Source organism: Aliiroseovarius salicola, from assembly GCF_027891095.1.
Classification (GTDB): Bacteria; Pseudomonadota; Alphaproteobacteria; order Rhodobacterales; family Rhodobacteraceae; genus Aliiroseovarius; species Aliiroseovarius salicola.
Genome location: NZ_JAQIIO010000001.1, coordinates 412,501 through 468,162 on the forward strand (window position 1 = coordinate 412,501; position 55,662 = coordinate 468,162).

General features: G+C 57.9%; 57 protein-coding genes and 2 tRNA genes (2 of these 59 cut by a window edge). 24 read left to right on the forward strand and 35 right to left on the reverse strand.

The window, feature by feature from the left end:
* On the forward strand, positions 1 to 701 hold the 3' portion of the coding sequence (locus O2N63_RS02090) for a glycosyltransferase family 2 protein (RefSeq protein ID WP_271052446.1). 133 nt of this gene lie to the left of the window's left edge; 701 of the gene's 834 nt are visible here — the last part of the coding sequence; its start codon lies beyond the left edge, outside the window; the stop codon is at positions 699 to 701.
* Between the two features lie 67 nt (positions 702 to 768).
* Here O2N63_RS02090 and O2N63_RS02095 read toward each other — a convergent pair whose 3' ends face one another.
* The 8 genes from O2N63_RS02095 to O2N63_RS02130 all read right to left on the reverse strand — a co-directional run bounded on the left by O2N63_RS02095 (position 769) and on the right by O2N63_RS02130 (position 10,449).
* Positions 769 to 3,222, reverse strand: coding sequence for a GcvT family protein (locus O2N63_RS02095; RefSeq protein ID WP_271052447.1), 2,454 nt, complete (start codon positions 3,220 to 3,222; stop codon positions 769 to 771).
* A gap of 110 nt (positions 3,223 to 3,332) precedes the next feature.
* Positions 3,333 to 4,304: a GlxA family transcriptional regulator gene (locus O2N63_RS02100; RefSeq protein WP_271052448.1), complete on the reverse strand. Its 972-nt coding sequence runs from the start codon at positions 4,302 to 4,304 to the stop codon at positions 3,333 to 3,335.
* A 99-nt stretch (positions 4,305 to 4,403) separates the two neighbouring features.
* Positions 4,404 to 6,854 carry a GcvT family protein gene (locus tag O2N63_RS02105; protein WP_271052449.1) on the reverse strand — a complete coding sequence of 817 codons (2,451 nt, stop codon included), beginning with the start codon at positions 6,852 to 6,854 and terminating at the stop codon, positions 4,404 to 4,406.
* Between the two features lie 32 nt (positions 6,855 to 6,886).
* A complete protein-coding gene (locus O2N63_RS02110; protein WP_271052451.1) occupies positions 6,887 to 7,510 on the reverse strand; it encodes a LysE family translocator in 624 nt (207 codons plus the stop codon).
* A gap of 1 nt (position 7,511) precedes the next feature.
* Complete coding sequence (locus O2N63_RS02115; RefSeq protein WP_271052452.1) at positions 7,512 to 7,886, reverse strand: GFA family protein; 375 nt, start codon at positions 7,884 to 7,886, stop codon at positions 7,512 to 7,514.
* A gap of 24 nt (positions 7,887 to 7,910) precedes the next feature.
* Positions 7,911 to 8,480 carry a helix-turn-helix domain-containing protein gene (locus O2N63_RS02120; RefSeq protein WP_408629779.1) on the reverse strand — a complete coding sequence of 190 codons (570 nt, stop codon included), beginning with the start codon at positions 8,478 to 8,480 and terminating at the stop codon, positions 7,911 to 7,913.
* A 266-nt stretch (positions 8,481 to 8,746) separates the two neighbouring features.
* The gene (locus O2N63_RS02125; protein ID WP_271052454.1) at positions 8,747 to 9,202 is read right to left on the reverse strand and encodes a GAF domain-containing protein; all 456 of its coding nucleotides are present in this window, start codon (positions 9,200 to 9,202) and stop codon (positions 8,747 to 8,749) included.
* Positions 9,203 to 9,270: 68 nt separating this feature from the next.
* Complete coding sequence (locus O2N63_RS02130; protein WP_271052455.1) at positions 9,271 to 10,449, reverse strand: acetyl-CoA C-acyltransferase; 1,179 nt, start codon at positions 10,447 to 10,449, stop codon at positions 9,271 to 9,273.
* Positions 10,450 to 10,606: 157 nt separating this feature from the next.
* Here O2N63_RS02130 and O2N63_RS02135 point away from each other — a divergent pair, with 157 nt between their 5' ends.
* From O2N63_RS02135 to O2N63_RS02145, 3 genes are all read left to right on the forward strand, one after another.
* Positions 10,607 to 10,954, forward strand: a complete 348-nt coding sequence (locus O2N63_RS02135; RefSeq protein ID WP_271052456.1) for an STAS domain-containing protein — start codon at positions 10,607 to 10,609, stop codon at positions 10,952 to 10,954.
* Complete coding sequence (locus O2N63_RS02140) at positions 10,944 to 11,441, forward strand: ATP-binding protein (RefSeq protein WP_271052458.1); 498 nt, start codon at positions 10,944 to 10,946, stop codon at positions 11,439 to 11,441. Before O2N63_RS02135 ends, O2N63_RS02140 begins: the two co-directional genes overlap by 11 nt.
* Before the next feature lie 235 nt (positions 11,442 to 11,676).
* Entirely contained in the window at positions 11,677 to 13,263 is a 1,587-nt protein-coding gene (locus O2N63_RS02145; protein WP_271052459.1) for a gamma-glutamyltransferase family protein, read from the forward strand.
* 20 nt (positions 13,264 to 13,283) lie between these two features.
* On the opposite strand, the gene hspQ is transcribed toward O2N63_RS02145, so the two are convergent.
* Positions 13,284 to 13,610: a heat shock protein HspQ gene (hspQ, locus tag O2N63_RS02150; RefSeq protein WP_271052460.1), complete on the reverse strand. Its 327-nt coding sequence runs from the start codon at positions 13,608 to 13,610 to the stop codon at positions 13,284 to 13,286.
* Between the two features lie 195 nt (positions 13,611 to 13,805).
* Between hspQ and O2N63_RS02155 the strand changes: the two genes are divergently transcribed.
* A complete protein-coding gene (locus O2N63_RS02155; RefSeq protein WP_271052462.1) occupies positions 13,806 to 14,396 on the forward strand; it encodes a transglycosylase SLT domain-containing protein in 591 nt (196 codons plus the stop codon).
* A gap of 43 nt (positions 14,397 to 14,439) precedes the next feature.
* Here the strand turns inward: O2N63_RS02155 and O2N63_RS02160 are convergent, their stop codons facing one another.
* From O2N63_RS02160 to O2N63_RS02180, 5 genes are all read right to left on the reverse strand, one after another.
* Entirely contained in the window at positions 14,440 to 15,039 is a 600-nt protein-coding gene (locus O2N63_RS02160) for a LolA family protein (RefSeq protein ID WP_271052463.1), read from the reverse strand.
* 259 nt (positions 15,040 to 15,298) lie between these two features.
* Entirely contained in the window at positions 15,299 to 15,646 is a 348-nt protein-coding gene (locus O2N63_RS02165) for a RidA family protein (RefSeq protein ID WP_271052464.1), read from the reverse strand.
* A 79-nt stretch (positions 15,647 to 15,725) separates the two neighbouring features.
* Positions 15,726 to 18,728, reverse strand: coding sequence for a DNA translocase FtsK (locus O2N63_RS02170; RefSeq protein ID WP_271052465.1), 3,003 nt, complete (start codon positions 18,726 to 18,728; stop codon positions 15,726 to 15,728).
* A gap of 13 nt (positions 18,729 to 18,741) precedes the next feature.
* The gene (locus O2N63_RS02175) at positions 18,742 to 19,923 is read right to left on the reverse strand and encodes an aminotransferase class I/II-fold pyridoxal phosphate-dependent enzyme (protein WP_271052802.1); all 1,182 of its coding nucleotides are present in this window, start codon (positions 19,921 to 19,923) and stop codon (positions 18,742 to 18,744) included.
* Between the two features lie 494 nt (positions 19,924 to 20,417).
* The gene (locus O2N63_RS02180) at positions 20,418 to 21,746 is read right to left on the reverse strand and encodes an amidase (RefSeq protein WP_271052466.1); all 1,329 of its coding nucleotides are present in this window, start codon (positions 21,744 to 21,746) and stop codon (positions 20,418 to 20,420) included.
* 83 nt (positions 21,747 to 21,829) lie between these two features.
* Between O2N63_RS02180 and O2N63_RS02185 the strand changes: the two genes are divergently transcribed.
* Positions 21,830 to 23,056 (forward strand): FAD-dependent monooxygenase, encoded by a 1,227-nt coding sequence (locus tag O2N63_RS02185; RefSeq protein ID WP_271052467.1) that lies wholly within the window; start codon positions 21,830 to 21,832, stop codon positions 23,054 to 23,056.
* 19 nt (positions 23,057 to 23,075) lie between these two features.
* On the opposite strand, the gene O2N63_RS02190 is transcribed toward O2N63_RS02185, so the two are convergent.
* Positions 23,076 to 23,963: a LysR family transcriptional regulator gene (locus O2N63_RS02190; protein ID WP_271052468.1), complete on the reverse strand. Its 888-nt coding sequence runs from the start codon at positions 23,961 to 23,963 to the stop codon at positions 23,076 to 23,078.
* Between the two features lie 115 nt (positions 23,964 to 24,078).
* On the opposite strand from O2N63_RS02190, the gene O2N63_RS02195 reads away from it, so the two are divergent.
* Entirely contained in the window at positions 24,079 to 24,348 is a 270-nt protein-coding gene (locus tag O2N63_RS02195) for a hypothetical protein (RefSeq protein ID WP_271052469.1), read from the forward strand.
* A 106-nt stretch (positions 24,349 to 24,454) separates the two neighbouring features.
* On the opposite strand, the gene O2N63_RS02200 is transcribed toward O2N63_RS02195, so the two are convergent.
* The 5 genes from O2N63_RS02200 to O2N63_RS02220 form a co-directional block, all read right to left on the reverse strand.
* Positions 24,455 to 24,664: a Trm112 family protein gene (locus tag O2N63_RS02200; RefSeq protein WP_271052470.1), complete on the reverse strand. Its 210-nt coding sequence runs from the start codon at positions 24,662 to 24,664 to the stop codon at positions 24,455 to 24,457.
* On the reverse strand, positions 24,661 to 25,293 hold the full coding sequence (locus O2N63_RS02205; RefSeq protein WP_271052471.1) for an LON peptidase substrate-binding domain-containing protein: 633 nt from the start codon (positions 25,291 to 25,293) through the stop codon (positions 24,661 to 24,663). The genes O2N63_RS02200 and O2N63_RS02205 overlap by 4 nt, the downstream gene beginning before the upstream one ends.
* Before the next feature lie 39 nt (positions 25,294 to 25,332).
* Positions 25,333 to 26,238, reverse strand: coding sequence for a tetratricopeptide repeat protein (locus O2N63_RS02210; protein WP_271052472.1), 906 nt, complete (start codon positions 26,236 to 26,238; stop codon positions 25,333 to 25,335).
* 144 nt (positions 26,239 to 26,382) lie between these two features.
* On the reverse strand, positions 26,383 to 27,171 hold the full coding sequence (locus O2N63_RS02215) for an exodeoxyribonuclease III (protein ID WP_271052474.1): 789 nt from the start codon (positions 27,169 to 27,171) through the stop codon (positions 26,383 to 26,385).
* Positions 27,172 to 27,260: 89 nt separating this feature from the next.
* Positions 27,261 to 27,638, reverse strand: a complete 378-nt coding sequence (locus O2N63_RS02220) for a VOC family protein (RefSeq protein ID WP_271052475.1) — start codon at positions 27,636 to 27,638, stop codon at positions 27,261 to 27,263.
* A gap of 82 nt (positions 27,639 to 27,720) precedes the next feature.
* Here O2N63_RS02220 and soxR point away from each other — a divergent pair, with 82 nt between their 5' ends.
* Together soxR and O2N63_RS02230 are read left to right on the forward strand one after the other, a co-directional pair.
* Positions 27,721 to 28,185 (forward strand): redox-sensitive transcriptional activator SoxR, encoded by a 465-nt coding sequence (gene soxR / locus O2N63_RS02225; RefSeq protein WP_271052476.1) that lies wholly within the window; start codon positions 27,721 to 27,723, stop codon positions 28,183 to 28,185.
* A gap of 82 nt (positions 28,186 to 28,267) precedes the next feature.
* Positions 28,268 to 28,978, forward strand: coding sequence for a VIT1/CCC1 transporter family protein (locus O2N63_RS02230; protein WP_271052477.1), 711 nt, complete (start codon positions 28,268 to 28,270; stop codon positions 28,976 to 28,978).
* A 128-nt stretch (positions 28,979 to 29,106) separates the two neighbouring features.
* On the opposite strand, the gene O2N63_RS02235 is transcribed toward O2N63_RS02230, so the two are convergent.
* The 4 genes from O2N63_RS02235 to O2N63_RS02250 form a co-directional block, all read right to left on the reverse strand.
* Complete coding sequence (locus tag O2N63_RS02235; protein ID WP_271052478.1) at positions 29,107 to 29,241, reverse strand: hypothetical protein; 135 nt, start codon at positions 29,239 to 29,241, stop codon at positions 29,107 to 29,109.
* Positions 29,242 to 29,343: 102 nt separating this feature from the next.
* Positions 29,344 to 29,856 carry a GNAT family N-acetyltransferase gene (locus tag O2N63_RS02240; protein WP_271052479.1) on the reverse strand — a complete coding sequence of 171 codons (513 nt, stop codon included), beginning with the start codon at positions 29,854 to 29,856 and terminating at the stop codon, positions 29,344 to 29,346.
* Positions 29,853 to 30,188, reverse strand: coding sequence for a cupin domain-containing protein (locus O2N63_RS02245; protein ID WP_271052481.1), 336 nt, complete (start codon positions 30,186 to 30,188; stop codon positions 29,853 to 29,855). The genes O2N63_RS02240 and O2N63_RS02245 overlap by 4 nt, the downstream gene beginning before the upstream one ends.
* A gap of 244 nt (positions 30,189 to 30,432) precedes the next feature.
* Positions 30,433 to 31,119: a response regulator transcription factor gene (locus tag O2N63_RS02250; protein WP_271052483.1), complete on the reverse strand. Its 687-nt coding sequence runs from the start codon at positions 31,117 to 31,119 to the stop codon at positions 30,433 to 30,435.
* A gap of 247 nt (positions 31,120 to 31,366) precedes the next feature.
* Here O2N63_RS02250 and ribA point away from each other — a divergent pair, with 247 nt between their 5' ends.
* Together ribA and O2N63_RS02260 are read left to right on the forward strand one after the other, a co-directional pair.
* Positions 31,367 to 32,458 carry a GTP cyclohydrolase II gene (ribA, locus tag O2N63_RS02255; RefSeq protein WP_271052484.1) on the forward strand — a complete coding sequence of 364 codons (1,092 nt, stop codon included), beginning with the start codon at positions 31,367 to 31,369 and terminating at the stop codon, positions 32,456 to 32,458.
* Between the two features lie 50 nt (positions 32,459 to 32,508).
* Positions 32,509 to 32,997: a L,D-transpeptidase family protein gene (locus O2N63_RS02260; protein ID WP_271052804.1), complete on the forward strand. Its 489-nt coding sequence runs from the start codon at positions 32,509 to 32,511 to the stop codon at positions 32,995 to 32,997.
* Between the two features lie 240 nt (positions 32,998 to 33,237).
* On the opposite strand, the gene O2N63_RS02265 is transcribed toward O2N63_RS02260, so the two are convergent.
* Together O2N63_RS02265 and O2N63_RS02270 are read right to left on the reverse strand one after the other, a co-directional pair.
* Complete coding sequence (locus O2N63_RS02265; RefSeq protein WP_271052485.1) at positions 33,238 to 33,891, reverse strand: YggS family pyridoxal phosphate-dependent enzyme; 654 nt, start codon at positions 33,889 to 33,891, stop codon at positions 33,238 to 33,240.
* A gap of 104 nt (positions 33,892 to 33,995) precedes the next feature.
* A complete protein-coding gene (locus O2N63_RS02270; protein ID WP_271052486.1) occupies positions 33,996 to 34,856 on the reverse strand; it encodes a porin in 861 nt (286 codons plus the stop codon).
* A 316-nt stretch (positions 34,857 to 35,172) separates the two neighbouring features.
* Here O2N63_RS02270 and O2N63_RS02275 point away from each other — a divergent pair, with 316 nt between their 5' ends.
* Positions 35,173 to 35,682, forward strand: a complete 510-nt coding sequence (locus tag O2N63_RS02275; protein ID WP_271052487.1) for a DUF3576 domain-containing protein — start codon at positions 35,173 to 35,175, stop codon at positions 35,680 to 35,682.
* 150 nt (positions 35,683 to 35,832) lie between these two features.
* Here the strand turns inward: O2N63_RS02275 and O2N63_RS02280 are convergent, their stop codons facing one another.
* A complete protein-coding gene (locus O2N63_RS02280) occupies positions 35,833 to 37,086 on the reverse strand; it encodes a glycosyltransferase (RefSeq protein WP_271052488.1) in 1,254 nt (417 codons plus the stop codon).
* 201 nt (positions 37,087 to 37,287) lie between these two features.
* Here O2N63_RS02280 and leuS point away from each other — a divergent pair, with 201 nt between their 5' ends.
* The 4 genes from leuS to O2N63_RS02300 are packed head-to-tail and all read left to right on the forward strand — an operon-like array spanning position 37,288 to position 41,945.
* On the forward strand, positions 37,288 to 39,858 hold the full coding sequence (leuS, locus tag O2N63_RS02285; RefSeq protein ID WP_271052489.1) for a leucine--tRNA ligase: 2,571 nt from the start codon (positions 37,288 to 37,290) through the stop codon (positions 39,856 to 39,858).
* A complete protein-coding gene (gene lptE / locus O2N63_RS02290; RefSeq protein WP_271052490.1) occupies positions 39,845 to 40,339 on the forward strand; it encodes an LPS assembly lipoprotein LptE in 495 nt (164 codons plus the stop codon). The genes leuS and lptE overlap by 14 nt, the downstream gene beginning before the upstream one ends.
* Positions 40,336 to 41,361: a DNA polymerase III subunit delta gene (holA, locus tag O2N63_RS02295; protein WP_271052491.1), complete on the forward strand. Its 1,026-nt coding sequence runs from the start codon at positions 40,336 to 40,338 to the stop codon at positions 41,359 to 41,361. Before lptE ends, holA begins: the two co-directional genes overlap by 4 nt.
* Positions 41,358 to 41,945 (forward strand): glutathione S-transferase family protein, encoded by a 588-nt coding sequence (locus O2N63_RS02300; protein WP_271052492.1) that lies wholly within the window; start codon positions 41,358 to 41,360, stop codon positions 41,943 to 41,945. Before holA ends, O2N63_RS02300 begins: the two co-directional genes overlap by 4 nt.
* A 117-nt stretch (positions 41,946 to 42,062) precedes the next feature.
* On the opposite strand, the gene O2N63_RS02305 is transcribed toward O2N63_RS02300, so the two are convergent.
* Complete coding sequence (locus tag O2N63_RS02305) at positions 42,063 to 43,238, reverse strand: TIGR03862 family flavoprotein (RefSeq protein ID WP_271052493.1); 1,176 nt, start codon at positions 43,236 to 43,238, stop codon at positions 42,063 to 42,065.
* Positions 43,235 to 44,557 carry a mechanosensitive ion channel family protein gene (locus tag O2N63_RS02310; protein WP_271052494.1) on the reverse strand — a complete coding sequence of 441 codons (1,323 nt, stop codon included), beginning with the start codon at positions 44,555 to 44,557 and terminating at the stop codon, positions 43,235 to 43,237. The genes O2N63_RS02305 and O2N63_RS02310 overlap by 4 nt, the downstream gene beginning before the upstream one ends.
* A 63-nt stretch (positions 44,558 to 44,620) precedes the next feature.
* Here O2N63_RS02310 and O2N63_RS02315 point away from each other — a divergent pair, with 63 nt between their 5' ends.
* Positions 44,621 to 44,929, forward strand: a complete 309-nt coding sequence (locus tag O2N63_RS02315; RefSeq protein ID WP_271052495.1) for an HNH endonuclease family protein — start codon at positions 44,621 to 44,623, stop codon at positions 44,927 to 44,929.
* Positions 44,930 to 45,083: 154 nt separating this feature from the next.
* Here O2N63_RS02315 and O2N63_RS02320 read toward each other — a convergent pair whose 3' ends face one another.
* Positions 45,084 to 45,698 (reverse strand): enoyl-CoA hydratase/isomerase family protein, encoded by a 615-nt coding sequence (locus O2N63_RS02320; protein WP_271052496.1) that lies wholly within the window; start codon positions 45,696 to 45,698, stop codon positions 45,084 to 45,086.
* The gene (locus O2N63_RS02325; RefSeq protein WP_271052806.1) at positions 45,695 to 46,450 is read right to left on the reverse strand and encodes an SDR family oxidoreductase; all 756 of its coding nucleotides are present in this window, start codon (positions 46,448 to 46,450) and stop codon (positions 45,695 to 45,697) included. The genes O2N63_RS02320 and O2N63_RS02325 overlap by 4 nt, the downstream gene beginning before the upstream one ends.
* Positions 46,451 to 46,592: 142 nt before the next feature.
* Between O2N63_RS02325 and O2N63_RS02330 the strand changes: the two genes are divergently transcribed.
* From O2N63_RS02330 to O2N63_RS02345, 4 genes are all read left to right on the forward strand, one after another.
* The gene (locus O2N63_RS02330) at positions 46,593 to 47,936 is read left to right on the forward strand and encodes a TldD/PmbA family protein (protein ID WP_271052497.1); all 1,344 of its coding nucleotides are present in this window, start codon (positions 46,593 to 46,595) and stop codon (positions 47,934 to 47,936) included.
* Positions 47,937 to 48,704: an inositol monophosphatase family protein gene (locus O2N63_RS02335; protein ID WP_271052499.1), complete on the forward strand. Its 768-nt coding sequence runs from the start codon at positions 47,937 to 47,939 to the stop codon at positions 48,702 to 48,704.
* A 122-nt stretch (positions 48,705 to 48,826) separates the two neighbouring features.
* Complete coding sequence (locus O2N63_RS02340; RefSeq protein ID WP_271052500.1) at positions 48,827 to 49,864, forward strand: LacI family DNA-binding transcriptional regulator; 1,038 nt, start codon at positions 48,827 to 48,829, stop codon at positions 49,862 to 49,864.
* A gap of 41 nt (positions 49,865 to 49,905) precedes the next feature.
* Positions 49,906 to 49,982 (forward strand) — tRNA-Arg (locus tag O2N63_RS02345).
* Between the two features lie 77 nt (positions 49,983 to 50,059).
* Here the strand turns inward: O2N63_RS02345 and O2N63_RS02350 are convergent.
* The 3 genes from O2N63_RS02350 to O2N63_RS02360 form a co-directional block, all read right to left on the reverse strand.
* Positions 50,060 to 50,135: transfer RNA gene (locus O2N63_RS02350), tRNA-Thr, on the reverse strand.
* Between the two features lie 76 nt (positions 50,136 to 50,211).
* Positions 50,212 to 51,708: a heme biosynthesis protein HemY gene (locus O2N63_RS02355; protein ID WP_271052501.1), complete on the reverse strand. Its 1,497-nt coding sequence runs from the start codon at positions 51,706 to 51,708 to the stop codon at positions 50,212 to 50,214.
* Positions 51,709 to 51,718: 10 nt separating this feature from the next.
* Complete coding sequence (locus O2N63_RS02360) at positions 51,719 to 52,591, reverse strand: COG4223 family protein (protein ID WP_271052502.1); 873 nt, start codon at positions 52,589 to 52,591, stop codon at positions 51,719 to 51,721.
* A 61-nt stretch (positions 52,592 to 52,652) separates the two neighbouring features.
* Here O2N63_RS02360 and O2N63_RS02365 point away from each other — a divergent pair, with 61 nt between their 5' ends.
* Entirely contained in the window at positions 52,653 to 53,216 is a 564-nt protein-coding gene (locus O2N63_RS02365; protein WP_271052503.1) for a hypothetical protein, read from the forward strand.
* A 16-nt stretch (positions 53,217 to 53,232) separates the two neighbouring features.
* Here O2N63_RS02365 and O2N63_RS02370 read toward each other — a convergent pair whose 3' ends face one another.
* Positions 53,233 to 53,958: a uroporphyrinogen-III synthase gene (locus tag O2N63_RS02370; RefSeq protein WP_271052505.1), complete on the reverse strand. Its 726-nt coding sequence runs from the start codon at positions 53,956 to 53,958 to the stop codon at positions 53,233 to 53,235.
* 97 nt (positions 53,959 to 54,055) lie between these two features.
* On the opposite strand from O2N63_RS02370, the gene tsaD reads away from it, so the two are divergent.
* On the forward strand, positions 54,056 to 55,156 hold the full coding sequence (gene tsaD / locus O2N63_RS02375; protein ID WP_271052506.1) for a tRNA (adenosine(37)-N6)-threonylcarbamoyltransferase complex transferase subunit TsaD: 1,101 nt from the start codon (positions 54,056 to 54,058) through the stop codon (positions 55,154 to 55,156).
* Positions 55,153 to 55,662, forward strand: partial view of an NAD(P)H-dependent glycerol-3-phosphate dehydrogenase gene (locus O2N63_RS02380; RefSeq protein ID WP_271052507.1) — the 5' portion only. 438 nt of this gene lie beyond the right edge of the window; the window shows 510 of its 948 coding nt (coding positions 1-510); its start codon is at positions 55,153 to 55,155; its stop codon lies beyond the right edge, outside the window. Before tsaD ends, O2N63_RS02380 begins: the two co-directional genes overlap by 4 nt.

Below are 55,662 nucleotides of genomic sequence, written 5' to 3' on the forward strand. Positions count from 1 at the left end.
CCGCCCGTTATCTCGAGCGTACCATTGCCTCGGTTCAGGCCCAGAGCTTTGCGGATTGGGAAATCCTTCTTGCTGATGATGCATCGACGGACGGGACATTGGAACTCGCGCATAGCCTCGCCAAAAGCGATCCTCGGATACGGGTATTGGAAGCCATAGAAAACGGTGGGGCGGCGCGCGCGCGTAATAGGGCAATGCAGGCGGCAAGTGGACGCTATCTGGCGTTTCTGGATGCCGATGATTGCTGGCGGCCGGAAAAGCTCGAACACCAGATCGCACATATGCAAGCCACGGGTGCCGCGCTTTCTTATACTGAGTTTGTTCGCCACTTTGATGACGGCGGTTCCCGGCACGTAAAACTTCCGGAAACGGTGAATCGCAACACGCTGCTGCGGGGCAACCTGATTGCCTGCAGCACAGCCATCTATGATCGCGAACAACTGGGCTTGATTGAGATGCCGGATGTACGGATGCGGCAGGACTTTGGATTGTGGCTGCGCATTCTAGATCAGGTGCCTATGGCCCACGGCCTTTGTGAACCGCTGACCGATTATACCGTACGCACGGACAGCCTGTCGGCCAACAAGGCCAAAGCACTTGGCGCAACCTGGCGACTTTTTCATGATGTAGAAGGCTTTGGCGCGTTGAAATCTACGTGGCTTTTGGCGCAGGTCATCGCCGGTCGACTGAAGCGCGGTTAGTCCACCCTCAATTCAAATGAAAAGGGCGCCCGGCAGGAGCGCCCTTCCTTATGTTCAACCGACCTGTTCAGACCTTTACACGTTCCGACTTGGGGTCATACATCGGCTTGAGCGAGGCTTCGGCTTTCACCTTCACACCGCAGACATCGATCTCATAGGTCGAGGCCAGCACATCGGCTGGTTTCTCTCCTTCGCACGGCACGTAGCCCAGTCCAATTGCAGCACCCAGCGTGTGGCCGTAGTTGCCCGACGACAGGTAGCCCACATACTCGCCATCCCGAATGATCGGTTCATTGTGGAACAAGAGCGGTTCGGGATCGGTCAGCTTGAACTGCACCAGACGCATCTTCGGCCCGCTCTCCTTGCGTTCGATCACTGCTTCGCGGCCAATAAAGTCACTGCCCTTATCGGTCTTCACCGCAAAGCCCAGTCCTGCATCCACTACGTGATCCTCGCAGGTGATGTCATGGCCGAAGTGGCGATAGCCCTTCTCGATCCGGCAACTGTCCATCATGTGCATGCCGCAAAGCTTCAAGCCCAAGTCCTGCCCAGCGTCCCATAGGGTTTCGAACATATGGCCTGCCATGTCGGATGAAGCGTAGAGTTCCCAGCCCAATTCACCCACATAGGTCACACGATGTGCACGGGCGAGGCCCATGCCGATCTCGATCTCCTGCGCGGTGCCAAACGGGTTGGTGGCGTTGGAGAAGTCAGCTGGCGAGACCTTTTCAAGCAGCTTGCGCGCATTCGGCCCCATGATGGCCAGCACGCCCTCACCGGCGGTCACATCAGTGATCACCACGTTGAAATCGCCCTTGTGACGCTCCATCCAAGTTTGGTCGGCCAGACGTGTGGCGGCAGGTGTGACCACCAGATAGGCGTTTTCCGTCAAGCGCGTCACGGTCACGTCAGCCTCGATTCCGCCGGTGCGGTTCAGGAACTGAGTATAGACGATCTTGCCATTGGGCACGGAATAGTCACCGCCCCCGATATAGTTCAGAAAGCGTTCAGCATCCGGGCCTTCGACGCGGATCTTGCCGAAGGATGACATGTCGTACATGCCGACATTCTCGCGCACGGCACGGTGTTCAGCCGCCGCGTTTTCAAACCAGTTCTGGCGCTTCCACGAATAGTGATATTCGCGCTCTTGCCCCTCATTCGCAAACCAGTTGGCACGTTCCCACCCGGCCAGCTCACCAAAGACCGCCCCCTGCTCTTTCAAATGGTGATGGAATGGTGTTCGGCGCACGCCGCGCGCGGTGACCTTCTGGCGATAAGGGTAGTGATCGGCGTAGAGCAGGCCCAGTGTTTCCTTGGAACGTTCGAACAGGTATTTTTTGTTGCCCTGAAACGGCTGCATCCGGCTGATGTCCACGTCGCCCAGATCAAACGGTTTCTCGCCGCTGTCCATCCACTCGGCCAGAGCCATACCCGCACCGCCTGCGGATTGAATGCCAATCGAATTGAAACCCGCGGCCACCCAAACGTTATCCATCTCGGGTGCGAGACCGAGGTGATAGGCATCGTCCGGCGTAAACGATTCAGGGCCATTGAAGAAGGTATGGATCCCGGCCTCGGCCAGCATCGGCATCCGATTGCAGGCGTCTTCGAGGATCGGTTCGAAGTGGTCGAAATCCTCTTGCAGCTGGTCGAACTCAAACGTGTCCGGGATGCCGTTCATCGCCCAAGGCTTGGCGTTGGGTTCAAACGCACCCAAAAGCATCTTGCCCGCATCTTCCTTGTAATAGGCGCATTCGTCCGGCACACGCAGAACCGGCAGCTGGGTCAGCCCCTTGATCGCTTCGGTCACGATATAGAAGTGCTCACAGGCATGAAGCGGCACATTGGCACCGGTCATCTTGCCGACCTCATGACCCCACATGCCGGCACAGTTCACCACCATGTCACATTCGATATGACCGCTGCCCGAGCCGTCATCCGACACCCAGTCCACCCCGGTCACACGGCGGCCGTCCTTGGTTACATCGGTGACCTTGATACGCTCCTTGACGATACCGCCGCGTTGGCGCGCACCCTTGGCCAGTGCCAGCGCAATGTTTGCCGGATCACCCTGCCCGTCTTTGGGCAGGTATACGGCACCTTTCACATCCTCGACATTCAGATGCGGATACATCTCTTTCACGCGCTCGGCGGATATCTCCTCGACCTCTACCCCAAAAGCCCGCGCCATAGCCGCCTGGCGATAGATCTCTTCCTTGCGTTCCTCGGTCAGCGCCACGGTGATCGAGCCACAGCGTTTGAACCCCGTCGCCACACCAGTCTCTTTTTCGAGCGAGCCGTAAAGTTCCTGCGAATATTTCGCGAGCTTGGTCATGTTGGCCGTGGCGCGCAGCTGGGCAATCAGACCGGCGGCATGCCAGGTGGTGCCGGACGTCAGTTGCTTGCGTTCGAGCAGAACAACGTCATCCCAACCTTTCTTGGTCAAATGATAGGCCACCGAACAGCCGATCACACCGCCGCCAATGATTACGACACGGGCCTTTTGGGGCAGATTGCTCATGTCTTTCCTCCAGATCGAAATTAATTACAGGATCTCGCTTTGCGTTGCCCGGCGAGATTGGCACGGGAATCGCACCACGATTATCTCATATCCGCCAGATTTGTCGGGTATCAGCTAAAACTCCGCATTCCATCGCCCTGTTTGCGCCATGCGGTTGGGGTCACACCGAAATGACGATGGAAGAGCGAGGAAAAGCCGTTCGGGAAGCCGCAAGCCAGTCCCACGTCACGCACACACATGCGGGTGTTGATCAAAAGCGTGTTGGCGTGATTGAGCCGCAGCTCGCGGTAGTAGGCATTGGGTGTGATGTTGAAATGGGCCTTGAAATGACGCTCAAGGGAGCGTTCTGAAATGCCCAGCAACCCAACCAACTCGGAAATACGCAGTGGTTCATCCAGATTGGCCTGCATCAACTCGATACATTGATCGAGTGCCCTATTCCCGGTGACAGACAGCTCCTTGCCACCGAACGGTTGCAGGCTGGACATGGCGCGGATGTTTTCATGCAGCAGGATGTCCGACACGGTGGTTACGGCGGCGGCGGACACGTGGCGCCCGATCAGCGATAGGATCAGGTCATAAGTGGCCGCCATGCCCGCGCTGGTGATCAGCCTTCCGTCATCGGCAGCCAGCGCATAAGAGCCTTGTCCCGGCGTGCCGCGTTCGTTCAATACCGCACGGTTTTCCCAATGGGTCGTGTGTCCTTTTCCCTGTTCACCGGTTTCGGCGATATATCGGCTGGCCGCTTCGGCCAAGAGCACCACCCGCGCGCCTTGCCACATGTAGGATTTGATCACCGGCTGTACCGACAGGCCCGGGTGATCTGCATTTGAATTGCCCAATACGAACAGGTAATCCGCAGCGGGGCGATCAGGTATCAGGTCTGCGGTGATGCTCGCCTGAGCCCGGCAGCTCACTTGCCCCGGAATACGAGAACGGTAGGTCCAGTCGAATATGTTGCTGGCGGTGACCCTGTTGGCAAGCCGTAGCACCTCGACCACAGCGGTCATTTCCGTCAGCACAAAATCTTCCGAAACGAGGATATCGACATGCACGGTCTTGCTATTCGCGGGATCGGTCATGTGGGTCCTCCTGCTTTTTGGGGCTCTGCCCCCGGGCTGCGCCCTCCCCCGGGATATTTCTGGTCAGAAGAAATAGGGAGGGCGCATTAAGGTGGCTGATCAGGCGCGAATACGCGCGTTTTCCGGATCCCAGAGCGGCTGATCTTCCTGCACGGTGGCGCGGAATTTCTCGCCGTAGATCTCCACCTCAAGTTCGGTGCCGGGGGCGGCAAGCTCCGGGCGGACCATGCCGTAGGCGATCGACTTGTTCACACGATAGCCCCAGCCACCCGAAGTGGTTTCACCAACAATCTCATTCCCGGACCAGACGCAAGACATGTAAGGAGCGTCGCAGTCGCCGGCCTCAACTGTCATGGTAACAAAGCGCTTTTTGCTGCCTTGTTGCTTCTCGGTCAGAAGAGCCGCTTTGCCTGGGAAGTCCTGCGGTTTGTCGAGTTTGACAAAACGATCCAGCCCACCTTCGAACATCGAGTAATCGGTCGACAGATCACCTTTCCAGGTGCGGTAGCCCTTTTCAAGACGCATGCTGTCGAGCGCATACATGCCGAAGGGTTTGGCCCCTGCAGCAATGATCGCGCCATAGATGGCAGGCTGGTTGTCATTGGTACAATGCACCTCCCAACCCAACTCGCCCGCGAAGGACACGCGGACCAGACGGCAGGGGGTGCCTGCCACGGTGGCGTCCTGATGGGTGAGCCAACCGGTGGTCAGATCCGCCTCGGTGCCCAGCGCCTCAAACAGCTCGCGCGATTTTGGACCGGATACGATCATGGTGCCAAATTCTGTGGAATGGTCGGTCAGAGAGATGCCAGCGGGCAAGCCCTTGGCCAGCACTTCGCGGTCGTGCCACTGCGCCGAGGCCGCTGTGATCATGGTGAAGTGATCTTCGCCGTGACGCATGCAGGACATCTCGGTCAGGATCCGGCCACGGTCATCGGCGAAGTACACAAGGTTCATGCGGCCTGCTTTTGGTAGCGCCCCTGTGATACGGCCGCGCAAGAACTCGGCCGCGCCTTCACCTTCGAGATTGAAGCGCGAGAAACCGGGGAGGTCGAGCACACCGGCGCGATCGCGTACTGCTTCGCATTCCTCCTTCACGCGAACCTCCCATGGGCCGGTGCGGCCCCAGGTGTGGGTGGCTTCGAGCGAAGTGTCGTCACCCTCTTGCGCAAACCAGTTGGCGCGTTCCCAACCGTTATAGGCGCCCATCACACCGCCGAGCTCTTTGACCTTCGTGTGCACCGGAGACAGTTTCTTGTCGCGGGCGGCAGGCCATTCGTGATGCGGGAAATGCATGGCGTATTCGTTGCCGTAAACTTCCATGCCCTTTTGGTTGCAGTAATCCTGATCGGTGTAATCAGTATAGCGGCGCGGATCGACGGCCCACATGTCCCATTCGGTTGCGCCATCGACGATCCATTCCGCCATGACCTTACCGGCACCACCACCCTGCGCGATCCCGAAGGTGAAGACGCAGGCTTCAAACGCGTTTTCCACACCCGGCATCGGCCCCATCAGCGGCAGGCCATCGGGGGCGTATGGGATCGGGCCGTTGATCACGCTGGACACGCCGGAGGTTTCCATCAACGGCACGCGGGCCATGGCGTCGACCACGATGTCCTCGATCCGGTCCAGATCTTCCTGCCACAGCTGGAAACTGAAATCTTCCGGCATGGCATCATTGGCATCAACCCAATGCGCCTTACAGTTTGGCTCATAGGGGCCGAGGTTATAGCCGTGCTTTTCCTGACGCAGGTAGTAAGACACATCCACGTCGCGGATCAGCGGCAGCTTGCCTCCGTGTTCTTTCGACCAGGCTTCGATCTCGGGGATTTGTTCGGTCAGCAGGTACTGGTGCTCCATCACCATCATCGGCACGGTGCGCCCGCCATAAGGCTTGAACCATTCGCCGACGCGCTGCGCGTAATACCCGGCTGCATTCACCACATAGTCACACTCAATGTCGCCCTTTTCAGTTTGCACGATCCAGGTCTTGTCTTCCTGCTGGGTGACGCCCGTAGCAGGCGTAAATCGCAGGATTTTCTGGCCCATGTCGCGCGCGCCCTTGGCCATCGCTTGCGTGACCTGCGCCGGATCGATATCCCCATCGCTCGGATCCCAGAGAACCCCCATCAAGTCGTGGGTTTCAAGGAAGGGGTAGCGTTCTTTCGCCTGCTCAGGTGTCCAGATCTCCATCTCGATGCCCTGATAGCGACCCATCGAACAGGCGCGTTCGAACTCCTGCATCCGTTCCTTGGTATGCGCCAGCCGGATCGACCCGGTCTGGTGGTAGTTCATCGGATAGTCGACCTCTTCGCCCAGACGGGAGTAAAGCTCGGTCGAATAGCGCTGCATGTTCATGATTGCCCAGCTGGTCGAGAAGGTCGGCACGTTACCAGCAGCATGCCAGGTTGACCCGGCGGTCAGCTCGTTCTTTTCGAGCAGGACGCAGTCGGTCCAGCCCTTCAGCCCTAGGTGATAAAGCGTCGAGGCGCCGACAACACCGCCACCGATAATGACGACGCGGGCTTTTGTAGGAAATTCAGACATGGAAGTCTCCCTGTGATCCGAGTGTTCTTTGTTCAGTTGAGAGCCAGACGGGCGGCGAGCGCACCGAAAATGACGGCCGAAATGCGGTTCATGAGGCGGGTTGAGCGGCGGATCCGGTCAGCGGCGAGACCGGCAAAAACACCGATCAGCGCGTCGGCGATAAATCCGCCAATGGCCAGGATCACACCAAGAATCACGATCTGCTGCCATTCCGGCCCCACTTCCGGACGGATGAATTGCGGCAGGAAGGCGAGAATGAACAGGATCACCTTCACATTGAGGATATTGGTCACGAAGCCACGCCGAAACGCACGCCATAAGTCTGCACGACCTTCACGATCAGACGCAGCTTCAACCGAACACCAGCTGGTCCATGCCAGCCAAGCCAGATAGGCGGCACCCACATAGCGGATCAGATCCAGCGCCAGCGGGGATGCTGCGAGCAACACCGCAAGCCCTCCGGCCGCCAGAGCCACATGACAGAGCAGTCCAAGAATGATCCCGGAGGTCGCCATGACACCGGCCCGCGCGCCCCCTTTGATCGAAGACGCGATGATGAACATCATGTCCGGCCCCGGAGTCAGGTAGAGGATGATCGACGCACCGACAAAGGTCGCAATCACCCAGGGATCCATAGCGAGTAAAGTGGTCAGCATGTCATTGAGCCTCCTGCGGCAGGCCATCAGCGATCTGGTAGTAGTCGCCTTTGTCCGCAACAAAGATGTGCTTTTCGAGCGTCACGCCGGTCGGGCCATCCACGGCGCCAAGGGCAAAACTGATGTGATCCTCTCCGGTGCCCTGCCAGAACAGGAAGGAACCGCAGACGGGGCAGGACCCGCGCTTGGCATTGGGGCTGGCCGCATACCAACTAACCGGACCCGAGATGGTCAGGGCATCAACGGGAACGTGGGCAGAGGACCAGATCCCCCCGGATTGTTTGCGGCATTGAGAGCAATGGCACATGGACGCCCCTTTTGGCTGGGCATCAGTTTTAAACGTGATTGCGCCGCAGAGGCAGGAACCTTCGATCATTGTCTTCTCCTCAGTTGACCGCCCTTAATAGACAGGTGGGGCGATGACCCAGATCGCTACCGCAGGCTCGTCATAGGGATTGGCCCACTCATAGGGTTCATGTTTGATGCGAAAGCTGTCGCCCGGGCCGACCGTGAACTGCCGCCCGCCGATCACCAGGTCGAGCTGGCCAGAGATCATATATCCGACCTCTTGTGTGGGGCGATTGGCCGGGGTCTGCATCCGCGAATTCGGAGCAAAGGTGGAATGCACCATTTCAAAATCGTCGGTAAGGTCAGGAGACAGCAATTCCTCTTGCAGCCCCTCTTCACCCGACCCCATCGGTCGGCGCGCGCCGCTGCGCACCACATATCCTTTTTCCTCAGCCGGTGCGGAGGAGTGGGCAAACAAGAGCGACATTGGAACGCCCAGCGCTTCTGCAATCGAGCGCAAGTCCGAGATCGAGGGGTCGGACAAATCGCGTTCCACCTGACTGAGCCAGCCCACCGAGCGCCCTAGCCGATCCGCCAGATCAGTCAGCGTCAGCCCGCGTTGTTTACGAAGCGCGCGCAGGTCAGCCCCAAGGCTTTGTGGTTTTGTCAGATCCGATTGCAGCACGCGGCGATCTCCTGCGTCAGTCTATTTTCACATCATGAAATGAATCGTGATATTTTCATGCTTTTTTTCATAATGTGGCGAAATCACGCCCTTCGCAAACAAAATCGCGACATTCGAATGGTCGGATTCAGATCATCTGAGGCGCTCCCGCGCCTTTTCACCCTTCGGTCGACAGGCTTGGGCATGGCCTCGCTTCGCTCGGCTAGGGGCGCCGCCCCTCGGCTAAAAGCCTCACCCCGAGGTATTTTCCGCAAGAAAAAAGATTAGCGCCGAAACGTGTCGTCGAGGATTTTTGCAAACTGAGTTGCATCCTCTTCCGTAAAGGCATTCGCCTGATTGCTATCGAGATCAAAGACCGCGATGATCTCGTCGTTTGCATTGCGCACGGGCAATACCAGCTCGGAACGGGTGGAGCTGGCGCAGGCGATATGACCCGGAAACGCATCCACATCCGGAACCAGCTGTACGTCTCCGGTGCGGGCAGCTGCCCCACAGACGCCACGCTCGAACGGGATCTTCAGGCAGCCATGACCGCCCTGATAGGGTCCGATTTTCAGAAGGCCCGGTTCGGTCACGCGGTAAAAACCGGTCCAGTCAAACCGATCATCAGAATGATGAACTTCGCAGACAACCGTTGCCATCAATGCCACTTCATCTGTTTCACCCTCGGTGAGTGAGGTGATGATCTGGGACAGCTCGTTATAGTCAACGCGCGACATGGGACCTCCAATCAAAAAGGGCGCGGACATCCCGCGCCCTCTGTCTATAGATGTCCAATCCGCAGCGATCAATCGCGCTCGATGGCAATTGCAGTGCCTTCACCACCGCCAATGCAAATCGCCGCCACGCCCTTTTTCAGACCGCGCTTTTCCATTGCATTCAAGAGCGTGACGATAATGCGGGCGCCGGAAGCCCCAATCGGGTGGCCCAGCGCACAAGCCCCACCGTTCACGTTCACCTTGTCGCGCGAGATGCCCATCTCATGCATGAAAGCCATCGGAACAACGGCAAAAGCTTCATTCACCTCCCACAGGTCCACATCATCAACTGCCCAACCAAGGCGGTCGAGCAGTTTCCGTGCGGCGGGGACAGGAGCCGTGGTGAACCAGCCGGGCTCTTGCGCATGGCTGGTGTGGCCCATGATGCGGGCGCGGATGTTCAACCCCGCTGCCTTTGCGGCCTCTTCCGATGCCACCACCAATGCTGCCGCACCATCTGAGATCGAAGAGGCGTTGGCCGGGGTCACTGTGCCGTCTTTCTTGAAAGCCGGCTTCAGGGTCGGAATCTTGTCGGGGCGGGCATTGCCTGGCTGTTCGTCTTCGCCGACCACCACATCACCCTTGCGCGTCCTGATTGTGACCGGGGCGATTTCGCCTTCGAACGCGCCGGTTTTCTGTGCGTCCAGCGCATTCGACAGGGATTTCAGCGCATATTCATCCTGCGCTTCGCGAGTGAACTGGAATTTCTCGGCGCAATCCTCGGCAAAAGTGCCCATCAGGCGACCTTTGTCATAAGCATCTTCAAGGCCATCGAGGAACATGTGGTCCACCACAGCACCATGGCCGATCCGTGCACCGCCCCGCATTTTCGGCAGGATATAGGGTGCTTCTGTCATGCTCTCCATACCGCCAGCGACCATTATATCGGTGCTGCCCAGTGCAACCTGGTCATACGCGGACATGGTCGTTTTCATACCGGACCCACACATCTTGTTCAACGTGGTGGCGGGAACCCCTTTCCCCAAACCAGCCGCGAAACCTGCCTGTCGTGCGGGGGCCTGCCCTTGCCCGGCAGGCAGAACACAGCCCATCAATAGTTCTTCAATCTGCTCTGGCTTTGCACCTGCATCCTCAAGGGCAGCCTTGATTGCAGCCCCCCCGAGCTCTGAAGCTGTCACCCCGGAGAAAGCCCCTTGAAAACCCCCCATCGGCGTGCGCGCGGCACCGGCAATCACCACATTTTTCATGACTTTCTCCAATTCCCTGACATTCCTGCCATTCGCTTACCGAATGGTAACGTTCCACGTCTAGCCTCATTCGAAAGTGACCCGCCGTAACAACACGATCTGCGTTGTTTTCAACGGAGGGTTTACCCGAATGCTCAGCTGTCCGAGGAGAACAATCGTGCAACTCACCTATCAAGATACCAACAACACCCGTATCATCACAGTTGGTGAAAACCGGATTGATGCTGCCATCGCGATCAGTTTCAAAGACAAGATGCGCGAAATTACAGACACAGGACCAAAACGGATCATTTTGGATATGGAGCAAGTTGACTTCATTGATTCCAGCGGTCTTGGCGCAGTTGTCGCGTCTATGAAACAGGTCGACGCAGACACCAAACTTGAACTTGCCGGGTTATCAAAGACTGTGGCCAAGGTATTTCGCCTGACACGAATGGACACGGTGTTTACAATTCATCCCGATATTCAATCCGCCCTCGGTGGTGGTCTGGCAAATGCATCTTGAAAGCCTGCCATTCATGGGTCATGCGCGTGATATATCCAACCAAACACCACCCGCGGCATGTTGCGGTATCAACTTGGTTTTTCCAGGGGACAGCCTGGCCGTGCGAAAGGCTCTACTGACGGTCCAAGATGGGCTCAAAGGAATGGGTGTTGGGGATGACACCCGATCAATCGCCGAAATTGTTCTCGCTGAAGTCCTGAACAACATCGTCGAACATGCTTATGCCGGGCAAGATAATGGTGTCGTTGAGCTACATATTCATAAGCACGACAAAAAACTGAAGATGGCCATCGTCGACGATGGCCTGCCAATGCCCGACAACCGCTTACCAAATTGGACCGCACATGAGCTGGACGTCAGGCGCGATGATCTTCCTGAAGGGGGATTCGGTTGGTCTTTGATCCGAGATTTATCCAGTGATCTCACCTACGCCCGCCGAAACTCACAAAACAGACTTTCGTTTTCCATCCAGATGAACGCCCAGTGAATTGCCTCCAAAATGCCGTGTTTCCTCCCTGAACTGGACAGAATGGAACTTCAATTTAATCCCATAGCGTAAAGCTTGCCCCGGTGCCGCATTCCACAGCCCCCACCCAGTTCGCGGCGCCGGGGAACCTCACTTCCAGAGAATTAGAAATCAAATATTCGTCTCGCGACGATTGCCGGTTAATTCTGGATGCCATACTCTTTTCTTTATCTAAAAGAAGAGCGGAGCTTGTCTATTGCGCGACTTTCATTTGCCCGGCCGATCTGCAGTATTTGCCACGAATGGCATGTGTGCATCCTCCCACCCAATTGCATCACAGGTTGCAATCGAGATCTTAAAGTCCGGAGGCAACGCCGTAGACGCCGCTGTGGGTGCCGGATTTCTGCTGGGCATTTGCGAACCCCAGATGACCGGTATAGGAGGCGACTGCTTTGTCCTTCTCTCCCCGGCTGACGGTAAAGACGTTGTCGCTCTGAATGGCTCCGGAAAAGCACCGGCCAAATTAGATCCTGACAGGCTGCGGGCGTCTGGCTTGAACGCGATGCCGGTGCGCGATGTTCAGTCGATCACCATACCCGGCGCAGTCGATGCGTTCTGCCGCCTCTCCAATGATTGGGGAAAGATCGGGCTTGCGCGCTCATTGGCTCCCGCAATCCACTATGCCGAACAAGGCATGCCCGTTGCACCCCGCGTTGCATTTGATTGGAATATCGCGGCACGCGACAATCTTTTGTCAGGGTGCGCCAGAAATCATTACCTAATGGACGAGCGCGCTCCGGTGATAGGAGATCTTTTCCGCGCCCCCAAACAAGCCGAGGTGTTACGCCGGATCGCACGAAATGGAAGAGATGGTTTCTATCTCGGAGAGGTCGCCGAGGATATGGTGAACAGCCTAAGAGCACTCGGTGGCGTTCATACTCTGGATGATTTTGCAAAAACGGCATGCACCTACACCCAACCAATTTCAGGCCATTACAAAAGTGCCGAACTGCTTGAACATCCCCCAAATGGTCAGGGTGCCACAGCAATTCTCATGGCGAATATGCTGAAATCTTTCGACCTTCCAGACCTGCCACCGGAAGGCGCCGAGCGCATTCATATTGAAGCTGAAGTTGCCAAACTGGCCTATGACGCGCGAAATCGCTATCTGGCAGATCCCGACACGACCACACATCTTGATCGCATGTTATCAAGGGAAACCGCGGATAAGTTGGCATCACGTATCAATCCAGCACAGGCAATGGACATGCCGGCCATCGTTTCTGAAAGCATCCATAAGGACACGGTTTACCTGACGGTGGTCGACCGGGACCGGATGTCGGTGTCACTGATCTATTCGATCTATCATTCCTTTGGTTCTGGCATTGCCTCTGACAACTTCGGCATCTTGTTTCACAATCGCGGGGCAGGTTTCAATCTGACTTCCGGGCACCCAAATGAAGCAGGCGGTGGCAAACGCCCGATGCATACGATCATTCCAGGCATGATTCGTGAAAATGGTCGGGTCATCTTGCCATTTGGTGTGATGGGCGGCGCCTATCAACCCACTGGACACGCTCGTTTTCTGACCAACATGGTGGACTATGAGATGGATATTCAGTCGGCAATCGACGCCCCACGAGCATTTGCCGATGGCGGAGTGTTGAAGCTTGAGCGCGGTTATCCAGCAGATATCGCAGCCCGCCTGTCAGAGATGGGGCACAGGATCGACATTCCCGAGGCTCCGATCGGCGGGGCGCAAGGCATTTACATTGATGACAAACGCGGTGTCTTAACGGGTGCATCTGACCATCGAAAAGATGGATGCGCCTTGGGTTACTGACTGTATTTAAAGGATTTTTCTTAGTTCAGTTGAAAATGGAGCGGGTATTGACCGTCTTCAAATTCACCAAAGAGATCCGGCAAATCAGGGTGGCTGACAGGTTCACCCGAATAATCCGCGATCAGGTTCTGCTCGGACACATAGGCCACATAGTAACTTTGGTCGTTTTCAGCCAACAGGTGGTAAAACGGCTGATCTTTTGAGGGGCGGCTATCCTCGGGAATCGCATCATACCATTCCTCGGTGTTGGAAAACATTGCATCCACGTCAAAAACCACACCGCGAAACGGATGTTTGCGATGGCGTACGATTTGTCCCAAATGATATTTGGCGTGAGTCTTTAACATTTAATAGCCCCTCGTCCTTTTTCTACCGCGTTCCGTTGCGGGCGTCCATGGAACGGGGCCAGAATTGTAGGAAACAAATTGTCAACTTTCCGCGCATCGAAGCCACGAACCTACAAATTGTGATCACCCAAATCGTTTTCAATAGGTTGAAAATCCTGTATACTGCTGGGAAACGAACATATGCGAGTGAGGCAAATGAGCAGGTTTCTTCGCAACGCGTTGATTGGTGGTCTTATTGTGGGCTTTGTTGCGTCTTGCGGGGGCGGAAGCTCCAAGGCGCCGCGCAATCTCGACAACGCGTGCAGCATTATCAAGCAACGGCCCAAGATCCATCGGGCCATGAAAAAAACCCAACGAAAATGGGGGGTTCCGGTGCATGTGCAGATGGCTGTCATTCATCAGGAATCGAAGTTCATTCCAGATGCACGGACCCCGGTAAAATATGTCCTAGGCGTGCTTCCCATGGGGCGCGCGAGCTCGGCTTATGGCTATGCTCAGGCGTTAGATGCGACGTGGAAAGAATATCAAAGGGCCGAAGGTGGGCGCGGTGCCGAGCGCACCGACATACGTGACGCGACTGATTTCATGGGGTGGTACATGACCGAAACCCGTGAGGTGACGGGCCTCCCGTTGTCCGATGCGCGTGGGCAATATCTGGCGTATCACGAGGGGCGCACTGGATATTTGCGTGGCAGCTACCGCAATAAATCCTGGCTTATGCGTGTGGCGGGGGACGTAGAACAACGCTCATACCGCTATCGTGTCCAACTACAAAATTGTCGATAAACGATCTGCTGCTCGCAAGTTGCGAGCGGCTAATCCTTTGTAATTAACGGCGCTTTTGTGTTTCCAGATGGATCGAGAACAAGGAAGATCCCAGCGTGCCGCCGGTCTTCAACTCGCCTAGAATCATCGTAACTTCCGATCCGGCATTATCGGTGATCACCCATTGACGCAGCTGGGTCGGATTTGCGGTGAACATCAGTTTGATACTGCCGTATTCGGGGTTGTCGGGGTCCTGTGCCGTGACAACCGTAGACGTTCCATCAAAACCGTGCCCCGTCACCATTTTAGCGCGACCCAGGTTGACATTCTTGGCCAAGACAACGGAGAGGGGCGTTTGCTTCAACGGGTACTGAGACGGGCCAGAGTTGGATTTTCCATCAAAAACAGCAACTTGCGAGCTTCCGACCACAACCAGAGCATCCATTGGCGGATTATACTCAAACCGCGCCCGGCCGGGGCGTTTGATATAGATGGTCCCGGTCGAGATCGTGCCATCATCATTTAGCTGCGTGAATTCAGCTTCTGCTGTCTTCAGGCCATTGAGATAGGCCGAGATGTCACCCAGTGATAGCTTCTCGGCCAAAGCCGGAACGGAACTGATCATCAGGGCGCCTGCGGCGATCATCATGCGAAGTGCGGTCATACATCCTACCTCTTTATTCGGGTCCAGTTTGCCCGGTTTGTGAGAAGGATTTAACCCCGAACCCAACGTGATAGGCGATAACATGCGCGTGTCATGGAAAATCGCCCGACATTTCGGGATCCGCACAAAACTTTAAACTCTTCAAACACCGGACCCGGCAAAGTTTAAAATCTTTAACAGGCTGAAATCCAAAACTTTAAATTCTTTAATGGGGCTGCGAATTTGACGGCGGCACACATCGGGCCACCGCCAATTCGCGTCATTCGTCGTAAGCGGCTGTGATGATCACTTCGACCTTCAGCTCGGGGCTGGCGAGATGGGCCGACCCACAGGCACGCGCCGGGGCATGGCCTCTGGGCACCCAATTGTCCCAGACCGCATTCATTTCGTCGAAGTCTTTCATGTCATCAAGCCAGATTATGGCCTGCAGCATTTGCGATGACGAAGAGCCAGCCTCTTCGAGAAGCGCCTCAATCCGGGCCAGACATTCGCGGGTCTGGTCCGCCACGCTGTCACCCCGGATACCAACCTGGCCACAGAGATAAACCACACCCTTGTGTTTGACGATCTTGCTCATGCGATCGCTGGTATAACGTCGTTGGATCATTTTCTGCCTCGGTTTTTGCGCATTTTACGGCGTGGGGTCGTTACCTCCACGCTCTGCGCTTTTGGTTAATTATTCGTTATTATTGCTGTTCAGGGACCAGAATCTCACGCTTGCCAACGTGGTTGGATGCCGACACCAGGCCCTGATCCTCCATCTGCTCCACCAGACGCGCGGCTTTGTTGTATCCGATGGCCAGTTTGCGCTGGATGTACGAGGTGGAGCATTTGCGATCCTTGATCACAATCGCCACCGCCTGATCATAAAGCGCATCTTCGCCATTGGTGTTGCCACCTGTGTTCAGCCCAAGAACCGCGTCGATATTGTCGGCCTTGTCATCAGACGGTCCTTCAACCACACCACCGATATATTCGGGAGGGCCATAGGATTTCAGATAGGTCACGATTTCCTCGACCTCTTCATCTGACACAAACGGGCCGTGAACGCGGGTGATGCGTGCGCCACCTGCCATGTAAAGCATGTCGCCCATGCCCAGAAGCTGTTCGGCGCCCTGTTCACCCAAAATGGTTCGGCTGTCGATTTTCGAGGTGACCTGGAACGAAATCCGGGTCGGGAAGTTGGCCTTGATGGTGCCGGTGATCACATCGACAGAGGGGCGCTGCGTGGCCATGATCAGGTGAATACCTGAGGCACGCGCCATCTGCGCAAGACGTTGAATACAGGCTTCAATCTCTTTGCCGGCCACCATCATCAAGTCGGCCATCTCGTCAACCACCACCACAATGAACGGCAGTTTTTCGGGCGCGAACTCTTCGGTCTCAAAGATCGGCTCGCCGGTGTCCTCGTCAAATCCGGTCTGAACAGTGCGCTCAAACATCTCGCCTTTGGCCAGCGTGTCAGCGACGCGCGAGTTGTAGCCTTCGATGTTCCGCACGCCCATCTTGGACATTTTGCGATAACGGTCTTCCATCTCGCCCACGACCCATTTCAGCGCCACAACCGCCTTTTTCGGGTCGGTCACAACGGGTGAAAGCAGGTGCGGGATACCGTCATAGACGCTGAGTTCCAGCATCTTCGGGTCGATCATGATCATCCGGCAATCTTCCGGTGTCAGACGATAGAGAAGCGACATGATCATCGTGTTGATGGCCACGGATTTACCAGAACCGGTGGTCCCGGCGATCAACAGGTGGGGCATTTTGGCAAGGTTGGCGACGATCGGATCACCGCCGATATCCTTGCCAAGCGCCAGCGGCAGACCGTGGTTGCCGTCACCAAAATCACGGGTCGAGAGGATTTCGCGGAACGAGACCATCTCGCGTTTTTCATTTGGCAGTTCGATACCAATCACGCTACGGCCGGGCACGGTCGACACCCGTGCCGACAGGGCCGACATGGACCGTGCAATATCATCCGCCAAACCAATCACGCGGCTGGCCTTGAGACCCGGGGCGGGTTCAAGTTCATACATGGTGACAACGGGGCCGGGGCGGACCGAGACGATCTCGCCTTTCACGCCGTAGTCATCCAGCACGGTTTCCAGCATCCGCGCGTTTTCTTCCAGCGCTTCGTCCGACAGGTGGTGACGTTCGATGGTCACAGGGTCCATCAACAGGCCAAGCGGCGGCAGTTCAAATGCGGGTCTTTTGTCTTCGAACTTCAGGCTGGGCTGGGCTTCCGCTTTTGCCTGAGTGGACGGTTGAACTGGCTTACGCACCTGATGCTGCACCACTTTCTTCGGACTTTGGGTAAAGCTTGCGGTCGGAGGAGTGTAGACTCGCGGGCTGGGATCCGGGGCGTTCATCAGGTCTTCAACCACCAGATCGTCATCCGCTTCGGCCCGGTCGGGCATGTCGTAAGGCAGGGGCGCCACATGCATCGGGTCATCCAGCAGCGGGGCTTCTATCATCGGCGCCTCGGGCGTTGTATCCAGGATCATCGGATCAGGCTTGCGGCGATGCCGAGCCACGGCGCGCTCCAGCGGGGGTTCATCCCGCAGGGCACCCGGGGCATGCGGGATCGGTGCGATCCGGGCACGGTTCTTCAGCGCATTGGCAACTTTGGCTTTGATCCGGTCTTCGCCACCAAGGCCTTCGGGGATCTCGCCCTCAAAAACAGGTTGCTCCACAAGCTCCGGTTCTGGTGTTTGCTGAACGCGACGAATGAGCGATGTGAGCAACCCCGGCTTGGGAGCGGGTTCTGGGGCGGGGGCCGCCATCAGAAGATCCGGATCATATGATGCGGCATGTGCCTGATGTGCGGTCAGCGGTGGCTCGGCCACCAATTCAGGGCGCATGACTCTGGCCGTGCGCAGCGGAGGCGGGGCCGCAAAATCTTCATCATCGATCAGGTCTTCATCTGCCTCGGCGGCCAAACGGCGCTCTTCAGCACGCGCATCTTTTCGCGCAAGATGGCGGGCATAAAGCCCTTTGGCCGTTACACTGGCACCTGTTGCTGCACCCTTGGCTGCCCCTTTGGCACCGCGCCCGATCAGGGTCATCAGGCCAACATAGGTCATCACCAGACCAAACAGAAGGAAATGCCCGATGCGCTTAAGCTCTGCCAGGTTCAGGCCCAGCGCATAGCCGAGAACAATCAATGTCAGCACGGCGGACACAACGGACATGAGTTTCAGACCAAAGCCGGTCCCGAACGGCAGGGCTGCAAGGAACGCCCCCAACACGGTGTCACCAAACAGGCCACCCAGACCAAAGCTATGCGTCCAAGCCGGGCCTGGCACCAAGGTTGAGGCGTATACTGCGGCCATCGCCACAGCGATCGGTGCAAAGATCACGCGGGAAATGGCGCGTTCCCCACCCATGTGAAAAGTGAACCGCACGCCCCAGATGACAAAAACAAGCGACAAGACCCATGAACCGAGACCAGAAATCACCGAAAGAGGCGAGGCGATAAACGCACCAAACCGTCCAAGTGTATTCTGTGCGGGCGCATCCGTGGCAGACATCCAGCCGGGATCTTCAGGCGAGTAACTCCCAAGGATCAGGGCCACGATGATGCCCAGAACCATCAGCCCGATGCCAATAAGTTCCTTGCCACGTTTTTCAATCACCGCTTGGGTGGTGCTGTCAAAGATCGGATCCCGTTGTTTCGTCTGAAACGCCATTGCTACCTCGTCCTCACTTATAGAGACAGTCACGGAGCTTGATCAGCCCGCGCTGCATTTCTTGTTTTGGGGCCACCATGGCAGCCCGAATATAACCTTTGCCCGGATTAAATCCGTCCACGTCGCGCGACAGGTAAGCGCCGGGCAATACCCGCACGCCGGTTTCCTGCCAAAGCTTCAATGTCGCGGCCTCACCATCCTCGACCGGCAGCCAGAGAAAGAACCCAGCTTCGGGTGACACATAGCCCGGCACGTCGGCGAAAATCTTATCGGCGATGGCAAATTTTTCCTGATAAAGCGCGCGGTTTTCGGCGACATGCACGTCATCCGACCACGCTTTCTCCGACACGCGCTGCAGCGGCATCGGAACCGGAGAGCCCGCGTAATTGCGCAGCCGACGAATGCGCGCGATGCTTTCAGGGCCGGTCGCCACAAAGCCAGACCGCAATCCCGGAAGGCTAGAACGCTTTGAAAGAGAATGGAAAATTGTCACTCGTTCGGGGTCCGCGCCACCTTCTTGCGCCACTTCCAGCGCGCCTACAGGAGGGGTGTCACGGTAGATCTCGGAATAGCACTCATCGGCGAAAATCTTGAAATCAAACTTCTCTGCCAATTGAATCAGGTTCGCCCAGTAATCGCGATCCGCCACCGCGCCCTGCGGGTTGGCGGGCGAGCAGATATAGGCCACTTCCACCCGGTTCAGCACATCCGCCGGTAGGCTGGTGTAATCGGGCAAATGTCCGGTTTCAGCGGTGGCATGCACAAACATCGGTTCCGCCCCAATGGTGCGGGCGGCCACGGCATAGACCTGATAAAACGGGTTTGGCGTTAACACGATCGGCTGCTGCCCGCGCGAGGTTTCCTCGGGACAGAGCGCCAAAAGCGCATTGTGCAACCCTTCGCGCGTGCCGTTAAGGGCCATGATCTGCGCCTCGGGCATATCCACGCCATAACGGCGCTTGAGAAAGCCGGAAATGGCGGAAAGCAGTTCGGGCGTGCCCTCGTTCACCGGGTAGCGGCCAAATTCATGCGCATATTCGCTGATGATGCCCATCACCCAGTCGGGGAAGGCATGTTTGGGCTCGCCAATGGACATATGCACAACATCACCGCCCGGATCATGGTGATCCAGAAGCGCGCGCAAACGCGGAAATGCATAGGCTGGCAAGCCGGAATACCGCTCGGGGAACGTCATCATAAACGTCTTTTTTCTGCCTCAGATATCGGGATCATTTCGCCCCGTTTTGTCCCACATTACGCCGCATTTTCGACCCGGTCCAGAAAAACCCCGCAATTTTCATGCGTTGCAAGGGAGGGGTGTGGTTTTTTGGTCAGTGGGGGGGCGCAGGGTCTTCTTTGATCTAGCCAAAAAACATTCGGCCCCCTATACGCGCGATCGATTGGTCCGGCGGCAAACGTGTATTTGGCTCGAACCACTCATCAATCTCCAATAATTTAGCGCCCTCACTCTCTAATCCCTTTGAGATCATAATAGTCGCATCTTGCCGATCTGCTGCGCTCACAGCAAACGAGCAATAGAATTTCCCGTCCTGTTGATCTTCTGCCAGCGCGACTGCGCAATGTGACGCCATGCCCCAACCGCGTAATCGCCTTAGAACATTCTGATACCAGCCATGTGCCAGAACTAATACTTCGCTCACCCCATCTTCACGCATTAGTAATCTAGCTCTACCCCAACGCCTCCTCAGCCGCTGCCCCCAACCGCAACAACCGCTCTTCCGCCATCGGTTCCCCAAGGAACATGATGCCCGTCGAGGGCAAGCCGGTGGGGAGCGTCAGTCCGCTTGATCCCATCAGGTTGCCGATCCGCGTGTTGCGAAGGGCCCAGAGGTTTTCCTCGACGTAATACGCACTATCGGTCAGCAGGCGTTCCACATTGGGGGGCATAATGGTTGAGGTCGGCAGGACCACCGCGTCAAACCCTGCGGTCTGGGCGTGGAACTCCGCCCGCATCCGTTCAAGCGCTTGCCACGCCCGGACAAACTCGACCCCGGTGAAGCGCTTGCCTGACTGGAAGCGTTCAAGGATTTCCGGGAACATCAGTCCCGGCTGCGCTTCGATCTCATCCTGCCATGTGGCATAGGCTTCGGTGGTGAACAGCACGCCGGACAGGGCCAGCGCCTCCTCGACCACCGGAAGATGGGCGCGAGTGATTTGGGCCCCATTGTCCATGAGCCGCCCAATCGCGCTTTCAAACCCGGCGCGGGGTTCATTTCGGGCGGGTTCAACCCCGTCTTCCAAGACCAGAAGACGGGTTCCCTTGAGGGTCGCGCCTTTTAGATCAACAGGCGTGCCCCCCTCCAACGCGGCCAGCATCAGGGCAGCATCCTCAACCGTGCGACAGAGCGGGCCCACTGTGTCGAAGCTCTTGACCAACGGCACCACGCCCTTGAGCGACACCCGGCCAGACGTGGTTTTCAGCCCAACCAGATCGTTCCAGGCGGACGGGATACGCACCGACCCGCCCGTGTCCGAGCCGATCCCGCAGGGGGCAAGATCAAAGGCCACTGAGGTGGCGGCACCGGAACTTGATCCGCCCGACACGGCGTCATGATCGTTTACACAGGGCGATGTGGCGGTAATGGGGTTCAGTCCTAACCCCGAGAAGGCAAGCTCGCTCATATGGGTTTTGCCCAGGCAGACCATGCCCTGCGCCGTGGCGTTCTTCAGTACCTGCGCGTCTTCGGTCGGAACGCGCCCTTTCAAAAGCGCCGACCCCGATTCCGTGGCCACCCCGGCGGTATCAAATAGGTCTTTCCATGAGATCGGCACCCCATCGACCAGCCCCAACCGCAGCCCGGCCTTCGCCCGTGCGCGCGCCGCTTCGGCCTCGGCAAGGGCGCGTTTTTCCGTAAGCCGTGCATAGATCCGGTCGGCAAACGGATGGGTGCGGATCGCATCATAGTAGGTCACGACCAGCTCCACCGGGTCGATCTCGCCCGCACCGATCCCGCGCCCAAGGTCACCCACACTCATCTTCAACCAAGCTGTGCTCATCGCCGCCTCCTATGACCGTCAAGAAGGACGGTAGCGGCAGGATCGCACATGGACAATCCCCCCCCACTGCGCGAGAAAGGGGCATGGAACTGGATGCTGATATTCTGATTGTCGGGGGGGGGCTGAACGGCCCGGCGCTCGGACTGGCGCTTGGGGATTGCGGGTTTGACGTGACCATCGTGGACGCCATGCCCAAAGGCGCGCGTGGTGCGGATGATTTCGACGGGCGCGGTTATGCGCTGGCGCTGGCCTCGCAACGCCTGCTGACCGCGATAGGCGTGTGGCCGAAAGTGGCCCCCCATGCGCAACCTCTGCTGGATATCCGCATTTCCGATGGCCGCGCCGGAGAAGGCCCCGGCCCCTTTGTGCTGGAGTTCGACCATGCCGAGATCGACGAAGGCCCGATGGGATATATGGTCGAAGACCGTTTCCTGTCCCGCGCCTTCCTTGAGGCCGTCGAGACACACCCCAAAGTCACGCTGATTGATCAGGACAGTGTAGTGTCGCAAGAGGTCGGCCCGGCCTCGGTCACGTTGACGCTTGGCTCGGGCAAAACGCTGACCGGACAGATTGTGGTTGGCTGTGACGGGCGCAAATCCGGCACCTGCGAGCGCGCTGGGATCAAACGCTGGGGTCATGACTACGGACAAACCTCGCTGGTCTGCGCGGTGGATCACGAATTGCCGCACAATGGCGCGGCCCATCAGTTCTTCATGCCCCCCGGCCCGCTGGCCATCCTGCCGCTGCCGGGCAATCAAAGTTCGATCGTCTGGACCGAAAGCCACGAAGAAGCGGCCCGCATTCAGGGGCTGGATGACGAGGGCTATCTGGAAGAGCTGCGCCCGCGCTTCGGATCTTTCCTTGGTGAAATCGGTCTGGCTGGCAAACGCTTTACCTACCCGCTGAACCTGACCGTGGCCGAGAGCTTTGTCTCGGACCGTCTGGCGCTGGTTGGTGATGCCGCCCACGGGATACACCCCATCGCGGGTCAAGGCCTGAACGCAGGGCTGAAAGATGTGGCGACGCTCGCTGAAGTACTGGCGCTGGCCCGCCGTCGCGGTGAGGATATTGGCCGCATCGACGTTCTGGAGCGCTATCAGCAATGGCGACGCTGGGATGTGATGCAGATGGTGGGGGCCACCGAGGTCACCAACCGGCTGTTTTCAAACGACAACCCGATCCTGCGCGCGACCCGCGACATCGGTCTAGGAGTGGTCAACGCCTTCCCCGGCCTGAGACGCAGCTTTATCCGCGAGGCAGCGGGATTGACGGGGGATCTGCCGAAGCTGTTACAGGGACGGCAGATTTGAAGCCGAGACACCAATCCGTTCAGGCCATTACCTCCTTGAGAAAATCGATGAAAACGCGGATACGGGCGGACATCAAGGTTCGGTGTGCGTAGAGCGCATAGATGTCCTGTTCAACAGTCTGGCAATCAGGTAGCAGGCGTACAAGCCGCCCGGCTTCCAGCTCTTGTTTAGCCACATAGTCGTGCATGAGTGCGCAACTGTCACTGTTTAAAACCCCCCAAATCTGCGCCCTGTAAGAATCGACAACATACTGATTGGGAATAGAATAATCGATCTCGCCCTCAGGAGCGGTGAGCCGTTGGACATGGCCCCAACTACCGATAGCGAGTTTGACGATTGGACGCCCAACCAGATCATCGAGCACCCCGGGGAAACCATAGCGTTCGATGTGGCTGGGGGTGGCGACAAATATCATCCGGAAGCCGCAGACGCGTATCGCTGTGAGGGAAGAATCGGGCAATGGACCGGATCCGACTCTGAGCGCGACATCCACGTGTTCTTCAATGAGGTCGACCGGCCGATTGCCAAGGCGTAAATCAATGGAAACCTGCGGATAACGCCGTAAGAACTCGGGCAATATCGGTGCCAGCATTTCGTTTCCAAAGGTGACAGCACTTGTGACAACCAGCTTTCCACTGGGATTTGTATGCTGTTCCTTGGTGACATCTCGAAGCGCCTCGATTTCTTGCAAAACGACTTCGCTTCGTCGAAGGAAGTTTTCACCTTCAGGTGTAAGCGCAAGACTTCTAGTACTCCGATTGAAGAGCCGAACACCGAGGTCGGCCTCCAGCTCTGCAACGATGCGCGTGATGGACGGAGCCGAAAGATTCATTGCCCGCGCCGCTTGCGCGAAACTTCCGTGGTACGAAATCTCGGCGATGACCCGCATCGCTTTTAGCATGTCCATACTTCTTGCTATTCCAAATTATGGAATAGTCAATGTTGTTATCAATTATTCTTCAACTATTAGAAATGGAGAATAATGTCTCTAGAGCCCAAAAACAAAATTGGAGGAGCCCAAAATGTTGCACGATATTCAGCTCGATCAATTTTCATCTAATCACCCTAGACAGGCGTATCTTAGACCCGACCTGATGCGACAGGAATATGTGAACCTCCTGCGCCTTCGCGACGCCCAAAGACGAGCAGGTCACTGGTGGTCCATCAGGCAAGGCATCGTGCAGTTTTCCGAACGCTGCGCCGCCCGTATTGGCACCACACTTCTACACTGGGTCGAGGTACGAAAGCTGCAACGTGCTGCAAACCACAACTTGGCGGAATCAAATTCGTGATGAATTGAACAGACTGCTCAAAGCTCAAAACTCCACTTGGAGATCAGCTTTATACACTTGCCAAACTCGGCCAAGATCAGCCGTGCAATAACACCGCCAAATGCGCTTACTCCTCGAGCTTGCGCGCCTCATCCACCAGCATGATCGGAATGCCGCCGCGCACCGGGAAGGCGATTTTGGCGGCTTTGGAGACAAGTTCCTGCTTCTCCGCATCGTAACTCAGCGTGGTCTGGGTAACCGGGCAAACCAGCGCTTCGATCATGTGGCGGTCGACTTGCGGCCCCTCATCTTTCCGGCTTTCTTTGGCGTCAGTCATTGCAGTTTCTCATCTCCTTCCCCGCTTCGCAGGGCAAATTCCATCAGGGTGACCAATGTTTCCCGCCGGGTCGTCAGCGACGGAGCTTCCAGCAGCGCCTGTTTGTCCTCGGAATCAAACGGGCACAGCGTGGACAGCGCATTGATCAACAGCTCATCCTCTGCCTCTTTCAGGCTTTTCCAATCGGACTGCAACTCTTCGGTGGCAAAATAACGAGACAGAAGATCAAGGAATTGGTCCCGGTCAAACGCCCGGTCATGTTCCGCCACCCCAAGATCACGCGAAAAACTGGCCCAATCCACATGGGCGCGCTTGTAAGGGGTAAAGCCCTCCTGCACCTCGCCCAGTCGAAACCGAGACACACCCGTCAGCGTGACCATATAGCGCCCGTCTTCCGTTTCCGTGAACGACGTGATCCGTCCGGCACATCCAATCGCATACAGGCGTTCGCTGTCGCCAATTGGTTGGATCATGCCAATCACGCGCCCCGACGTCTTGAGCACATCATCCACCATCGCCAGATAGCGCGGTTCAAACACATGCAGGGGCAGTCGACCGCGGGGCAGCAAAAGCGCCCCGGCAAGAGGGAATAGCGGGATCGTATCAGGCAGGTCCGCAGGAGTGATCATATCTCACCCTAGCGCGACCTTTCCGTTTGACCAAGCGGTTCAGACCAGAATCATCGAGGCCAGTTTGCGGCGGCCATTCAGCGCTACTGCGTCATTGGGGGCAAGCGCGTCGAAAATGGTGAACAGTTGCGCCTTGGCAGCCCCGTCATTCCATTCACGATCACGGCGGAAAAGCTCCAAAAGTTCGGCAACCGCCGCTTCTGCGTCGCCAGCCGCATTTAATGCAACCGCAAGATCAAATCGGGCCTGATGGTCATCTGAATTGGCCTCAACCGCCGCGCGCAACTCGCCCACTGGTCCGGCATCTTCTGCCTGACGCGCCAGCTCGATCTGGGCGCGGGCGGCTTCCAGTTCCGCCGCTTCGGAAATCTCAGCAGGCGCTCCGTTCAAAACGGCCTCGGCCTGATCCAGATCGCCCATGGCAATGGTGGCACGTGCCAATCCACCAAAGGCTGCGGCAGAATTGGGATCTTCTTCCAAAATCGCGGCGTAGGTCTGCGCGGCATCCGCTGCCTCGCCAGCCTCAAGCATCTCATCCGCCGCCGCAATGGCATCCGCCAGACCGCCATCCCCACCCAGATCAGCCACGCGGTTTACAAAGGCGGTAATCTCGCTGGGCGGCAATGCTCCCTGAAACCCGTCCGCTGGCTGCCCTTTCCAGAAGGCATACACCGTTGGAATCGACTGCACGCGCAGCTGGCCTGCGATCATCTGGTTCTCGTCCACATTGACCTTGACCATGCGCACGCGGCCCTTGGCCTCGGTCACTGCCGCCTCCAGCGCCGGTCCCAACTGCTTGCACGGCCCACACCATGGCGCCCAAAAGTCGACAATCACCGGCACCTCGTTCGAGGCTTCGATCACGTCCTGCATAAAGGTGGCCTCAGAGCTATCCTTGATCAGATCAGCGGCGGGTGCTGCGGCTTGGCCCAGGTCGAGTTCCATGGCAATGCGTCCTTGTTATCTAGCGTTGTCCCTTAGATGGAGTATGCCCGCCGCCCATGCAAGGCCACCGCGCCTGCTTCGCCTTTTTTCTTGCCAGAAATACCTTGGGGTGAGCAGCGCAGCTGCGAGGGGCAAAGCCCCTGATCAGAGATCAAAACTCGCAAACACCGGTGCATGATCCGAAGGCTTTTCCCAGCCCCGCGCATCGCGCAAAACCCGCGACCCATGTGCGGCATTGGAAATATCCGGCGTGGCCCAGACGTGATCCAGCCGGCGCCCTTTGTCCGCAGCGTCCCAATCTTTCGCACGATAGCTCCACCAGCTGTAAAGCTGGCCCTCTGGAATATCCTGCCGGGTCACATCCACCCAACCAGCTGAATCCTGCACCTGCGCCAGTGCCTCCACTTCGACCGGCGTATGGCTGACCACTTTCAACAGTTTCTTATGCGACCAGACGTCATCTTCACGCGGGGCAATATTCAGATCCCCCACCAGAATGGATTTTCCCGGCTTTTGCTTGAAGAAATGGTCCCGCATCTCGGTGAGGTAATCGAGCTTTTGGCCAAATTTCTCATTCACCTCGCGATCCGGCACGTCGCCGCCTGCGGGCACATAGAAATTATGAACCGTCACCCCGTTTTCCAACTGCCCGGCAATATGGCGGGCATGGCCGAGATCAGCAAAGTCATGACTGTCTGCTTCAACCATCGGAATGCGCGACAGGATGGCCACGCCGTTGTAACCCTTCTGTCCACGGGCCACCATGTGTTCGTATCCCAGCGCGCGAAACCCCTCGAGCGGGATCTTTTCAACCGGGCTTTTGCATTCCTGCAGGCAAAGCACATCCGGCGCCTCATCTTCCAGAAGTTTCAGCACAATCGGTTCCCGCAGCCGAACAGAATTGATGTTCCAGGTGGCAAGGGTGAAGCTCATGATATCCTCCGGTGAACGCACGTTTGCGGCGACCATAAAGGACGGATTAAAAAGTAAACAGGGGCGAGTTCCCCCTCGCCCCTGTTTACTCAATCATACGAGATGACTTCCCACTCCACCCCATCATGGTCATCGAAATAGAACCGCTTTCCCGGTTCGTAATCGGCGTGGTTGTGCGGGGTGAAACCGGCCGCCGCGACCCGTTTCTCAGTGGCCTCTATGTCATCCACCAGCACCCCCACATGGTTAAGCCCCGCGCGTGTGGTGTAGGAATGCTGCGGTTTATTCATATCCTGATTGGGGGTGTAGAGCGCCACATAGCTGGTCTCGTCGCCCACATGAGCCGTATATCCACCCGACATGGCGTCCCCTTCCCAACGAACTTTCCAGTCAAATACCGCGCCCAACCAGACAGCGGTGGCTTTTGGGTCGCTTACGGTGACATTCACATGTTCCAGTACTGCCATTTCGGCCTCCTTGATTTGTTGCGACTCACTTGATAATTCCTAAAGCTAACTTTAGCTCAAGTTATTTCTTCAGGAGGTCTGGATGGAACGCCGAAACGAGATTTCCATTGGCACATTGGCCAATCGCACCGGGTTGGCGGTATCCGCAATCCGATACTACGAGACGCAGGGTCTGGTGGCCCCGGAGCGCAATGCGGGCGGACAGCGGCGGTTTCTGCGCTCTGATATTCGCAGGTTGAGCTTCGTCATGATCGCGCAGAAATTTGGGTTTACACTGGACCGCATCCGCGAAGTGCTGGGGCGACTGCCGGAAAAGCGCACACCGAATGCCAATGATTGGAGCGAGATTTCAAAGGATTTCCGCGCTGAACTGGACGAACAGATCGCCGCTCTCACCCGGCTGCGCGACAAGCTTGATGGCTGCATCGGCTGCGGCTGCCTCTCGCTTGACCGCTGTGCGCTTTACAACCCGGATGATGTGGCCGCCGAAAAAGGCTCCGGACCGCGCTATCTGTTGGGGGATGAGGCGGTTCGGCCGGAAGATTGAAACAGCACTAAAGCCACTACATTGATCTGCCTTAAGGTATCCCCGCAAACGCATCTCCAGACTGAGCACACGGAGGCCCGCAATGTCCGATCATGGCCACAGCACACAAGAAATTGCCGCGCGCATTGGCGCGCCACCGGGGAAAGGTGTTCTGCGCGATGCGGTTTATGGCGCGATTGACGGGTCGGTGACGACCTTTGCCATCGTGGCAGGCGTGGCAGGCGCGGGGCTGTCCCCCTTTATCATCGTCGTTCTGGGGTTGGCCAATGTGCTGGCCGACGGGTTTTCGATGGCCGCCGCGGCCTATTCGGGCACCAAAGCGGATCAGGACAACTACCGCCGTATTCGCAAGATTGAAGAGCAGCATATTCAGTCCAACCCGCAAGGGGAATGGCGCGAAGTGCGGGAAATTCTGTCTCAGAAAGGGTTGTCTGACCGCATATTGGATGAGGCGACCGATGCAGTCACGAAAGACAAGGAACGCTGGATCAACCTGATGATGGAGGGCGAATACGGGCTTGGGGGTATTGATCCCAATCCGATGCGTGCCGCGCTGACGACGTTCCTGTCATTCCTTGTTGCCGGGATGATCCCCCTGCTGCCTTTCATTCTGAAACTCGAAGGCGCGTTCACCATTTCTGCCTGGATGACCATGGCCAGCTTCTTTGCCATCGGGGCGTTAAAAAGCCACTGGTCGCTGAGCCCATGGTGGCGATCTGCGATCGAAACATTGTTGATCGGCGGCTGCGCGGCTGGGTTGGCCTATGGTGTGGGGACACTTTTCAACATTTGAAGCCTCAAACATCTTGTATTCCACATCATCCAAACCCTCCGACCGCATGGAGGGATCTCGGTGAAGTGGCGGGCAGAGAACCGATGAAGCATGATACCTGATGCGGAGGCAGACTGGCTATTGGACGACTAGTCTGACCAGCTTGCTCTCAGGCCGAGCAGCTGGCGGATCACCACCCAGGTGATCCAAACCGCAACCCCTGCAACCAATCCATCCACCGCATAATGCCATGCCAGATGGACCGAGGCGATCCAGATGATCACCCCGTAGATTGCCGTTGCCAGACCGATCCAGAATCCAAAGTGGAAAGCAGCAAGACCTGTTCGGCACTGTCAATTCTCAAGGTCATTGACTGGCCCAACGCGTTATCTTAACTCCAACTTCATATGAAGGACCCGTTCATCATCGCCGCCAAAGGCCTCGGGGTCGGTGAAATATTCAAAGTCCAGGCTTTCATAAAGCGGCAGAGCCTCAACGTGGCGATACAGCGCATCAAGCCACACGGCCCCGAGTCCCTGCCGACGGGCTTCATCCACCAGTGCCTGCCCCAGCTTGCGACCAATCCCATGACCCCGCGCGGCATCCCGCACATACATGCGGTTCATCTCGGCATCATTTTCGCCATGAGGTTTCATCATCACAAGCCCAACTGGCTGATCATTAAGTCGCGCCAGAAAACACTCGCCATGTGGCGGAAGAAAGAACCGCTCAAACGCCGCAAGTTCGCCCGCAACATCCTGTTCGACAAGGTAATTGTCGATCGTTTCAAGCATCTCGGGATAGCGGACACGCAGAAAGTCGAAGAACTCCCACACCAAGGTACGGACATCATCGATGTCTTCGGACGAGCGGACGGGTGACACCTGTACAGACATCATCCTTTGACCGGATAGCGGTCTGGTTCTTCGAAGACGTCAATGACCCGGCTGCCAGCTTTGATCTTGCCACCATGCTCAACCCCGGATGGGATCGAATAGCTGTCCCCAGGGCCATAGACACGCGTTTCCCCGCCAATTGTCTGCTCTACCTCGCCTTCGAGCACAGTGCCCCATTGGGCTTTGTGTGAATGGAGCGGTAGCACGAAATCTTGCGGAAATGAGAAGAACACCACCAACCCCGCGTCAGACCGGATTGCCTTTGTCTGCACTTCTTCTTCGGGGAAGGGCACATCAAGCGCAGGGAAGTTTTCAATAAAGTCAGGAAAATCCATGGAATGAGGACCTTTCGATTTGATCAATATGACATGTCAGAATTCAGATATACCAGCTTCGTTTCTCGAAATATGGGCTTCTAAACTAACATAGTTACCGGCAAATACCTAACGTCGACAGGATGCATCCATCGACAAAAAAAGCCCGGGCATGAAAGCCCGGGCCAGTCTGACAGGGAGGATGTGCCATAACCCTGGCACGTGGGATTTCTTGCGCCTGATCCCCGGCGCTAAAGGTCTTTGGTCAACCGTTCAGGCGATAGCCGCCGCTCTCGGTCACCAGAATGCGCGCATTTGAGGGATCAGGTTCGATCTTCTGGCGCAGACGGTAGATATGTGTCTCCAGCGTGTGGGTGGTCACACCCGCATTGTAGCCCCAGACTTCGTGCAACAGCACATCCCGGGCCACCACTCCATCTGTGGCGCGATAGAGAAATTTCAAGATGTTCGTTTCTTTTTCCGTCAAACGGATCTTGCGGTCATCCTCGGTGATCAGCATTTTCATCGCCGGTTTGAACGTATACGGCCCAAGCTGGAACACCGCATCTTCGGATTGTTCATGCTGGCGCAGCTGGGCGCGAATGCGTGCCAAAAGCACAGGGAATTTGAACGGCTTGGTCACGTAATCATTGGCGCCCGCATCCAGCCCAAGAATGGTGTCAGAATCGGTGTCATGGCCGGTCAGCATCACCACAGGGCATTTCACGCCCTGTTTGCGCATCACACGGCACAGCTCACGCCCATCGGTGTCTGGCAGGCCCACGTCCAGAATCACCAGATCGTAAATCGCTTCTTTCGACTTTACGATCGCCTCGGCGCCATTTCCGGCCTCAAACACGTCGAACTCTTCGGTCATCAGAAGCTGCTCGGCCAATGCCTCACGCAGATCTTCATCGTCATCCACCAACAGGATCTTCTTCAAATTCGACATTTATCTCTCCCTTCCTATAAGCGGATCGGTGTGGCGATCACTTCCCGTTTTTCAAGACATGTGGCGGGGACAGCACTTTGACAAGCTTTGCAACAATCCCCTCACGTCCTCGTGTGCTTATGCTCAGCAAATTGTGGGAATTGTTTCAGAATTTTACCAGAATTGCCGTGAACATCCCCAATCTCACCGTCCTTTTCCATTCCCCTTGCCGGTCAGGCACACTAGATATGAGAGCAAGGAGAGCACCATGACCCGATTTGCGGACCTGATCCCGGATCTGAATGAACTGATTGCCCGCGCCCGTGCCGATTTGCGCATGGGAGTGCCGGTGGTGCTGGTCCGGAACGGGCGTGCCGTGATCGCAGCTGCAGTGGAAACGCTGACAGCTGCGCGGTTGCGTGAACTCCGGGGGTTGGGGGATCCGGTGCTTGCGATCACCACCCGCCGGGCGGAGACACTCAAGGCCCGCGCCTATTCCGACAAAGTAGCCCGCGTGATCCTGCCGGATGACGCCGACACGCGCTGGATTGCGGCGATTGCTGATCCGGCGGACGATCTGACCCACCCGATGAAAGGGCCACTTTCCACCTGCCGCGGCGGTGAAGACGCGCTTGAGGCACAGGCTGTGGCACTCACCAAATCCGCCCAGCTTCTGCCCGCTGTGTTGGTGGTTGAAATCGAGAATGCCGAGGAACTTGCACGTACCCACCTGCTCACCGTGCTGCACCTGACCGATGACCATGTGGCCGCGCTGAACCTTGTGCCCATTGTGCATGCCCGTCTGCCCATGGCTGCATCCGAAGCCGGACGCCTGCACATTTTCCGACCGGCTGACGGGCGCGAGGAACATTACGCAATTGAGGTCGGCCGCCCACCGCGTGACAAACCCGTGCTCGCCCGCCTGCATTCCGCCTGCTTCACCGGCGACGTGTTGGGCAGCCTGAAATGTGACTGTGGTCCACAGCTCAATACTGCACTGCGCAGAATGGGAGAGGCCGGGGCCGGTGTGCTGCTTTATCTCAATCAGGAAGGGCGCGGCATTGGTCTGGCCAACAAGATGCGCGCCTATTCCCTTCAGGATCAGGGTTTCGATACGGTCGAGGCCAACCACCGTCTGGGGTTTGAAGATGACGAGCGAAATTTCGGCATCGGGTCCGAGATCCTCAAGACCATGGGCTTTTCGGCTGTGCGCCTGATGACCAACAACCCGCGCAAAGTGGAGATGATGCAGGCCACCGGCATTGATGTGGTGGAACGCGTCCCCCTGAAAGTCGGAGAAGGGGCGCACAATACCGAATATCTGGCCACCAAGGCGCGGAAATCGGGGCATCTGCTGTGACGCTTCTGCGCCGCGCCATTCCACACCGATCCGTTCCACACCGTCACGACATGATCGTGACCCGCTGGGGTGCACGTTTCATGGGGCGGCAGATCCCATGTGCCATTGGGCGTGGCGGGATGACGGATGACAAACGCGAAGGCGATGGCGCCACACCGCGCGGGGTCTGGCTGCTTGCGGCGGGCATGTATCGCGCCGACCGCAGGACTGCCCCGGCCTCTGCCCTGCCTCTCCGCCCGATCGGTCCTCAGGATCGATGGTCAGATGACATTGAAGATCCCAACTATAACCATCTGGTCCGCGCGCACCGTTATGCGCCCAGTCACGAGAACCTGCGGATGGGGCCACCGCTGTATGATCTGTTGCTGATTTCTGATTGGAATTGGCCAGTCGCCAAACCGGGCAAAGGCTCTGCCCTATTTGTGCATAACTGGCGCCGCCCCAGATATCCCACCGCGGGCTGCATTGCCTTCGCGCCACGCGATCTCACCTGGATCCTCACCCAATGGCAGATAGACAGCCGAATCCACGTGCGCTGATCCTTATTTTCTGGTCATAAATATCCCCGCCGGAGGCACAGGCTCACGCAGTGAGCCTCGCCCAAGTCGGTCGACCAGAGGGAGAAAAGGTGCGGGAGTACATCCGGTATCGAGGGCACCCTCGCTTACGCTCTGGGCGCGCTGCCGGTGGCTCACTTCGTGAGCCTGTTAGGGGCGTTGCACCTCGCGCTACGCGCTCACCCCAGGATATTTGAACCCAGGAAAGGAGGGGGTTGGGTGTCACCCGTAGTCGCGTGCTCCAAAGATGGCGGAGCCAACGCGGACATAGGTCGCCCCTTGGCCAATCGCACGCTCGAAATCGCTGCTCATACCCATCGACAATTCGGGGAGGTTGTTGCGCTTGGCGATTTTGGCGAGCAGGGCGAAATGCAAACTGGGTTCTTCATCCGCAGGCGGGATACACATGAGCCCCTCGATGGGCAGGCTGAGCGCGCGACATTCGGCGATGAACGCATCCGCGTCCGCGGGCAGCACCCCGGCTTTTTGTTCTTCTTCGCCGGTGTTCACCTGAATCATCAGCCGCGGGCAATGCCCCTCTTCGTTGGCAATGCGGGCAATGGCTTTGGCGAGTTTCGGGCGATCAACGGAATGAATCACGTCAAACAGACCCATGGCCTGTCGGGTCTTGTTGGTTTGCAATGGGCCGATCAGGTGCAGTTCCACCCCATCAAACTGCGCTTTCAGGTCTGGCCATTTGCCCACTGCTTCCTGAACCTTGTTCTCACCAAAGATCCGGTGACCTTCTTCAAGAACCGCGATCACACGATCAAGCGGCTGGACCTTTGATACGGCGATGAGCTTGGTTGAACCGGGAGCACGACCCAGACGGGTCTCTTCCTTGGTGATACGGGCCTGAATGTCGGCAAGGGGCATGGGGCACCTCTCAAAGGGTCTTGATGCGAATCTGTCCAACCAGATGTCCCAAAAGAAAAGAGCGGGCACAAGGCCCGCTCTTCCCTCGTAATAATCCGGATGGATTAGAACGACATGGTGATGCCGAGATCAGCAACGGTGTTACCAGCAACTTCGCCGATAGCGCCTTTAACTGCAGCGCCGCCGCCCAGGTCGTAAGCAACGCCGATGCCGTAGCCTTCAGTAGTGGTGGTCACTGCTGCGGTGGTCGACTCGGTTTGCGAGTAAGCAGCGGTCACGGTGGTTGCACCCATGGTGTAACCGGCGGTGATGCCGAATGCGGTTACATCGGTAGCAACGGTGCCGGTGGTGGTCGAGTACAGAGCTGCGAGAGCTACGTCACCAACATTGGCGTTACCTTGAACGTGGATGGCGTTGATGCCAGCGGCTTCGTCGTATGCAACTGCGATCGAGTAGTCACCCATCGCGTATTTTGCACCAACAGCGAAGTCGTCGCTGTGAGCAAGTGTGTTCGAGGTCGACAGGCCAGCCGAAGCTGCAACCGAGAAGTCACCAAACGAGCCGGTGTACAGCAGCGAAGCAGCCGAGTCGCCGCGCAGGGTTTCAGCAATGTTGTCGGTGCCGATGCCGTCGAAGCCCAGGTCGCCCAGACCGGTTACAGCTTCTACAGCGTTGTCAACGTTACCAGCCGACAGTTTGCCGAAGCCGCCTTCGATGTACACAACAACGTCACCAACGCCACCAGCGGTGATGGTCATGTCTGCGCCGAAGCCCAGGCCGCCATCGGTTTCACCGGTCATGGCAACGGTCAGGGTGATTTCGTTGTGCAGGATCAGGTCTTCAGCATTAGCAACGTTGTCGTTGTATTTCAGACCCATGTTTGCGCCACCCGACAGGTTTACGTCAGCAGCAGCGATACCAGCCGAAGCAACCAGTGCGGTCGAAGCGAAGAGAACTTTTTTCATTTCGTTTTCCCTCATGAATTTTAAGAGTTCACCTCAAGTCGGGGAATCCGAATTGAGTATGGGGGTGTTTTTCCTCTTCCCGCCGCTGTTTGCAAGCGCAGTGAGGCCCTGAAATTAGTTTGTGGAGGATATTGGTGCTTCTTTGCCACAGTTTGTTCACGCACCCGGCGGGGAGTCTGAAACAAAGCGAAATATTGCAACTTTCGCGCGCGATTTTCCGCTTGCCCATCGTTTTGCTCTTGCAGGGAAAATACTTGCCCGCGTTGGGGGGCTTATATACTAACAAAGTGATTTAGAAAAAATGGGGCGTTACTTGATGGGCAGTTTGCGAAAATCAACTCTTGGCCTTTTGATGATTGCAGGTGTTGCCCTGTCGGCCTGTGGTGGTGGCTCAATTGGTTCGGGAAACCTGTTTGGTGGGTCGAAAAGCAATGACACACAGCAATCTGGTGTAAGGCACACCCCCGCAGCGGAAGAACAGCGCGAAACGATCTGGGATCTGTTTGCGAATGTGGATGATCCCAACACCACTGTGGAAGTAAACAAGTACATCTGGAACGCTGCGTTGGATGTTCTGGATTTCATGCCGGTTAAAGCGGCTGACCCTTTCACCGGTATAATTGTCTTTGACTATGGTCGCCCGCCTGGCAGCGGCGCGAGCTACAAGGCTACGGTTTATGTTAAAGACCCGGCGCTGGATGCGCGATCGCTGACGGTTGCGCTTTACACCCGGTCAGGTCCGGCCAGCGCAAGCGCCGTGCGTCAGATCGAAGATGCGATTCTGACACGGGCCCGCCAGTTGCGGATCGGCGACGGCAAGCTCTGAGAAACGCGAAGATCCGTTTTGAAAGCGCGTCCCATCCGGGGCGCGTTTTTTATTTGACCGCGGCAAGGGCTCTGCCCCTCAGCACTGCGGGCCTCACCCCGAGGTATTTCTGGCAAGAAAAAGACCAAGGGGTAACACGTGATGGCGGGGCTAGCGCGCAACATGCCTGGGTGGAGAGGGCGGTAAATCGTGCAGGGATTGCACCCAGTCGACAAGGCGCGGTTTACATATGGTTTGCAGGTCGTAGTTCTGAATGACATGTGCACGAGCTGCAGCGCCAAGGCGTTGACGTTCTTCCGGGTCATTCAGAAGGGCCACGACATTGTCCGTCAGCGCCTCGGGATCATGGAAATCAAACAGGCGCGCGGCTTGGCCATCGGTCAGCACTTCTTCCACCGGATCTGTTCGGCTGGCGACAATGGCGGCCTCGCAGGACATCGCTTCGAGCAGGGACCAGCTGAGTACAAAGGGATAGGTCAGATAGACATGCACCCGGCTGACCTGCAGCATTTTGGTGAATTGGTCATAGGGAATGCGACCAAGGAAATGCACCCGCGCCCAATCCTGATCTGGGATCTGATCGCGCACCTCATCTATATAGATCTGTTTCCAGCTCTGCCCCTTGGGCGGCGGCGCGCCGTAAGATGTTTCGTCCCCACCGGTGATCAAAACCTGCGCATTAGGTCGTTCGCGCAGAAGGCGCGGCAGGGCGCGCATAAAGATGTGATAGCCGCGATAGGGTTCGAGGTTGCGATTGACGAAGGTGATCACCTCGTCATTGCGGGTGAGTGTGGGCACGCCTTCGGCTTCGAACAGGACATTTTCGTTCCGTAAGAGCAAGTCTGTGCGAATCCCGTCGTGAACCACGCTGATCTTGTCGTGGAAGGCATCGGGGAAACTATCGGCCTGAAACCGGGTGGGCGACAGGCCCGCGTCGCCGATGGCGAAATGTAGGTGATTGGTGATGTTTTTCATGCGAAGGCGCAGGATATCTTCCGGCGTCACCTCCCCTTCAAATGCCGCTTGCTCCGGGCCATTGTAGAACTCGCAAAAAAGCCCAAGCCGCGCATTTGGCCAGACATCCTTCACAAACAGCGATTCCCCCCAACCGGGATGGGCGACAATCACATCCGGGGTAAACCCCTGATCCCGCAACGCGCAGGCGGCTTTGAAAAAGGAATGCGCCCGGATCAGGTGCGTGTTGGTGTTGGTCAGCCATGGATGCGGATGGGTCGCGTCTTTTGGAATGTCGAGCGTATAGGGCAGCACCTTCACCCCGTTCCATAAGGTCGGTTCCTTCACCCGAAGCGTGAGCGCCACACATTCATGCCCCTGCGCCGCCAGTTCGGGGGCGAGATGCAGGAATTGCCCAGGGAAATTCTGATGGATGAAGAGAAGCTTCATGATGCCTGCCGATGAATAACACGTCTGCCAATATGAGATCACCCTAGCCCGTGACGGTTAATCAGGGAACAACATCCCTGCCGGAAAGCGGATTTTCCGTGCGCAACCCCTCTGGATATGGGCAAGAAGGCTGGACGCCGCAGCCCGCGCCCCTTATCACCGGTGCGAATTTGCGCGAAATGAATGCGAAAGGTCATCTGGATGAGCCGCTATACCGCCGCCGACATCGAACCGAAATGGCAAACGGCCTGGGACGAAGCCGGGATTTTCACCGCCCAGCGGGATCCGAACCGTCCGAAATATTACGTGCTTGAGATGTTCCCCTACCCCAGCGGTCGCATCCATATGGGTCACGTGCGCAACTACACCATGGGTGACGTGATCGCGCGGTACAAATCGAGCTGCGGTTTCTCGGTGCTGCACCCGATGGGCTGGGATGCGTTTGGCATGCCGGCTGAAAACGCGGCGATGGCGCAGGGTGGCCACCCCGGCACCTGGACCTATGACAATATCAAGACCATGAAAGGCCAGATGCGCCCGCTGGGCCTGTCGATCGACTGGTCGCGCGAATTTGCCACCTGTGATCCGGAGTATTACGGCCAGCAGCAGGCAATGTTCATCGACTTCATGGAGCGTGGTCTTGTTTACCGCAAGAACGCCACCGTGAACTGGGACCCGGTCGACATGACCGTTCTGGCCAACGAGCAGGTGATTGACGGCTGCGGCTGGCGTTCAGGTGCGCCGGTGGAACGTCGTGACCTGACGCAATGGTTCTTCAAGATCTCGGATTACTCGGGCGAACTGCTGGACGCACTGGATGGCTTGGACAACTGGCCCGAGAAGGTGCGCACGATGCAGGCCAACTGGATTGGCCGCTCGCAAGGTCTGCAATTCTCGTTCGAACGCACCGATGGCGGTGAGTCGATTGAGGTTTACACCACCCGCCCCGACACGCTGTTGGGGGCATCCTTTGTGGGCATCTCGCCCGACCACCCGATCTCCAAGGCGCTGGAAGCGGACAACCCCGAAGTTGCTGCCAAGATCGCCGAAATGCGCAAGGGTGGCACCACCGAGGAAGCCATCGAGACCGCAGAGAAGCTCGGCTATGACACCGGCATTCGGGTGAAACACCCGCTGGATCCGAACTGGGAGCTGCCGGTCTGGATCGCCAACTTCATCCTGATGGATTACGGGACCGGCGCGATCTTCGCCTGCCCGGCGCATGACCAGCGCGACCTTGATTTCTGCCGCAAATACGACCTTCCGGTGAAAGACACCTTCCTGTCTCTGGACGATCCGAAACCGGTTGAAAACGAAGCCTTTGTGCCGCCGAAAACCGAAAAGGTGAAATGGCTGGACCACTTCGCGGGGCTGGATGAAGCCACCGGCGAAGAGGCTGTTGAAGCCACGGTGAAATTCGCCGAGGACGCGGATTGGGGCACGGGCGTCGAGAAATTCCGCCTGCGCGACTGGGGCCTGTCCCGTCAACGCTACTGGGGTTGCCCGATCCCGGTGGTGCATTGCGACGATTGCGGCGTGGTGCCTGAGAAGAAAGAGAACCTGCCGGTCAAACTGCCCTTTGACGAAGGCGGCAATCCGATTGATTTCTCGATCCCCGGCAACCCGCTGGACCGCAACCCGGACTGGCGCGCCTGTGATTGCCCATCCTGTGGCAAACCGGCCCAGCGCGAGACCGACACGATGGACACCTTTGTCGATTCGAGCTGGTATTACGCGCGCTTCACCTCGCCGGGGGCGACCACGCCCACCGATGCGGAAGAGGCGGCCTATTGGATGAATGTCGACCAGTATATCGGCGGCATTGAACACGCGATCCTTCACCTGCTCTATTCACGCTTCTTCGCCCGCGCGATGAACATCTGTGGCCATCTTCCCGAGAAGGCGCGCGAGCCGTTTAATGCACTGTTCACGCAAGGCATGGTGACCCACGCGATCTATAAGAACGCCGAGCGCACCGACGAAAACGGTCGCGCGATCTACCACTACCCCGAGGATGTGGAAGAGCGTGACGGGGTGATGGTGGTGAAAGAGACCGGCGAGAAGGTCAAGGTGATCCCCTCGGCCAAGATGTCGAAGTCGAAAAACAACGTGGTCGACCCGGTGAACATCATCGACGCCTTTGGCGCTGACACCGCGCGCTGGTTTGTTCTGAGCGATTCGCCCCCCGAACGTGACGTGGAATGGACTGCCTCCGGTGCAGAAGCCGCCGCCAAGCACCTGAGCCGCGTTTATGCCACAGCCGCCAAGATTGCCGAGATGGATGATGCAGACGGGAACGACGAAGACCTGATCCGCGCCACGCACAAGGCCATCCATGACGTGACCATGGGCATTGAAAGCTTCGGCTTCAACGCGGCCATCGCCAAGCTCTACGCTTTCCAGAACGCCATTTCGAAGTCAAAAGCGGGCGGGAAAGCGCAGAAAGAGGCCATGCGTGTGATGGCGCAACTGATGTCACCGATGACCCCGCACCTCTCGGAAGAGATCTGGTCGATGCTGGGCGGTGCTGGTCTGGTGGCACAAGCCGATTGGCCCAAAGCGGATGAGGCGATGCTGGCCGAAGACAGCGTGACCCTGCCAATCCAGATCAACGGCAAACGCCGTGCGGAAATCAGCGTGCCGAAAGATATGGACAAAGCCGAGGTTGAAAAACTTGCGCTGGCCGAGGATGCTGTGATCAGGGCGCTGGATGGCAAAGCGCCGAAAAAGGTCATTGTTGTTCCGGGACGTATCGTAAATGTGGTTGTCTGATCGCCGCTCATTTCTTGCACTTCTGCTCGCAGGCGGGCTTTCTGCCTGCGGCTTCACGCCGGTCTATGCGCCGGGCGGCAGTGGCGAGGGGCTGCAAGGCTCGGTCACCATTGCCGAACCTGACACGCGCGAAGGGTTTGAGCTGGTCAAAGCGCTTGAGGCGCGGCTGGGGCGCAATCTTTCCGCCCGATACGATCTGAATTATACAATCACCACCCGCACGCAGGGTCTTGGTGTGACGGCCGCACAGGAAATCACCCGCACGCAGGTGATGGGTGAAGTGGGTTACGAGGTGGTAGAACGCGACACCGATCAAGTCGTGCACAAGGGCACCGTGTCAAACTTCACCTCATACTCCTCGGAAGGGTCCACCGTATCGACCGCCGCCGTGGAACGTGACGCCTATCGCCGCCTTATGGTGTCGATGGCCGACCTGATCACCACCCGCTTGATGGCAACCTATTCGGGCTGGGGGTCATGAAACTCAGCACCCGCGACGCGGCGCGCTATTTTGCCAAACCGGAACCGCAGCGCACGGGCGTGCTGATTTTCGGCACCGACCCAATGCGCGTGGCACTGAAACGGCAAGAGTTGATTGCCGCCCTCATTGGCCCGCAGGGCGAAGAGGAAATGCGCCTGACCCGCATTCCAGCGAGTGAGCTGCGCAAGGATCCCGCAATGCTGTCGGACGCGATTAAAGCGCAGAGCTTTTTCCCCGGCCCCCGCGTGGCTTTTGTCGAAGACGCCACCGAACTGGTGGGCGATATCGTCACCAAGGCGCTTGAGGACTGGCAAGAGGGTGACGCGCAGGTGGTGATCACCGCTGGTTCGCTGAAGCCCAAGGGCAAGCTGCGTAAACTCTTTGAAACCCACCCCAATGCTTATGCCGCCGGGATCTATGACGACCCGCCCACGCGAGAAGAAATCGAAGCCGACTTCAAACGGGCCGGTCTGGGCGAGGTGGACCGCGAAGCAATGAATGACCTGATGGGTCTGTCGCGCGATCTGGATCCGGGGGACTTCCGCCAGACCATCGAAAAGCTCGCGCTTTACAAGCTGTCCGATCCAACACCAGTCATCCCGGACGATGTGCTCGCTGTGGCACCGGCATCAACCGAGGCAGAGCTGGATACGCTCCTGCATATCGTTGCCGAAGGGCGCAGCAATGAAATCGGCCCGGTCCTGTCGAAACTGCAGGCACAAGGCACGCAGGCCGTGGCGCTTTGCATCGGCGCCACCCGCCATTTCCGCGCACTTCACGCCGCAAGCTCAGACCCCAACGGCCCCGGCCAAGGCATCAACCGCCTGCGCCCGCCGGTGCATTTCAAAAATCGCGACCGGATGGTGCGTCAAGCCCAGAACTGGGGCACATATCGCCTTGAAAAAGCACTGGAAACCCTGATCGAAACCGACCTCACTTTGAGATCTGCACAAAAAGCACCACAATTGGCGCTGATGGAGCGGACCCTGATCCGCCTTGCTATGCTGGGAGGCAAACGATGAGTGTCACCGTGATCGGCCCGGTTCCCTCACGCACATTCCGCGTACTTTGGGCGCTTGAGGAATTGGGGTTGGAGTACACCCATCACCCGCATATGCCACAGTCGGATGATGTGCGCACCCATAACCCTGCTGGCAAGGTGCCAGTGCTGATCGAAGACGGGGTCACACTCACCGATTCGACCGCGATCCTCACCTATCTGGCGGACAAACACGGCCGCCTGACATATCCCGCTGGCACCATTGAACGCGCCCATCAGGACGGGTTCACCGGCTTCCTGCTCGACGAGTTCGATGCCTGTCTCTGGACCGCCGCGCGCCACAGTTTCATCCTGCCGGAGGAACGCCGTGTGCCAGAGGTGAAAGACACCTTGAAATGGGAGCTTGCCCGTTCGGTTGATGAGCTCATGCGCCGTAAACGCCCCGGTCCCTTCTTGATGGGCGAGAATATGACCATCGCCGATATCATCGCAGGTCATTGCGGCACTTGGGCAGAGAACGCCCGGTTTGACGTGCAGAACGAAGAGTTTCGGACCTATCTGAAATCGCTCACAACCCGCGACGCCTATAAACGCGCACGCCAGTGATGTCAGAGAACTCAAAAGCCCTCTGCGTAGGTCCTTTCAACGATTAAAGACAACGCTCTTTTTTCTTGCCAAAAATACCTCGGGGTGGGCGAGCTTGCCTCGCGAGGGGCAGAGCCCCTACCCTTCGAGAAACCGCACCGCCGCACGACCCGCATGGCGCCCAGTGGCAAAACAGGCCGTGAGCAGATACCCCCCCGTGGGCGCATCCCAATCCAACATCTCACCACAGGCAAACACGCCGGGCAGCGTGCGGATCATCAGCCCGCCGTCCAGATCGTCAAACCGCAGCCCTCCGGCCACGGAAATTGCTTCATCAATTGGCCGCAGCCCATCATGACGGATTGGCAACGCCTTGATGACGGCGGCCAGCGCCTGTGAATCCTGCGGCAGGGGCCGGGCAAATTCCTGCAACAGCGCGATTTGCGCCGGGCCGAGTTTCAATTGTTTGCGCAGGTGATTGGCCAACGATGTCTTGCCGCGCGATTTACTCAGGCGTGCCGCCACATCAACCACATCGCGGTCCGGCACGAGATCAACACACAGCTCGGCCCCGTCCCGAACTGGTTTCGACATCGCATAGATCGCACTGCCCTCCAGCCCGCGTTGTGAGATCACAAATTCACCCCGGACTGAGTGTGCCCCGGCGGTCAGGCGCGCGGGTTTGATCGGGCTGCCGAAATGCCGTTCCATATGCGTCGACCAATTGACCAAAAGCCCGGCATTGCTGGCTTGAAACGGAGCGATATCCACGCTTTTTTCTGCCAGCCACGGTACCCAGGCGGCATCTGATCCGAGCCGCGCCCAGCTGGCTCCGCCAAGCGCAAGAATGGTCACATCGGGCGTCTCAAACTTACGTCCGTCCGGTGTATCAAAGATCAAACGATCCCCATCCCAGCCAGCCCACCGCCAGCGAGTCTTCAAGGTCACGCCCAATTCATCCAGCTCCGCCAACCAGGCGCGCAAGAGCGGTGAGGCTTTCATCACCAAGGGAAAGACGCGGCCCGACGACCCCGTGAACACCTCCTGCCCCAGACCCCTCGTCCAGTCGGCAACCTGTTCCGGTCCGAATTCCGCGGTGATATCGCGAATACGGGGACTACCGGAATAATTGCCCAAGAACACCTCAAGAGGCTCGCCCTTGGTCAGGTTCAACCCGGACTTCCCGGCCATCAGGAATTTGCGTGCGGGTGAAGGCTTGGCCTCGGCCACGACTACCTTAATCCCTGCGCGTGCCAATTCTCCCGCAGCCATCAGCCCGGCAGGGCCGGCCCCGATGACCATTGCGGTTTTCATGCTGGCAGCGTCCCGTTCTTCATTTCGACCACGCGGTGCGGATAGGGGATTTCGATATTGTTTTCCTTAAGCGTTTTCCAGATCTGCACCATCACACGCGGGGTGAACTTGTTGCGCCCGTCATCGATGCCTTCAACCCAAAATTCGAGCGCAAAATCGATACCGCTTTCGCCAAAGGCACGCAACTCGCAATCGGGCATGTGTTCGGGGGTGTCGGTCAGCACAAAATCAAGCTCACTCACAGCTTTTTCGACCAATTCCGCCACCTCTTCCACATCGCTGTCATAGCTGACCGAAAACGGGGCCTCATAGCGGTTGGCGCTGCCTGCATCGGAGTAATTCACCACGCGGGTGGTGATGAAATGTTCATTCGGCACCACAATCCAGCGCCCATCAAAGGTTTCGAGGATCGCAGCGCGGGCGGTCATTTTCACGATGGTTCCGGCCTCGCCCCCATCCAGTTCGACGTAATCGCCAACGGTCGCCTGCCCTTCAAGCAGCAGGATCACGCCGGAGATGAAATTGGACGCAATCTGTTGCAGACCAAAGCCCAACCCCACACCAATCGCACCACCCAAGACGGCAAGCGAGGTGAGATTCACGCCCATGATGTTCATCAAGACCAGGAAAGCCGCGCCAAAGATGCCGATCTCAGCCGCTTTGGCGGCAAGTTCCCGCGTGGCGGGGCGCATATCTTCTTGTTGTTTGATCAGCTGCGCTGATTGGTCGTTGGACCAGCGGCCAAACCAGAAGATAATCCCACCCACCACGGCAAAGCGAATGGCGAAGAGCAGCGAAAAGCTCATATTGCCAAGCGGCACCACCGCATTGTCCAGCCAAGTCATCGCTGGGTCCAGCAAGCCGATCGTATAAAGGGCGGCGACTGGAATAAGGACATATTTTCCCAGCAGCTTCAGGAAGGGGTCCGCGAGGATTTCCTTGGCAAAGGCCCGCACCGCGAGGAATAAAAATACGCGCTTTCCGAATGCAATCACCGCGCCGGAGCCGAAGATCGAGCGCGTGACCGCCTCGCCAATGCCGGTAAAGGCAAAGGCCAGAAGGGGCAGCATCAATGGCAGAAACAGGAGCGAAAAATTCATGATTTTCGCGAAAATGTCACCACGGCTTTTCTTGGGAGTGAGGTATTTCTGGATCAGCGGGGTGAGCTTGCCATTGGCGTAGCGCGCCGCCAGAAAGGCCACCACAAGAAGCGCAAATTGCGACCATGCAGCAGGGGAGAGAAGCCAGCTTTGCGCCAGTTCCCAGGCCGGTTCAACATAGGACCAGATTTTTTGCACGATTTCCGGTTGCTCTTCCATCATTTACCCCTTCAGCTCATACTTGGCACAATCTGCATCGAAACTGCAGGAGTTGATAGTGTCTTGACCCTAAAGCGCAAGAGCCTTGATCCGATTTGCCCATTGTGTGGCCGGCATATCCCGACTGACGTCAGGCAAAGCCGACACCATCTGGTGCCGCGGCTGCGCGGTGGCAAAGGGGGGGAAACCGTACTGCTTCATCAGATCTGCCACAATCAGATCCACCTGGTGGCAAGCGAAACCGAGCTTGCGCGGGAGTACGCCACGATTGATGCGCTGCGCGCGCATCCTGAATTGGCGAAGTTCATCCGTTGGATCGCCAAGCGCCCGCCGGATTATTATGCGGTGACGAAAGGGCCGCGGCGGCGGTAGAAGGGGCGCTGCCCCTCGCGAGACAAGCTCGCTCACCCCGAGGTATTTTCGGCAAGAAAAAAGAGCCCGACCACCGGATGATTTTTTACGTTAGGATATCGCCCGTTATCCCTCGGGTGTATCTAGGGGGTGCAGGCAGCCCTGGTTTGCGGGTTCAGGCGGGCAGCATCGCTTTCATCGCCGCCACATGGTCAGGGCTTTGGCCGCGGGCGTGATCTGCGAGATCGAGCGCAGAGGTTATCAGCGCATCCGCATCGACAATCCGATCTATCAATCCCCAGGACAGCGCCTCTTCTGCGAGGATTTTCTGCCCGGCCATCAGGATCATTTTGCTTCGGGCGGGTCCGATCAGGGCTGCCATGCGCGACGGATCGGAGGGTTGTGGCAGAAATCCCAGTTTCATCACCGGATAGAAAAACTTGGCCGTGGGCACCGCAATGCGGATGTCACAGGCCAAGGCCATGCCCATCGCGCCACCCGCCAGCGTGCCATTGAGGGCGGCGATCGTCAGGCAGGGCGCGCGGGCGATTGCGCCCGAGAGGCGCTCCCACACGTCGTCCGTGGCGAGCCCGGCACGGGCTTCATCAAGGTCGGCGCCGGCAGAAAACACCTTACCTTCGCCGGTCAGGATCAGAACGCGCGCGTCCCCTGCTGCGCCTTGCGCGATCTGCGCCAGCTCTTCCAACATCGCTTTGGTCAGCGAGTTGGCCTTGTCCGGGCGGTTGATTGTCACCGTCCAGACCCCGTCATCCTTGATCAGATTGATCATCCAAAAACCTCGGCCCGTTGGCGTATTGTCACATCACGAAGCGAGATTTCCTCACCCAGAAACTCATCCGCGTCCTCGGAACACATCCAGACAAGCGCGCGGGCCACCCATTCGGGCGGAATATGTTCTTCCCAATTGAGTTGCGCCACGGCGTTGATTCCCGATGTCTTGATTTCGCGCTGCATCTGGGTGGCGACGGTGCCGGGCGACAGGCCGATGGCACGAATTCCCTTGCCCGCGCCTTCCTTGTGGAGTGCCTTGGTCATCATATGCACCCCGGCCTTTGAGGCGCAGTAATGGGCCCAGCCTTCGAGCGCATTATGCGCCGCACCCGAGCTGATGGTCAGGACCGACCCACCGCCTTGCGCCGCCATGATCGGCATCACGGCGCGGATACCGTAGTAGACACCTTTGAGGTTTACGTCGATCACATGGCCCCATTCCTCGGGATCGCTGTTGATTATCGGGCCGATGGGATCAATCACACCTGCATTGTTGATCAACACATCGATGCGGCCAAACTTCTTCATGCCCGCGTCCACAGCCGCTTTTACATCCGCCCAGCGCGACACGTCACAGGGCACGGCAAGTGCACGGTCCTCGCCAATCGCCCTAGCGATCGCATTGATCTGCGCTGTGCCACGCGCAGTCAGCACCACGTTGGCCCCGGCAGCAGCAAATATATGGGCACTTGCCTCGCCAATCCCACGGCTCGCGCCGGTGATCAGCACTGTTTTTCCGGTCATATCCAACATGTTGGGTCCCTCCTGCCTCTAAGCCTAACGGATGCGTTCGGGCGTGACCAGCACCGACGTTGCGTGCTGACAGCACTGTGACCCTTGCGAGAGGCCCGCCCACGGTTTACCTGAAAGAGACACAATCGAAGGAACGCCCATGACCCGGCTTGAAACCCTGACCGAACAACTTCTGAGCGCCGCAAACCGTGCGGGCGCCGATCAGGCGGACGCATTGGCGGTGGACGGCACCTCTGTGTCGATCGATGTGCTGGGCGGCAAGCTTGAACATGCGGAGCGATCCGAAGGGGTGGATATCGGACTGCGCGTGCTGATTGGACAGCGACAGGCGATTGTCTCGGCGTCAGACACGTCACAAGCAACGATTGACGCGATGGCAGAGCGTGCAGTTGCGATGGCCAAGGAAGCACCAGAAGATCCGCATATCCGGCTGGCTCGCGCTGACGAACTGGCCACATCTTGGGATCTGGGGCCGCTGGAGCTGGCAGATCCTTCAGCAGAACCCGACCCAGCGGAGTTGGAGCGGGATGCGGCAGAGGCAGAGGCGGCGGCACTGGCTGTCAAAGGTGTGACACAAGTGTCATCTGCATCGGCTGGCTATGGGCGGCATCAGTTCCACCTGGCGACCTCAAATGGATTTTCCGGCGGGTATGGTCGCACCAATCGCGGCACCTCTACCGTGGCGATCACCGGCGAAGGCGCATCGATGGAGCGGGATTATGCGGGCGAAATGCGTGTCTTTCAAACCGATCTGCCCAGCCCGCAGGAAATTGGCACCAAGGCAGGCGAACGCACTGTGGCCATGGCCGGAGCAAAGAAACCACCCACAGGTGCCTTTCCGGTTCTGTATGACGAACGGATTTCCGCCTCATTGATCGGGCATCTTCTGTCCGCCTCGAACGGGTCGATGATTGCCCGCGGATCAAGTTGGCTGCGTGATTATCTTGGCGAAGAGATCCTGCCCAAAGGCATCGACCTGATCGAAGATCCGCTGCGCCCGCGCGTGATGGGATCGCGCCCGTTTGATGGCGAAGGCTTGGCGACACGCGCCCGGAAAATCATTGACGGTGGCGTGCTGACGGGCTGGACTTTGGATCTGGCCACGGCCGACAAACTGGGCATGGAAAGCACGGCAAACGCCGCACGGGGCACATCCTCGCCCCCCGGCCCGTCAATTTCCAATGTGGCGCTGACACAAGGCGACAAAAGCCGCGAAGACCTTATGCGAGATATGGGCACCGGGCTGCTGGTCACCTCGATGATCGGGTCGACCATCAACCCTACAACTGGAGACTATTCGCGCGGGGCGTCCGGGTTCTGGATCGAAAACGGCGAAATTGCCTATCCGGTGAATGAATGCACCATTGCGGGCAACCTTCTGGCGATGCTCAAGACAATCATCCCGGCCAATGACGCCGAGCCACATCTGAGCCGCCTGGTGCCGAGCCTTCTGGTCGATGGCATGACCCTTGCGGGTGCATAAGTGAGCGACCTTGACCTTCTCTTAGATGCGGCCCGTGCGGCGGGTAAGATCTCCATGGGCTATTTTCAGGACAATCCTGAAATTTGGCACAAAGAAGGGGATCAAGGTCCGGTGACCGAGGCCGATCTGGCCGTGGACAAGATGTTGCACGCTGATCTTCTGGCCGCGCGCGACTATGCCTGGTTGTCAGAAGAAACCGAAGACAACAAAGACCGGCTTGACGCCGAGAGCGTATTTATCGTCGACCCGATTGACGGCACGCGCGCCTTTATTGAAGGGGCTTATCATTGGTCCCACTCGCTTGCGGTTGCCACGGGAGGCATCGTGCAGGCGGCAGTGGTTTACCTGCCCGCGGCTGACAAGCTTTACGCCGCCGAGCGAGGAAAAGGGGCGACGCTGAATGGCGAAACCATCACCGTGTCCGCGCAGAACGAGATAAACGGGGCCACCGTGCTGGCCGCCAAACCCAATCTGGATCCGTGGTTCTGGAAAGGGGCCAAAGCGCCACCGGTCACCCGCGCCTTCCGGTCATCTCTCGCCTATCGCCTGTCTCTCGTGGCAGAGGGGCGGTTTGATGCCATGATGACCCTGCGGGGAACCTGGGAATGGGATGTGGCGGCAGGCGGCCTGATCGTCGAAGAGGCCGGCGGCGATGTCAGCGACCGCCGTGCCAGGCTGGTGCGCTACAACAATCCGACCCCGATGATCAACGGATTGGTTGCGGGCAATGCACCGGTGCATCACGGGCTGGTGGCCCGCCTTCTTTGAACAGAGCTGTCTTCAGGGCCTTGTAAGGTTTTGTTAGAACTAACATTCAATAAAAAATAGGCTTTGCGGATCGGATCTCAGACGCTAACACTATAGGCACGATTTTGAGAGAGGTGCCCGAATTGCCCGAACAGCCGTCCACTCCCGCCCGCCGTCCCCTGACATTGCGCGATGTATCCGAAGCTTCTGGCGTCAGTGAGATGACAGTCAGCCGCGTGTTGCGCAATCGAGGAGATGTCAGCCAAGCAACCCGGGAAAAGGTCCTGGCAGCGGCAAAAGATCTTGGCTATGTGCCCAACAAGATCGCGGGCGCCTTGGCCTCGCAGCGAGTGAACCTTGTGGCGGTGATCATCCCGTCGCTGTCCAATATGGTGTTCCCCGAAGTCATGACCGGCATCAACGAGGTGTTGGACGAAACGCCACTTCAGCCCGTTGTGGGTGTGACGCAATACGATCCCGAGCGCGAAGAGAAAGTGCTTTACGAAATGCTCTCGTGGCGGCCATCCGGGGTCATCATCGCAGGGCTTGAACACAGCGAAAACGCCAAGGCAATGCTGCGTGCAGCAGGCATTCCAGTGGTCGAAATCATGGATACAGATGGCCCGGCGATTGACGCCTGCGTGGGCATTTCCCACCGCCGCGCGGGCCGCATGATGGCTCAGGCGATCCTCAAGGCGGGATATCGCAATATCGGCTTTCTTGGCACCAAGATGCCGCTCGACCATCGCGCCCGCAAACGGTTCGAAGGCTTTACCGAGGCGCTGGCCAAAGAGGGCATCGAGATCATGGATCGCGAGTTCTATAAGGGTGGATCGGCTCTCGCCAAGGGGCGTGAGATGACCGAAGCGATGCTCGAACGCACTCCAGAGATCGATTTCCTCTATTACTCCAACGACATGATCGGGGCCGGCGGGCTGCTGTATTGCCTCGATAAAGGCATCGCCGTACCGGGCCAAGTTGGTCTGGCAGGGTTCAACGGAGTTGAACTGTTAGAAGGTCTGCCACGGAGATTGGCCACCATGGACGCGTGCCGTCTGGAAATCGGCCGGGCCGCAGCACAGATCATCGCCGACCGCGCCGCCGAAGCAGGACTGGCCGGAGGGGAGCGGGTCGAACTTGCACCAAAAATCGAAGCGGGTGACACGCTCAAGCGACGCTAGACAACGCGGCCTTGTCCAATTAGACGACAGAAAGTCGATGCGGCCCCGTGGCTCAACTGGATAGAGCAGCCCCCTCCTAAGGGGCAGGTTGCAGGTTCGAATCCTGCCGGGGTCGCCATATCAAGCAATATCCAAATTTTTCACACAGAGACTGGTTCGCCTTTGCAGGCGGAAGATTCGTATTATTATTGAAAATGGTGCCTCAAGAGGGACTCGAACCCCCGACCTTGTCCTTACGAAGGACCTGCTCTACCAGCTGAGCTATTGAGGCACTGCTTTATTTGTGCGCGGGTCTTTAGCATCGTCCCGCGCTCATGTGTAGCCCCAAAATCGGCGCGAATTGAAAATCAGGCTTTTTCTTCGCGAACGTAATCGGATGGGGTGACGATGACTTCGCCTTCCAACGGCGCATCCTGTTTCTGCTCTGGGGCGGTTTCCTCTTCCACCTTTCCAACTTCAACTGGGGCATCCTCACCCACAATCAATGGCATCATGTCTGCGCCGCCTGTCATCTGCCCTTCCCTCTCTGGGGCTCGTGTCCAGGACAGCGTATCAAACCCATCGCAATTGTCACAAACCGGTGCCCAGTCGGCATGGATGTGATTGCATTTGTCACAAACCCATTGCGGACCGCGCGGGGCGGTCACGGCACGGGTCAGAAGGGCGCGTACGGTCTTGTCTTCCGCCCCTTCTCCGCGCTCGATAGCGGCCAGCAATGTCAGCGCCCGCTGCGACGGCTCGGTATCCGGCAGGGTGCCCAGCGCCTTACGGGCCGCAACATAGTCTGCCGCCGCGATGTTCAGCTCTGCCAGCAGCATCCGGGTTTCCGCATCCCCTTCACGATGTTTGGTCAGGGTACGGAAGCGATTCAGGCGGGCGTTGGGGGTTTCATCGGGCTCAATCTCGGCAAATGCCGCCGCGATGGACGGGTGCGGTTGCGCCGTCCAAGCCTTGGTCAGCACACGGGCGGCGTAACGTGGTTTGCCCTGTTCAATATAGGCGCGTGCAGCCATGACCGCCGCAGGGACAAGGTCAGGCGAGAGGCGATTGGCTTCGATCGCCGCTTCGCGTGCCTCGATAGATTTGCCCTCTTCCAGCACATCTTTGGCCTCAGAAAGCGCCAGAACCGCATCGCGACGTTTGTGCACGTCCCGCGGTAGGCCACCATATTTCACCTTGGTCGTCAGCGTTTTACGCGCGCCGGTCCAGTCCCCCTCGCTGGCCTGCATACCCAAAAGCGTGTCCTGAGTGTCAACATGGCGTGGCTTGAGCGCGAGCGCCTTTTCCGCCAGACGCATGGCGGTTGCGGTATCACCTTCTTCAAGCTTCTGTTTCATCAGGCCGCGCACACCAACAAATCTTGTGCGCTCATCATTCAACAGTCTCTTGTAGACCTGAGTGGCCTTGCGCTTGTCCCCGGACATTTCCGCTGCTTGGGCGGTGATCAGGTTGGTCAGCTCCGGGCGGCGTAGAAACTTCTCGGCCCGATTGGCCTTGGCCATGGCGGTGGATCCTTCGCCAGAGGCAAGCGCCATCAACCCGTCGGCCAGCGCTTCATAGCCCTTCTTCTCGCGTGAACGGTCGAAATAGCGTGATATCGCCGTTTCATCGCCATTGAGGAACCGCACTACAGCCCGTAGAAAGCCGAGCAGCACCACAATAAGCCAAACCGCAACGATCAGCACACCCAGCAGGATTACCGCCTGAAGCGGGCCGAGGTTCAGCTCAAGTGTGCCGATTGCCACCTGAATTCCCCCGTCCAGTTCCAAGAGCGTACCTGCCCCAAGGGTCAGCGCGGCAATTGCCACGACAAAAAGGATAATCTTGAAAAGAGACCAAAGCATCGAAATATCCTTATTTGCTGTTCACGAGCTGGGCGAGTGTTTCGCCTGCGGCAAGGGCGTCTTTACGGGCAGTGGCATCTGCGACCCACGCAGCAAGCGCGGGCTGACCGGCCTCCGGCATCGTGGCAAGCTCATCCAATGCAGCACCAATTTGGCCAGACTTCAACGCCGCTTCGGCCCGCGATAGGATTGCATCGGGATCATTCCCTTCTTTCGGAGACAGCGAGCGGGTGCCCAATTGTAGGCGAAGGAAGGCCGAGACACGATCAATCTCACCGGCTTCAACCGCCGACCGGATCGACACATCCAACGCAGCGCGGGCGGCTTCGGGGAAGCCTGCCTGAAGATTGGCTAGGGTCGGTACGCCGTTTTCCGCATGGGCCGACAGGGCCGCAGGGGTTTCGACCTCGGCCTGTTGGGTCAGGTCAAACAGCGCGTCCCCATAGGGTCGCCCTGTATCAAGGGCGGCCAGAACTCGGGCAAGGGCTGCGCGGGCGCCGGCAGCCTTGGCTGCTTCGGCGGCACTTTCTTCCAAGGTGGCGGCATCTTCTTTGGCCGAGGTGATCTTGGCCAGCTCTGCATCCAGCATCTGACGCATCTGCTGTAGCTCGCGTTCATATGCGGACGCTGCGGCGGCTGCTGCTTCCATGCCCGAGCCCTGCGGCAGTTTTTCGACTGTATGCAGGCGGTTTTCAAGGTCACTCAAGGTGGCGCTCATCGCCTCAAGCTGCGTGCGCAGCTGGGCAAATTCTCCGCTGATTTCGCCGCGTGCCACATTCAGGCTGTCATCACTTTCAAGCGCAGCAAGGGCGATTGCATGTTCCTGCCCTGAGGCTTCGATGGCACTCAGGCGTTCTGCTTGGGCGGCCAGTTCAACCGCCATCGGGTCTTCACCTGAGCCAAACGGCCATTGATCAGGGTAGCGTGCCGCACCGAACCCAATAGTGGCTGCAATTGCCCCCCCCAACAACAAAGGCAGAAAATTGCTGGATTTCGCCGCAGGCGCGGGTGCGGAAGTTGAAGGCTTGGTGGACGGCTTTGCAGTCGCACCATCCGATTTTATTGCAGGGGCATCCTGCGCGGTTTTCTTGGTGTCAGTCTTGGGAACAGACGACTTCACTTCCACAGGCTTATCGGTTTTCGCTTCTAGTGTCGTGTCGGCTTTCTTCTCGGAACTTCCTTCAGCCGGTGCCGCTTTTGAAGCTTTTGCCGAAGACGCCTTGGATTTCACGGATTTCGACGCCGCAGTTTTGGAGGTTTTTGGTGCTTTCGTGGGTTTCTCATCCGGCTGTTTTTTCACCACCGCATCCTCAACCGATGCTTTCACCTGCTTCGATCCGGCTTTAGTCGAGGGCTTTGAGGCGGTTTTTGCAGGGGATTCGGCAGAGGCCTCAGTGGGTTTCTTTGAATTGGCCAATGTCAGAACCTTTCGAATCTCAAATAAAATCCAACGCCAGGGGCGCTATACAAGACTAGCTCGGGCCTATCCGACCCTCAAGCGGGCTTAGCGACATCCTTAGCGCGTCACGCGTCACAGAGGGATGCGACAATCCTGCCCACCATCATCACCTGTGTCGGTGCCGGGCATATTTCAACCAGACCGTGGTCGGGAATGTCCGACCATTCGTCTTGCCAGGCTTGCGCCACCGCGTCGCTCAATGCGATCACGCGCAGCTTCGGCCCCGGGGTTTGCCCCTGTCCACATATGTCTTTTGCAATCAACCGTGCCGAGCGCGGCGAGAAAAGGGGAAGGAGGGCAGGATCTTCCCCGGTTATCAGCGCGCGGGCATCATCGGTCAGGGGGAGCGCACGTTGGTCATAGGTGATGTGCTCGGCACACCCATATTGCGCGGCAAGATCCTGAGACACATGTGCGCCGCGCAAATAAATCACCGAACCTTGCAGTTCAGGCTGCTCTTTCATCAAGCTAACCGCATCCATAGCAACCGCCTTGACCTGTGCTTTAGCCCCCCGAGCCGCCTCCGCAGTCCGGGCACCAACACAATAGGCCAAAAGCCCAGAGAGATCCCCCCAGACCGCGTTGGCAGAGGTAAGAAGAACCGAACGATATGAAGACAGGTCAGGCCAATCACCAATCCGCTCAATCTCAAGCACCGGCGAGTCGACGGATGGGATGGCCTCACCAAACTCTGCCTCACAGGCTGCAAGCAACCGCGCATTTCCCTCGTGAGGGCGGGTCAGCAGCAATTTGGGCAGGATCGGCATTCGATCCGAGGCATGGTGCGACATGGCAGGCCTGTTGTCTCCTCTATCCTAGGGTGTTACCCCGGCAGAACGTTTACCGCAACAAGGCCTACCATGTATCATGAGCGGGCGGGATAACATCGTGACTGAGAAGAGTTTGATATTTCTAGGGCTGGAAAGCTCGTGCGACGACACCGCGGCGGCGGTGGTGCGCCATGCACCGGGCACGCCGCCCGAAGTGCTGTCGTCCGTTGTGGCCGGGCAAACCGAGTTGCATGCCGATTTTGGAGGCGTTGTGCCCGAGATTGCCGCACGCGCGCATACCGAAAAACTTGATATCTGCGTTGAAGAAGCGCTTGAGACGGCTGGAATGTCCTTGACGGATTTGGATGCGATTGCTGTCACTGCCGGGCCGGGGCTGATCGGCGGTGTGCTGGCAGGGGTTATGTGCGCCAAAGGTCTATCAGCCGGGTCGGGCCTGCCATTGGTGGGGGTGAACCATCTCGCTGGGCACGCGTTGACACCCCGGCTGACAGATCAGACCGAGTTTCCTTACCTGATGCTTCTGGTCTCAGGCGGGCATTGCCAGTTCCTGATTGCCAAGGGACCAGAAGAGTTCAGCCGTCTTGGCGGCACCATCGATGACGCTCCGGGCGAAGCCTTTGACAAAACCGCAAAGCTATTGGGATTGCCGCAACCCGGCGGGCCATCCGTTGAACGCGAAGCGTTGAAGGGGGATGAAACGCGGTTCCGTTTCCCGCGCCCGCTTTTGGATCGCCCCGGCTGCGACATGAGTTTCTCTGGCCTCAAGACCGCGCTTTTGCGTGAACGCGATCGGCTAGTGGCGGAACATGGTGGACTGTATCGTCAGGATCGCGCCGACCTTTGCGCAGGGTTTCAGGCCGCCATTCGTGATGTGCTGGCAGAAAAATCCCGCCGTGCGCTTTCGGAGTATCTTTCCCTGTCCCCCACCACCCCGACCCTCGCCGTGGCCGGAGGGGTTGCTGCGAACAAGTCCCTGAGAATGGCACTAGAGGCTGTTTGTGAACAATTTAACACTGCATTCCTTGCCCCGCCCCTTGCGCTTTGCACAGACAATGCGGCGATGATTGCCTGGGCCGGGATCGAACGATTTCGGGCGGGACAGGTGGATGGGATGGATCTGTCGGCCCGCCCCCGTTGGCCGCTTGACCGCACAGCCCCCGCCATGTTGGGATCTGGGAAAAAAGGAGCCAAAGCATGAGCATTTCAGTGCTAGGCGCAGGCGCTTTCGGCACCGCGCTTGCGATTTCTCTGGCCCGTGATGGCACGCGAGTCACCCTTTGGGCGCGCTCGCCCGGCAACATGCAGGAAAGCCGCGACAATCCTAATCGCCTGCCCGGCTTCTCGTTTCCCGATCCTCTGGACGTGACCGGTGATCTGAACAGGGCCTGTAAGGCAGATATCCTGCTCTTGGCCACCCCAATGCAACAACTCGCCGGCTTTTTACGGGACCATCAGGCGCAGTTTGCCGGGAAAGCTCTGGTCGCCTGCTGTAAGGGCGTTGATCTGGCATCGGGGTTGGGCCCGGCTGAAATCATCCGTACAATTGTTCCTGATGCCACCGCCGCGATATTGTCCGGCCCCAGTTTTGCCGTGGACATTGCAGGCGGGCTGCCTACCGCGCTGACCTTGGCCTGTGAGAATGGTGCAGAGCTTCAAAGCGCACTCTCGACCAGCAACCTGCGCATCTATCGGTCCTCCGACCTG

What these genes read in the sequence shown, in the direction of transcription:
- O2N63_RS02370 (WP_271052505.1), bottom strand. Translation starts at nt 53,958, where the DNA reads ATGTCGCACCATGCCTCGGATCGAATGCCGATCCTGCCCAAATTGCTG.
- O2N63_RS02210 (WP_271052472.1), bottom strand. Translation starts at nt 26,238, where the DNA reads ATGGAACTCGACCTGGGCCAAGCCGCAGCACCCGCCGCTGATCTGATC.
- O2N63_RS02260 (WP_271052804.1), top strand. Translation starts at nt 32,509, where the DNA reads ATGATCGTGACCCGCTGGGGTGCACGTTTCATGGGGCGGCAGATCCCA.
- O2N63_RS02125 (WP_271052454.1), bottom strand. Translation starts at nt 9,202, where the DNA reads ATGTCGCGCGTTGACTATAACGAGCTGTCCCAGATCATCACCTCACTC.
- O2N63_RS02130 (WP_271052455.1), bottom strand. Translation starts at nt 10,449, where the DNA reads ATGAAAAATGTGGTGATTGCCGGTGCCGCGCGCACGCCGATGGGGGGT.
- soxR (WP_271052476.1), top strand. Translation starts at nt 27,721, where the DNA reads ATGGAACGCCGAAACGAGATTTCCATTGGCACATTGGCCAATCGCACC.
- O2N63_RS02160 (WP_271052463.1), bottom strand. Translation starts at nt 15,039, where the DNA reads ATGACCGCACTTCGCATGATGATCGCCGCAGGCGCCCTGATGATCAGT.
- O2N63_RS02185 (WP_271052467.1), top strand. Translation starts at nt 21,830, where the DNA reads ATGGAACTGGATGCTGATATTCTGATTGTCGGGGGGGGGCTGAACGGC.
- O2N63_RS02240 (WP_271052479.1), bottom strand. Translation starts at nt 29,856, where the DNA reads ATGATGTCTGTACAGGTGTCACCCGTCCGCTCGTCCGAAGACATCGAT.
- O2N63_RS02175 (WP_271052802.1), bottom strand. Translation starts at nt 19,923, where the DNA reads ATGACGTTCCCCGAGCGGTATTCCGGCTTGCCAGCCTATGCATTTCCG.
- hspQ (WP_271052460.1), bottom strand. Translation starts at nt 13,610, where the DNA reads ATGTTAAAGACTCACGCCAAATATCATTTGGGACAAATCGTACGCCAT.
- O2N63_RS02275 (WP_271052487.1), top strand. Translation starts at nt 35,173, where the DNA reads ATGGGCAGTTTGCGAAAATCAACTCTTGGCCTTTTGATGATTGCAGGT.
- O2N63_RS02220 (WP_271052475.1), bottom strand. Translation starts at nt 27,638, where the DNA reads ATGGCAGTACTGGAACATGTGAATGTCACCGTAAGCGACCCAAAAGCC.
- O2N63_RS02215 (WP_271052474.1), bottom strand. Translation starts at nt 27,171, where the DNA reads ATGAGCTTCACCCTTGCCACCTGGAACATCAATTCTGTTCGGCTGCGG.
- O2N63_RS02095 (WP_271052447.1), bottom strand. Translation starts at nt 3,222, where the DNA reads ATGAGCAATCTGCCCCAAAAGGCCCGTGTCGTAATCATTGGCGGCGGT.
- O2N63_RS02165 (WP_271052464.1), bottom strand. Translation starts at nt 15,646, where the DNA reads ATGATCCAACGACGTTATACCAGCGATCGCATGAGCAAGATCGTCAAA.
- O2N63_RS02110 (WP_271052451.1), bottom strand. Translation starts at nt 7,510, where the DNA reads ATGCTGACCACTTTACTCGCTATGGATCCCTGGGTGATTGCGACCTTT.
- O2N63_RS02180 (WP_271052466.1), bottom strand. Translation starts at nt 21,746, where the DNA reads ATGAGCACAGCTTGGTTGAAGATGAGTGTGGGTGACCTTGGGCGCGGG.
- O2N63_RS02200 (WP_271052470.1), bottom strand. Translation starts at nt 24,664, where the DNA reads ATGACTGACGCCAAAGAAAGCCGGAAAGATGAGGGGCCGCAAGTCGAC.
- O2N63_RS02205 (WP_271052471.1), bottom strand. Translation starts at nt 25,293, where the DNA reads ATGATCACTCCTGCGGACCTGCCTGATACGATCCCGCTATTCCCTCTT.
- O2N63_RS02360 (WP_271052502.1), bottom strand. Translation starts at nt 52,591, where the DNA reads ATGGCGGTTGAACTGGCCGCCCAAGCAGAACGCCTGAGTGCCATCGAA.
- O2N63_RS02105 (WP_271052449.1), bottom strand. Translation starts at nt 6,854, where the DNA reads ATGTCTGAATTTCCTACAAAAGCCCGCGTCGTCATTATCGGTGGCGGT.
- O2N63_RS02310 (WP_271052494.1), bottom strand. Translation starts at nt 44,557, where the DNA reads ATGGAAGAGCAACCGGAAATCGTGCAAAAAATCTGGTCCTATGTTGAA.
- O2N63_RS02115 (WP_271052452.1), bottom strand. Translation starts at nt 7,886, where the DNA reads ATGATCGAAGGTTCCTGCCTCTGCGGCGCAATCACGTTTAAAACTGAT.
- leuS (WP_271052489.1), top strand. Translation starts at nt 37,288, where the DNA reads ATGAGCCGCTATACCGCCGCCGACATCGAACCGAAATGGCAAACGGCC.
- O2N63_RS02245 (WP_271052481.1), bottom strand. Translation starts at nt 30,188, where the DNA reads ATGGATTTTCCTGACTTTATTGAAAACTTCCCTGCGCTTGATGTGCCC.
- O2N63_RS02170 (WP_271052465.1), bottom strand. Translation starts at nt 18,728, where the DNA reads ATGGCGTTTCAGACGAAACAACGGGATCCGATCTTTGACAGCACCACC.
- O2N63_RS02305 (WP_271052493.1), bottom strand. Translation starts at nt 43,238, where the DNA reads ATGAAAACCGCAATGGTCATCGGGGCCGGCCCTGCCGGGCTGATGGCT.
- O2N63_RS02355 (WP_271052501.1), bottom strand. Translation starts at nt 51,708, where the DNA reads ATGCTTTGGTCTCTTTTCAAGATTATCCTTTTTGTCGTGGCAATTGCC.
- O2N63_RS02155 (WP_271052462.1), top strand. Translation starts at nt 13,806, where the DNA reads ATGAGCAGGTTTCTTCGCAACGCGTTGATTGGTGGTCTTATTGTGGGC.
- O2N63_RS02280 (WP_271052488.1), bottom strand. Translation starts at nt 37,086, where the DNA reads ATGAAGCTTCTCTTCATCCATCAGAATTTCCCTGGGCAATTCCTGCAT.
- O2N63_RS02250 (WP_271052483.1), bottom strand. Translation starts at nt 31,119, where the DNA reads ATGTCGAATTTGAAGAAGATCCTGTTGGTGGATGACGATGAAGATCTG.
- O2N63_RS02330 (WP_271052497.1), top strand. Translation starts at nt 46,593, where the DNA reads ATGACCCGGCTTGAAACCCTGACCGAACAACTTCTGAGCGCCGCAAAC.
- O2N63_RS02190 (WP_271052468.1), bottom strand. Translation starts at nt 23,963, where the DNA reads ATGGACATGCTAAAAGCGATGCGGGTCATCGCCGAGATTTCGTACCAC.
- lptE (WP_271052490.1), top strand. Translation starts at nt 39,845, where the DNA reads ATGTGGTTGTCTGATCGCCGCTCATTTCTTGCACTTCTGCTCGCAGGC.
- ribA (WP_271052484.1), top strand. Translation starts at nt 31,367, where the DNA reads ATGACCCGATTTGCGGACCTGATCCCGGATCTGAATGAACTGATTGCC.
- O2N63_RS02300 (WP_271052492.1), top strand. Translation starts at nt 41,358, where the DNA reads ATGAGTGTCACCGTGATCGGCCCGGTTCCCTCACGCACATTCCGCGTA.
- O2N63_RS02230 (WP_271052477.1), top strand. Translation starts at nt 28,268, where the DNA reads ATGTCCGATCATGGCCACAGCACACAAGAAATTGCCGCGCGCATTGGC.
- O2N63_RS02270 (WP_271052486.1), bottom strand. Translation starts at nt 34,856, where the DNA reads ATGAAAAAAGTTCTCTTCGCTTCGACCGCACTGGTTGCTTCGGCTGGT.
- holA (WP_271052491.1), top strand. Translation starts at nt 40,336, where the DNA reads ATGAAACTCAGCACCCGCGACGCGGCGCGCTATTTTGCCAAACCGGAA.
- O2N63_RS02195 (WP_271052469.1), top strand. Translation starts at nt 24,079, where the DNA reads ATGTTGCACGATATTCAGCTCGATCAATTTTCATCTAATCACCCTAGA.
- O2N63_RS02265 (WP_271052485.1), bottom strand. Translation starts at nt 33,891, where the DNA reads ATGCCCCTTGCCGACATTCAGGCCCGTATCACCAAGGAAGAGACCCGT.
- O2N63_RS02140 (WP_271052458.1), top strand. Translation starts at nt 10,944, where the DNA reads ATGCATCTTGAAAGCCTGCCATTCATGGGTCATGCGCGTGATATATCC.
- O2N63_RS02100 (WP_271052448.1), bottom strand. Translation starts at nt 4,304, where the DNA reads ATGACCGATCCCGCGAATAGCAAGACCGTGCATGTCGATATCCTCGTT.
- O2N63_RS02320 (WP_271052496.1), bottom strand. Translation starts at nt 45,698, where the DNA reads ATGATCAATCTGATCAAGGATGACGGGGTCTGGACGGTGACAATCAAC.